Annotated in this window: 55 protein-coding genes and 2 pseudogenes (2 of these 57 only partly in view); 47 read left to right on the top strand and 10 right to left on the bottom strand. The window is 57.7% G+C overall.

What is annotated here, in order from left to right:
* From H6B15_RS04105 to H6B15_RS04035, 15 genes and pseudogenes are all read left to right on the top strand, one after another.
* Nucleotides 1-313, top strand: partial view of a hypothetical protein gene (locus H6B15_RS04105; protein WP_204646424.1) — the 3' portion only. It extends 74 nt beyond the left edge of the window; the window shows 313 of its 387 coding nt (coding positions 75-387); the start codon falls outside the window, past its left edge; its stop codon occupies nucleotides 311-313.
* A 1069-nt stretch (nucleotides 314-1382) separates the two neighbouring features.
* Nucleotides 1383-2513, top strand: a complete 1131-nt coding sequence (locus tag H6B15_RS04100; RefSeq protein ID WP_204646423.1) for an AAA family ATPase — start codon at nucleotides 1383-1385, stop codon at nucleotides 2511-2513.
* A gap of 145 nt (nucleotides 2514-2658) precedes the next feature.
* Nucleotides 2659-2988 (top strand): plasmid mobilization protein, encoded by a 330-nt coding sequence (locus tag H6B15_RS04095; RefSeq protein ID WP_204646422.1) that lies wholly within the window; start codon nucleotides 2659-2661, stop codon nucleotides 2986-2988.
* Nucleotides 2949-3284 (top strand): annotated as a pseudogene (locus H6B15_RS04090) (relaxase/mobilization nuclease domain-containing protein); the annotation flags it as partial. The gene H6B15_RS04095 and the pseudogene H6B15_RS04090, both read left to right, overlap by 40 nt.
* Nucleotides 3285-3307: 23 nt before the next feature.
* Nucleotides 3308-3637 carry a hypothetical protein gene (locus H6B15_RS04085; RefSeq protein WP_243424266.1) on the top strand — a complete coding sequence of 110 codons (330 nt, stop codon included), beginning with the start codon at nucleotides 3308-3310 and terminating at the stop codon, nucleotides 3635-3637.
* Between the two features lie 677 nt (nucleotides 3638-4314).
* The gene (locus tag H6B15_RS15755) at nucleotides 4315-6126 is read left to right on the top strand and encodes a helix-turn-helix domain-containing protein (protein ID WP_204646417.1); all 1812 of its coding nucleotides are present in this window, start codon (nucleotides 4315-4317) and stop codon (nucleotides 6124-6126) included.
* Nucleotides 6127-6236: 110 nt separating this feature from the next.
* Nucleotides 6237-6551 (top strand): hypothetical protein, encoded by a 315-nt coding sequence (locus H6B15_RS04075; protein ID WP_204646415.1) that lies wholly within the window; start codon nucleotides 6237-6239, stop codon nucleotides 6549-6551.
* A gap of 97 nt (nucleotides 6552-6648) precedes the next feature.
* A complete protein-coding gene (locus H6B15_RS04070; protein ID WP_243424265.1) occupies nucleotides 6649-7611 on the top strand; it encodes an ABC transporter permease in 963 nt (320 codons plus the stop codon).
* Between the two features lie 20 nt (nucleotides 7612-7631).
* Entirely contained in the window at nucleotides 7632-8516 is an 885-nt protein-coding gene (locus H6B15_RS04065; RefSeq protein ID WP_204646413.1) for a carbohydrate ABC transporter permease, read from the top strand.
* Between the two features lie 103 nt (nucleotides 8517-8619).
* On the top strand, nucleotides 8620-10290 hold the full coding sequence (locus H6B15_RS04060; protein WP_204646411.1) for an extracellular solute-binding protein: 1671 nt from the start codon (nucleotides 8620-8622) through the stop codon (nucleotides 10288-10290).
* Between the two features lie 109 nt (nucleotides 10291-10399).
* Nucleotides 10400-12490, top strand: a complete 2091-nt coding sequence (locus H6B15_RS04055) for a heparinase II/III family protein (RefSeq protein WP_204646401.1) — start codon at nucleotides 10400-10402, stop codon at nucleotides 12488-12490.
* 52 nt (nucleotides 12491-12542) lie between these two features.
* The gene (locus H6B15_RS04050) at nucleotides 12543-13640 is read left to right on the top strand and encodes a glycoside hydrolase family 88 protein (protein WP_243424264.1); all 1098 of its coding nucleotides are present in this window, start codon (nucleotides 12543-12545) and stop codon (nucleotides 13638-13640) included.
* An 80-nt stretch (nucleotides 13641-13720) separates the two neighbouring features.
* Nucleotides 13721-15190 (top strand): sulfatase family protein, encoded by a 1470-nt coding sequence (locus H6B15_RS04045; protein WP_204646390.1) that lies wholly within the window; start codon nucleotides 13721-13723, stop codon nucleotides 15188-15190.
* A 138-nt stretch (nucleotides 15191-15328) separates the two neighbouring features.
* Nucleotides 15329-17380, top strand: coding sequence for a heparinase II/III family protein (locus tag H6B15_RS04040; protein WP_204646385.1), 2052 nt, complete (start codon nucleotides 15329-15331; stop codon nucleotides 17378-17380).
* 184 nt (nucleotides 17381-17564) lie between these two features.
* Complete coding sequence (locus H6B15_RS04035; RefSeq protein ID WP_204646378.1) at nucleotides 17565-17816, top strand: hypothetical protein; 252 nt, start codon at nucleotides 17565-17567, stop codon at nucleotides 17814-17816.
* Nucleotides 17817-17869: 53 nt separating this feature from the next.
* Here H6B15_RS04035 and H6B15_RS04030 read toward each other — a convergent pair whose 3' ends face one another.
* Nucleotides 17870-18328 carry a hypothetical protein gene (locus H6B15_RS04030; RefSeq protein WP_204646376.1) on the bottom strand — a complete coding sequence of 153 codons (459 nt, stop codon included), beginning with the start codon at nucleotides 18326-18328 and terminating at the stop codon, nucleotides 17870-17872.
* Nucleotides 18329-18639: 311 nt separating this feature from the next.
* Between H6B15_RS04030 and H6B15_RS04025 the strand changes: the two genes are divergently transcribed.
* From H6B15_RS04025 to H6B15_RS04020, 3 genes are all read left to right on the top strand, one after another.
* Nucleotides 18640-18825 carry a hypothetical protein gene (locus H6B15_RS04025; RefSeq protein ID WP_204646374.1) on the top strand — a complete coding sequence of 62 codons (186 nt, stop codon included), beginning with the start codon at nucleotides 18640-18642 and terminating at the stop codon, nucleotides 18823-18825.
* Nucleotides 18826-18966: 141 nt separating this feature from the next.
* Entirely contained in the window at nucleotides 18967-19221 is a 255-nt protein-coding gene (locus H6B15_RS15750; protein WP_345941929.1) for a hypothetical protein, read from the top strand.
* Complete coding sequence (locus tag H6B15_RS04020; RefSeq protein WP_345941928.1) at nucleotides 19124-19801, top strand: transposase; 678 nt, start codon at nucleotides 19124-19126, stop codon at nucleotides 19799-19801. The genes H6B15_RS15750 and H6B15_RS04020 overlap by 98 nt, the downstream gene beginning before the upstream one ends.
* Before the next feature lie 85 nt (nucleotides 19802-19886).
* Here H6B15_RS04020 and H6B15_RS04015 read toward each other — a convergent pair whose 3' ends face one another.
* The gene (locus H6B15_RS04015; protein WP_204646370.1) at nucleotides 19887-20801 is read right to left on the bottom strand and encodes a helix-turn-helix transcriptional regulator; all 915 of its coding nucleotides are present in this window, start codon (nucleotides 20799-20801) and stop codon (nucleotides 19887-19889) included.
* A 119-nt stretch (nucleotides 20802-20920) separates the two neighbouring features.
* On the opposite strand from H6B15_RS04015, the gene H6B15_RS04010 reads away from it, so the two are divergent.
* From H6B15_RS04010 to H6B15_RS03955, 13 genes and pseudogenes are all read left to right on the top strand, one after another.
* Nucleotides 20921-21106, top strand: coding sequence for a hypothetical protein (locus H6B15_RS04010; protein ID WP_204646368.1), 186 nt, complete (start codon nucleotides 20921-20923; stop codon nucleotides 21104-21106).
* A gap of 598 nt (nucleotides 21107-21704) precedes the next feature.
* Entirely contained in the window at nucleotides 21705-22709 is a 1005-nt protein-coding gene (locus tag H6B15_RS04005) for an AAA family ATPase (protein ID WP_345941927.1), read from the top strand.
* Between the two features lie 6 nt (nucleotides 22710-22715).
* Nucleotides 22716-23186: pseudogene (locus H6B15_RS15845) on the top strand (hypothetical protein); the annotation flags it as partial.
* A gap of 22 nt (nucleotides 23187-23208) precedes the next feature.
* Nucleotides 23209-23931 (top strand): site-specific integrase, encoded by a 723-nt coding sequence (locus H6B15_RS04000; RefSeq protein ID WP_243424263.1) that lies wholly within the window; start codon nucleotides 23209-23211, stop codon nucleotides 23929-23931.
* Between the two features lie 225 nt (nucleotides 23932-24156).
* Nucleotides 24157-25329 carry a tyrosine-type recombinase/integrase gene (locus tag H6B15_RS03995; RefSeq protein ID WP_204646361.1) on the top strand — a complete coding sequence of 391 codons (1173 nt, stop codon included), beginning with the start codon at nucleotides 24157-24159 and terminating at the stop codon, nucleotides 25327-25329.
* 822 nt (nucleotides 25330-26151) lie between these two features.
* Complete coding sequence (locus H6B15_RS03990) at nucleotides 26152-27009, top strand: NAD(P)/FAD-dependent oxidoreductase (RefSeq protein WP_204646360.1); 858 nt, start codon at nucleotides 26152-26154, stop codon at nucleotides 27007-27009.
* Entirely contained in the window at nucleotides 27006-27881 is an 876-nt protein-coding gene (locus tag H6B15_RS03985; RefSeq protein ID WP_204646359.1) for a YitT family protein, read from the top strand. Before H6B15_RS03990 ends, H6B15_RS03985 begins: the two co-directional genes overlap by 4 nt.
* Nucleotides 27882-27890: 9 nt before the next feature.
* Nucleotides 27891-28835 (top strand): hypothetical protein, encoded by a 945-nt coding sequence (locus tag H6B15_RS03980; protein WP_204646358.1) that lies wholly within the window; start codon nucleotides 27891-27893, stop codon nucleotides 28833-28835.
* A 34-nt stretch (nucleotides 28836-28869) separates the two neighbouring features.
* Nucleotides 28870-29184 (top strand): thioredoxin family protein, encoded by a 315-nt coding sequence (locus tag H6B15_RS03975; RefSeq protein WP_204646357.1) that lies wholly within the window; start codon nucleotides 28870-28872, stop codon nucleotides 29182-29184.
* A 351-nt stretch (nucleotides 29185-29535) separates the two neighbouring features.
* The gene (locus H6B15_RS03970) at nucleotides 29536-31278 is read left to right on the top strand and encodes an ABC transporter ATP-binding protein (protein ID WP_204646356.1); all 1743 of its coding nucleotides are present in this window, start codon (nucleotides 29536-29538) and stop codon (nucleotides 31276-31278) included.
* Nucleotides 31275-33029, top strand: coding sequence for an ABC transporter ATP-binding protein (locus H6B15_RS03965; RefSeq protein ID WP_204646355.1), 1755 nt, complete (start codon nucleotides 31275-31277; stop codon nucleotides 33027-33029). Before H6B15_RS03970 ends, H6B15_RS03965 begins: the two co-directional genes overlap by 4 nt.
* On the top strand, nucleotides 33026-33517 hold the full coding sequence (locus H6B15_RS03960; RefSeq protein ID WP_204646353.1) for a hypothetical protein: 492 nt from the start codon (nucleotides 33026-33028) through the stop codon (nucleotides 33515-33517). The genes H6B15_RS03965 and H6B15_RS03960 overlap by 4 nt, the downstream gene beginning before the upstream one ends.
* A 73-nt stretch (nucleotides 33518-33590) precedes the next feature.
* Complete coding sequence (locus H6B15_RS03955; RefSeq protein WP_204646352.1) at nucleotides 33591-34286, top strand: LytR/AlgR family response regulator transcription factor; 696 nt, start codon at nucleotides 33591-33593, stop codon at nucleotides 34284-34286.
* Between the two features lie 104 nt (nucleotides 34287-34390).
* On the opposite strand, the gene H6B15_RS03950 is transcribed toward H6B15_RS03955, so the two are convergent.
* The 3 genes from H6B15_RS03950 to H6B15_RS03940 all read right to left on the bottom strand — a co-directional run bounded on the left by H6B15_RS03950 (nucleotide 34391) and on the right by H6B15_RS03940 (nucleotide 40084).
* Nucleotides 34391-35668, bottom strand: coding sequence for a serine dehydratase subunit alpha family protein (locus H6B15_RS03950; RefSeq protein ID WP_204646351.1), 1278 nt, complete (start codon nucleotides 35666-35668; stop codon nucleotides 34391-34393).
* Nucleotides 35669-35689: 21 nt separating this feature from the next.
* The gene (locus tag H6B15_RS03945; RefSeq protein WP_204646350.1) at nucleotides 35690-38572 is read right to left on the bottom strand and encodes an insulinase family protein; all 2883 of its coding nucleotides are present in this window, start codon (nucleotides 38570-38572) and stop codon (nucleotides 35690-35692) included.
* Nucleotides 38573-39169: 597 nt separating this feature from the next.
* Nucleotides 39170-40084: a helix-turn-helix domain-containing protein gene (locus H6B15_RS03940; protein ID WP_204646349.1), complete on the bottom strand. Its 915-nt coding sequence runs from the start codon at nucleotides 40082-40084 to the stop codon at nucleotides 39170-39172.
* A gap of 72 nt (nucleotides 40085-40156) precedes the next feature.
* Between H6B15_RS03940 and H6B15_RS15840 the strand changes: the two genes are divergently transcribed.
* Nucleotides 40157-40552, top strand: coding sequence for an AAA family ATPase (locus H6B15_RS15840; protein ID WP_204646348.1), 396 nt, complete (start codon nucleotides 40157-40159; stop codon nucleotides 40550-40552).
* On the opposite strand, the gene H6B15_RS03930 is transcribed toward H6B15_RS15840, so the two are convergent.
* Nucleotides 40512-43397, bottom strand: coding sequence for a YhgE/Pip family protein (locus H6B15_RS03930; protein WP_204646347.1), 2886 nt, complete (start codon nucleotides 43395-43397; stop codon nucleotides 40512-40514). The genes H6B15_RS15840 and H6B15_RS03930 overlap by 41 nt on opposite strands.
* Nucleotides 43398-43614: 217 nt before the next feature.
* Here H6B15_RS03930 and H6B15_RS03925 point away from each other — a divergent pair, with 217 nt between their 5' ends.
* The 5 genes from H6B15_RS03925 to H6B15_RS03905 all read left to right on the top strand — a co-directional run bounded on the left by H6B15_RS03925 (nucleotide 43615) and on the right by H6B15_RS03905 (nucleotide 47902).
* Entirely contained in the window at nucleotides 43615-44193 is a 579-nt protein-coding gene (locus H6B15_RS03925) for a TetR/AcrR family transcriptional regulator (RefSeq protein ID WP_204646346.1), read from the top strand.
* A gap of 1321 nt (nucleotides 44194-45514) precedes the next feature.
* Nucleotides 45515-46330, top strand: coding sequence for an alpha/beta fold hydrolase (locus H6B15_RS03920; protein WP_204646345.1), 816 nt, complete (start codon nucleotides 45515-45517; stop codon nucleotides 46328-46330).
* Nucleotides 46331-46507: 177 nt separating this feature from the next.
* Nucleotides 46508-47023: a nucleoside triphosphate pyrophosphohydrolase gene (locus tag H6B15_RS15745; RefSeq protein ID WP_345941926.1), complete on the top strand. Its 516-nt coding sequence runs from the start codon at nucleotides 46508-46510 to the stop codon at nucleotides 47021-47023.
* Complete coding sequence (locus H6B15_RS03910) at nucleotides 47020-47496, top strand: DUF6998 domain-containing protein (protein WP_204646343.1); 477 nt, start codon at nucleotides 47020-47022, stop codon at nucleotides 47494-47496. The genes H6B15_RS15745 and H6B15_RS03910 overlap by 4 nt, the downstream gene beginning before the upstream one ends.
* The gene (locus H6B15_RS03905; RefSeq protein WP_204646341.1) at nucleotides 47489-47902 is read left to right on the top strand and encodes a hypothetical protein; all 414 of its coding nucleotides are present in this window, start codon (nucleotides 47489-47491) and stop codon (nucleotides 47900-47902) included. The genes H6B15_RS03910 and H6B15_RS03905 overlap by 8 nt, the downstream gene beginning before the upstream one ends.
* 50 nt (nucleotides 47903-47952) lie before the next feature.
* On the opposite strand, the gene H6B15_RS03900 is transcribed toward H6B15_RS03905, so the two are convergent.
* Nucleotides 47953-48408: a hypothetical protein gene (locus H6B15_RS03900; protein WP_204646339.1), complete on the bottom strand. Its 456-nt coding sequence runs from the start codon at nucleotides 48406-48408 to the stop codon at nucleotides 47953-47955.
* A 130-nt stretch (nucleotides 48409-48538) separates the two neighbouring features.
* On the opposite strand from H6B15_RS03900, the gene H6B15_RS03895 reads away from it, so the two are divergent.
* The gene (locus H6B15_RS03895; RefSeq protein WP_204646337.1) at nucleotides 48539-48865 is read left to right on the top strand and encodes a helix-turn-helix domain-containing protein; all 327 of its coding nucleotides are present in this window, start codon (nucleotides 48539-48541) and stop codon (nucleotides 48863-48865) included.
* Nucleotides 48866-48961: 96 nt separating this feature from the next.
* Here H6B15_RS03895 and H6B15_RS03890 read toward each other — a convergent pair whose 3' ends face one another.
* Entirely contained in the window at nucleotides 48962-49690 is a 729-nt protein-coding gene (locus H6B15_RS03890) for an AlkZ-related protein (RefSeq protein WP_204646335.1), read from the bottom strand.
* A 162-nt stretch (nucleotides 49691-49852) separates the two neighbouring features.
* On the opposite strand from H6B15_RS03890, the gene H6B15_RS03885 reads away from it, so the two are divergent.
* The 4 genes from H6B15_RS03885 to H6B15_RS03870 all read left to right on the top strand — a co-directional run bounded on the left by H6B15_RS03885 (nucleotide 49853) and on the right by H6B15_RS03870 (nucleotide 51738).
* The gene (locus H6B15_RS03885; protein WP_204646333.1) at nucleotides 49853-50149 is read left to right on the top strand and encodes a hypothetical protein; all 297 of its coding nucleotides are present in this window, start codon (nucleotides 49853-49855) and stop codon (nucleotides 50147-50149) included.
* A 297-nt stretch (nucleotides 50150-50446) separates the two neighbouring features.
* A complete protein-coding gene (locus tag H6B15_RS03880; protein WP_204646330.1) occupies nucleotides 50447-50740 on the top strand; it encodes a zinc-ribbon domain-containing protein in 294 nt (97 codons plus the stop codon).
* 37 nt (nucleotides 50741-50777) lie between these two features.
* Entirely contained in the window at nucleotides 50778-51335 is a 558-nt protein-coding gene (locus H6B15_RS03875) for a hypothetical protein (RefSeq protein WP_204646329.1), read from the top strand.
* 13 nt (nucleotides 51336-51348) lie between these two features.
* A complete protein-coding gene (locus tag H6B15_RS03870; protein ID WP_204646327.1) occupies nucleotides 51349-51738 on the top strand; it encodes a DUF2628 domain-containing protein in 390 nt (129 codons plus the stop codon).
* Nucleotides 51739-51795: 57 nt separating this feature from the next.
* Here H6B15_RS03870 and H6B15_RS03865 read toward each other — a convergent pair whose 3' ends face one another.
* Entirely contained in the window at nucleotides 51796-52143 is a 348-nt protein-coding gene (locus tag H6B15_RS03865; protein WP_204646325.1) for a helix-turn-helix domain-containing protein, read from the bottom strand.
* Nucleotides 52144-52354: 211 nt separating this feature from the next.
* On the opposite strand from H6B15_RS03865, the gene H6B15_RS03860 reads away from it, so the two are divergent.
* From H6B15_RS03860 to H6B15_RS03845, 5 genes are all read left to right on the top strand, one after another.
* A complete protein-coding gene (locus H6B15_RS03860; protein ID WP_204646323.1) occupies nucleotides 52355-52669 on the top strand; it encodes a hypothetical protein in 315 nt (104 codons plus the stop codon).
* The gene (locus H6B15_RS03855) at nucleotides 52656-53585 is read left to right on the top strand and encodes a helix-turn-helix transcriptional regulator (RefSeq protein WP_204646321.1); all 930 of its coding nucleotides are present in this window, start codon (nucleotides 52656-52658) and stop codon (nucleotides 53583-53585) included. The genes H6B15_RS03860 and H6B15_RS03855 overlap by 14 nt, the downstream gene beginning before the upstream one ends.
* Nucleotides 53586-53674: 89 nt before the next feature.
* Nucleotides 53675-54046 carry a hypothetical protein gene (locus H6B15_RS03850; protein ID WP_243424262.1) on the top strand — a complete coding sequence of 124 codons (372 nt, stop codon included), beginning with the start codon at nucleotides 53675-53677 and terminating at the stop codon, nucleotides 54044-54046.
* Nucleotides 54000-54194 (top strand): hypothetical protein, encoded by a 195-nt coding sequence (locus H6B15_RS15415; RefSeq protein WP_243424261.1) that lies wholly within the window; start codon nucleotides 54000-54002, stop codon nucleotides 54192-54194. Before H6B15_RS03850 ends, H6B15_RS15415 begins: the two co-directional genes overlap by 47 nt.
* Before the next feature lie 21 nt (nucleotides 54195-54215).
* Nucleotides 54216-55613, top strand: a complete 1398-nt coding sequence (locus H6B15_RS03845; protein ID WP_204646319.1) for a hypothetical protein — start codon at nucleotides 54216-54218, stop codon at nucleotides 55611-55613.
* Between the two features lie 48 nt (nucleotides 55614-55661).
* Here H6B15_RS03845 and H6B15_RS03840 read toward each other — a convergent pair whose 3' ends face one another.
* A protein-coding gene (locus H6B15_RS03840; protein ID WP_204646317.1) for a tetratricopeptide repeat protein crosses the window boundary here: on the bottom strand, nucleotides 55662-56584 show its final stretch. Its footprint extends 1507 nt past the window's final position; the window shows 923 of its 2430 coding nt (coding positions 1508-2430); the start codon falls outside the window, past its right edge — the gene reads right to left on this strand; the stop codon is at nucleotides 55662-55664.

Raw genomic sequence — 56584 nt, 5'->3', positions numbered from 1 at the left:
CTGGCAGGTCGAGGACGCCCACGGTACAAAGCAGACCGCCGCGCGGCTTATCATTGCCGCTGATACGCAGTTAACCGAGATTTTGTACGATTCCGGCTTTGCCGATTTGGATTCACTCGGTACAAAAGCCCATCTGGAAACTGCCCCGCGCACCCGCTATTACTGGGCCGTGACCGTGCGCACCGACGCGGATGAGGAAGCAACGAGCGCTGTAAACTGGTTTGAAACCGCCAAGCAGAACGAGCCGTGGCAGGGCCAATGGCTGACCTGTGACAGTGCCAACTCTAGGCTCTCTTATGCTAAGAAAATGTAATCTTAAAACTTGAACTTATGTGGTAATCAAGAAAAGATAATTGCCGTTTGAGGAATGCTTCGAATGTTGTGAAAGCCCTGCTAATGCAAACCGCCATCGGCGGACTATCGCCTTGAATTGTGAATGCTGTGTAAACAATTAGCACTTGCTATTGACAGACTGCTAACGAAAAGCGTGTATTAAAATCGTAGATTTATTCTACACTAGCACCTTTACAACCGAATACACAGCATAACAGGTACTTTACTCTCTCGGTGGGGCGCACAGCAAGGTCAAGGCAGACCAGAACCCACGGCGGGGAGAGAACATAATGATACTCCAGATGCCCCACAGCTTCAGATGGGGTGACCGCGCTTGGGTTGTAAGAAGTAAGACCCTTGCAGAGTCAGTGTACGGTCGTCGCCAGCGGCTTGCCTGTTATGTTCCCATGTCTGGGGGCGAGCGGCAAATTAGACATTTTTCTTCAGCACTTATTTTGATGTACACGGTTTCTTATTTTTTACTATTTACATAACCGTGAGATTGACGCTGTTATGCGTATTATTTGGTTTTATTGAATTCACATCAAGATTTGCGGGGAAAGTGTACCCTCACGTCCGGATAGAACAGAGAAACTATAAAAGAGCCCGGAGGGCCTTACCAAATCGGTAAGGTTCTCCGGGCTCTTTTTTCTCCTCACCGGAAAGTGCATCCGAAAGTGTTATACAACACAACAGCGGAAATAGAAAAGGAAGTGAACCTATGATTAGACTAAAGCAGCAAAATTGTACGGAATATGCTCGCGGACCGCCAGAGTGAATCAGAACTGATTCACTCCGGTGTGGTAAAACCGAAAAAGTGAATCAAATCTGATTCACTCTCACACCTAGCCCAAACGCGGCCTGCGTGGGGCTGAACCCCCACATCGGACCGGACGCGAGGTTACCTACAAAACCGCCGTTTGGCGCGTTTGCGGGGCTGTTGGGCGGCGTGAGCCGTACAACTTAACATTAGAGAGTAAAACTTACTACACACAAAATTACGATAATATGAGATAATAGTGTATGCCAAAACAGAAAGGATGATGTGAATGACTACAACAAGATTACCGAAAACCATTACCGCCGGTGCACTGCTTGCAACGCCGATACCGCCAGTAAAATGGATTATCCCCGGTTTGCTCCCGGCAGGGCTGGCAATCTTTGCAGGCCCCAGCAAAGCGGGCAAGAGTTGGCTGACCCTGTGGCTCTGTTTGCAGATTTCGCAGGGGAAATCTGTGTGGGGCCGTGAAATAGAACCGAGAACCGTGCTTTATTTTTCGTTGGAAGATACATTAGGTCGCCTGCAAGAGCGTCTTTACCAGCTTGTCGATGCAGAAGAAGACCCGGAACGTCTCATTTTGCAGACAGAAAGCCACGGAATTGGGCAGGGATTGGAAGAACAAATCGTCAGTTTCATCCATACTTACTCCGATATTAGCCTCATCGTCATCGACACCTTGCAAAAGGTACGAAAAACCGACCAGAGCGGTAGTATGTATGCCAACGATTACCGGGATATTGGCGCATTAAAAGAACTTGCGGATAGGTACGGCATCTGTATTCTTCTTGTGCATCATCTTCGCAAACAATCATCGTCAGACCCCTACGACCAAATCTCCGGCTCAACGGGTATTATGGGCGTGGCGGATACAACGTGGCTTATGCATCGTCAGCGCATGAGTAAAACCGCGACAATTCGTATAATTGGGCGTGATATAGATGAGAAAATGCTGCATATCCGAGAAGAAAACTGCATCTGGACGTTGGATGAGGAAGAAACCGCTGAACAACTTGTCACAAAAGCTGTTCCCGACTACCTTTGGAAAGTTGCAGACTACATTGACATGGTTGGAAAATGGCAGGGTACAGCCACGGAATTGCTTGTTGCAGCAAATATTTCTGATGTGAAACCCAACCAATTCACCCGGAAGATGGCTCATTATGCCCGCGACGTATTCAGCCCTCGTGGTATCGAATACAAGTACACCCGCACTGAGCAAAAACGTCTGTTTGAGTTCTTCCATGACGATGATGACGGTGCTGACGATGATATTGATATATCCCAACTTTCGGGATGGGGTATCCCACAAACATCGTCATCATCGTCAGCATCGTCATTAAGGTCGCTTGAGGGAAGCAAGCACAGCAAGTGTAGCCACACTTGCGGATTTTCGGTTTAGGGGGCCCCCTGCCCCTAAACACAAAAATTGCTTGCTGGGGCGCGGGTCTCCAGCGGAGACCTCAAAGCGCGAAACGCTTTGAAGCGCTGATCGAGCCGACAGGCGAGATAGTCCCAGACCCTTATGAGAAACGGAGGCACACATTATGGCAAACCGAAAGCGGCCCATCGTCCTGCGCTGCCCGGTGACAGCGGAGGAGCGGGCCTTGATTGAACAGAAGATGTCTCAGTTCCAGACAAAGCGGATCGGCGCCTATCTCCGCAAGATGGCGATTGATGGGTACATCATTCAGGTGGACACCACCGACATCAAGGAGATGACCCGCACCCTCTCCGGCATCGGTCGGAACATCAACCAGATCGCCAAGCGGCTGAACGCCGGCGGCCCTACTTATCAGGCCGACATGGAGGAGATCCGGGAGAGATTAGAGCAGATATGGCAGTTACAAAGACGCATCCTATTAAGTCAACGCTGAAAGCGGCCATCGACTATATCTGTAATCCCAGCAAGACGGACGGGAAGCTGCTGGTGTCCTCCTTCGGCTGCACCGCGGAGACCGCCGACATCGAATTTGCATGGACCCGCCGCCATTCCATCGACAAGGGCACGAACCTGGGCCGCCACCTCATCCAGGCGTTTGAACCTGGGGAGGTCACGCCGGAGGAAGCCCATAGGATCGGCATGGAGCTGGCAAAAGAAATATTGGGTGGCAAGTACGAGTTTGTACTTACCACCCATATTGACAAGGGGCATATTCACAACCATTTGATTGCCCTGCATTTATTCAGGCCTTTATGAACAGCCGGACAGCCGCGGCGCTGGACGACACCTATGATCGCCTGCAGTGGGCTGGTGAGGAGTATATCCTGGAGGAACTGAACGACGAAGTGGGCGGACTGAAAAAAGCAGGCGCGCTCTATTCCGCCGAGGTGATGTACTGGGCTGGCTACACCTACCGCTATTGGCACTATTACACCGGCGAGAGCAGCAAGGCCATTTTCCAGACTGCCGAAGCGGAGACCATGAACGACTGTCGGCTGGGTTTTCACACCTTTGATGTGGAAATGGCCATTGACGATCTGAAGGAGCTTTACACGCAAAAATCGAAAAGCGACGGTCAATAGGCATATGGGCGGCTTCGTTTGCGCCTCCCACAGGCGAAAAAACAGGGGATTTCCCACCCGTATTCATACAGTTTTGAGTGCCCTCGTCGGGGCATAAAAAACGCCACAGGTTTGTGTTACCTATGGCGTTGCCCCAGCAGATGGCCGGTCTGTATTCAGTTATATGGTCACGGGGCGGGGGCCCCGATTGACAGTGCGGTACCCATATCTCGGCATTTCGTGGTCTTTCAGCGTGTCAAGGCTCACTCAACAGTAGTAAAATCGTAGTAAATGAGGTGGTTTTGACCTGTCTGAAATACCCGTGGATACAGTGTTTTCAAGGGATAATCAGATTTTGGCTTGATTTTTCACAGCAAAAGATGCCAAAAAGTAAAGGTTTTCTTTCCGACGCCGTGGGCCCTGCACAAAAGATGAGTGAGCCGTGACCGGATCGGCGGCCGCTTTGCGAAAAATGGCCCTGAATTTGTGCGCAAGAGCGTTTTCTACAAAAAACAGGTGAATTTTTCAGCAAATGAACTAAAATTTTGCGGGAAAGTTCTCCGGGCGGACCGCATGCACAGCGGGCTTTTTTGCTGTATAATGGACAAAGTGGAAGGAAAGTTTGAGGTTTCTTCCGATAAGCATATTAGTTGCTCTTGTGGCGCTCACAACGGTGACGATAAAAGGAGGCGTTTTTTGTGAGGGGGCGGAAATATTTACGCCGGCTGACGTTCGTGATTTTGTTTGGCCTGCTGATCCCCGTGCTGATCGCGTTCCTGTTCTTCCGTTCGAGCGTGCTGCGTAACCGGGAACAGCTCACCGAAGAATCGTATACGCGCGCGTTTACAACATATACTTCTATGTTCGACCGCAAAATGCAGGAACTGGAACAGTATGCGTCCCGCATCAGCGTGGAAAGCGAGAGGCAGGGGAGTCTGTTCCGCAATGGATTCGGGCAGATGACCCCTTACCGCATTTGGGAGCTGACCCAGGCGCTGAATCAGAGTTATCTGCGCTCGGACGTCAGCGATTGGGGGCTGTACAGCTATCGCGATCAGCGGATCCTGACCGGTTCATATTCCTGCACATTGCAGGATTTTTTGTACAAATATGTTGAAGAAGATGACGCAGAACTGGCGGCCTTCTTTGCACAGGAGAACTATCAGCTCCGCGATACGATCTTTGCCACGACCCGCACAGCGGCGATGCCTGGCGACCGTCTTTTCGTGGGGGTATGCACGCGTATCGGCTCCACCGACGATCCGGCCCTTGTATTTTACGTTCTTTCCCCGCAGGATGTGGAAAAATCCATGGTGATGGTAGGCGATGAGGGGGTCGGCTACTACTTGTGCGGTTCAGACGGGAAAATTCTGCTTACATGGGGGGATACGCCCGATGAAGCCCCCGAAACCGTTTTGGCGCAAAGTGCGCGGAAACACGCCGGAGGATACGTGCAGCAGGTGCGCTATGATATCAACAGCAAGTACCCTTCCCTGCACATCAGCGCCTATATCGGCAGCGAGGCCATGCAGAATACGATCATGGAACTGTTTAACAGCGTGTGGCTCGTGCTGATCGTGGCGGTAATACTCATGCTGGCGGTTTGCGGCGCGGCTATCTATATATCGTATAAACCGGTGAAGGAACTGACGGATAAGTTTGATTACAGCAGCGGCGATGAATTTGGCATGTTCTTAAACGAGATGAGTGCCAATGCGGCTAAAATCGACGAGCAGCAGCTGCTCATCACGGATCTGCTTATGAATCATCTGCTGTATGGGGTCCATATCTCCTCCCGGCAGATCCAGCAGCTGGGCGTTACAGCAGATTATCCGTATTATTGCGTGATGCTCATGGACGGTTACTCGTTTGTGAACAGCGAGATGACCAAACGGCTTACGGACGTTCTGATGCAAAACTGCTGTGCGCGTGTGTTCGTCACCGACTGGTATGAGGAAAACTGCAATGTACTCATTGCCTTCATGTTTCAGCAGGATTCCAGCGATCTGATACGAGAGGCCAAAACGTGGTTACAAACCAACTGCACCACGGCCGGTCAGCTGTACGCCGGACCAGTGTGCGATATGCTGGAGAACATTCAGCAGAGTTTTAATGATTGCATCGTGCAGCGCAAGAAAGCAAATCATAAAACGCATGCGGCAAGCGGCGCAGAAAAACCGAAGCGGCTGAAGCAGAAAGAAATGATGCGGCAGATCCTGACCTTCCTTGAGGAAAACTTCCGAACCCCTGATATCAACCAGGCGCAGGTTGCAGACAAATTCCAGATCTCCAATTATACGCTCAGCCGGTTGTTCAAAAGTGAAATGGGGGTCGGGTTCACAGAGTATCTTTCGGCCAAGCGGTTGGATTATGCCAAAATGCTGCTGCTGACCACCGAAAGCTCTGTGCGCGACATCGCCTTGCAGTCAGGCTTTACAAACGAAAATTATTTCTCACGAACTTTCAAGCTGCATACCGGAGTGGTGCCTTCCGCCTTTCGGAAGAAATAGACGAGTTTTCCCCAAAGCGGGGACCGCAAAAAAAACGCCGTGATCCCGCACAGATACTTCAAGCTGCGTAGGGGAAACACATATTTCACAGAGAGGGTTCATGCCTTCGCATGCGGAAGGTACTGGCCCCGCAGGAATGCACTGCCCGGAATTTTACACACAAAAACAAGCCGTTTAACGCCCGCAGGGGGTGCCGATGTGCCCCTTGCGGGCGTTTTTGTGATGGCGCTTTGCAGAAAAAGGGGCGGCGGGTAACTTTTGGCGGTTTGCACATGATCTTCTTTTTTTTGCGGCTTCTTTTGCAGTTTTTTGCATTTTTTTGGTGCAGTTTGCGCAAAACCGATTCACGACAATGGAATTATTTTGCAGATTTTGAGCCGGATCTTGGCCTTGTGCAAAATTCTGTTCTTGCCGGCGGATTGTAGGCAGCGTATCATTGACCCAAATCCAGACCGACAAGGGCGATGGCCAGCCATACCGTATTGAAATCAGGAAATCTCACAATTTTGAGGAGGTCGTTCGATGAAAAATCCGTTCAAAAAGAAAGCCAAACCGGGCGATAACGACGTGGTCGTCAATTCCAGAGGGAAATTGATGCTGCGCGTCCGCCGCAACCGGGACTACTACCTGATGCTGCTGCCGGCCCTGATCTATGTAGCCCTGTTCTGCTACGCACCCATGTATGGCCTGCAGATCGCGTTTAAGAATTACAAAATGTCGCTGGGCGTCACGGGCAGCCCGTGGATCGGGTTTCAGAACTTCACGGACTTTTTCAACAGTTATTACTTTGGAACGCTGATCAAAAACACGCTGGTGCTTTCGCTCTACAGTTTGCTGGTAGGGTTCCCCATTCCGATCATCCTGGCCCTTGTGCTGAACGAACTGGGCGGCAAGTTCAAAAAGTTCACACAAACCATCCTTTATGCGCCACACTTCATTTCTCTGGTCGTTCTGGTCAGTATGCTCAACTGCATGCTTTCCCCTTCCCAGGGCGTTGTCAACACGATCCTGGAAATGTTTGGTCTGGAACGCAATTATTTCATGGCCAATCCGGACTATTTCCCGCATTTGTATGTATGGTCGGGCGTTTGGCAAGGCATGGGATGGGGCGCCATTATCTATCTGGCGGCGCTGTCGGGCATTGACCCGGCTCTTTATGAGGCCGCCGATATGGACGGCGCCACAAGGCTGCAGAAAATCATCTACATCAATCTGCCGGCTTTGATGCCGACCATCATCATTATGCTGATCCTGCGTGTTGGGCAGATCGCTTCTGTCGGCTACGAAAAAGTATTCCTGATGCAGAACGATTTCAATCTCGAGACCGCTGAGGTCATCTCTACCTATGTATACAAACGCGGTCTGGTCAACAGCAATTACAGTTTCGCTGCCGCCGTCGATTTGTTCAACAATGTTATCAACGTTACATTGGTACTGATTGCGAACAAGATATCGAAGCTTGTCAGCGATACCAGCCTATTCTGAGCAGCAGGAAGGATGTTACCATGAAGACAAAAAAATTGAAACACATAACAGCTTTCGATGTTATTGTAACGATCATTGCGATCATCCTTATTGCGGTCGTCGGCTACCCGTTGATCCTTGTGCTGTCCAACTCTGTCAGCGATCCAGAAATGGTGGCCACCGGGCAGGTGCTCCTCTTTCCAAAAGGCTTTACGCTGGAAGGCTACAAAGCGGTTTTTACTGACAACAGCATCATGACCGGGTATGCGAACACCATTTTCTATACCGTTTGCAAAACGCTTTTGAGCCTGGTCGTCATGCTGCCGGCCGGTTATGCACTGACGAGAACCAATCTACCCGGACGAAAAGTCATCACGGTGATCTTCATGATCACGATGTATTTCTCAGGCGGACTGATCCCGACTTTTCTGCAGGTCAAAGCCTATGGCCTGTACAATACTCGTGCGGCCATCGTTATTTTGGGATGCTTCAGCATGTACAACGTCATCATTTGCCGTTCGTTTTTCTCTTCCATGCCCCATGAACTGGTAGAAGCTGCGGAGATCGACGGCTGTTCCCCCATGAAAGCGTTTGTACGGATCATTTTGCCGCTGTCCAAGGCGCTCATCGGCGTGATCGTGCTTTACGTTGCCGTTGGGCAGTGGAACTCCTACATGGACTGCCTGATCTATATTCAGGACACTGCAAAAATGTCCTTGCAGGTCATTCTGCGCCGCATCATGACGTTGGCCCAAACGGCTGCGCTGATGGACGAAGCAGGGGACTATGCCGCTGCTATGGCGGACCGGGAGGCGCTGCTGCGATATGCGGCGATGGTCGTTTCTTCGGTTCCGCTGCTGGTTGTCTATCCCTTCCTGCAGAAATATTTCGACAAAGGAATTATGATCGGTTCGGTAAAAGGCTGAGTTCAGCATGCATCCATTTCCCTGTAGTAACCGGGACTGCTTTATAGATCGATCGTGGAGCAGGACCGTAAAATAAACGCCATCAAAAAAGAAGGAGTGCTTTATGAATCTCAAAAAACTCACAGCATTGGGCATGACCGCCGCCATGACAGCCACCTTATGTGCCTGCGGGACCACTGCCTCCTCTGGCAGCGGGAGCGCCGCCGTCAGTGAAGACGGCATCGCTGCAGCCCAGGAAAAGATCCAGAGTGCTGAAACCGGCAGCTATGTTGCCACCTATCCCATCGTAGAGGAACCGATCACCGTCACCGGGCTGGTCGTTGGTGCGGACGACAGCGTCAGCGAAAGTCGTCTGGTGTGGGACAAGGTCTCCGAAATCACTGGGATCAATATTGAATGGATCAACATCGACGAAGAATCTCTGGCCACCTACCTGGCAAGCAACGACTGGCCTGATTTCTTCCACACAGGGCTGCTGACCTCCAGCCAGATCAATGACTATGGGATCCAGGGCGGTCGTTTCGTCAACTATCTCGATCATCTGGACATCATGCCCAATCTGGCGCAAACGCTGAAGGATTTCCCGGAAGCGCGTGCATCCTCCATTGAACTGAACGGGGAAATGTATCAGTTGTTCGCGGTGAGCGGCATAAGCGCCACCAGCACCAGCTGCCGCCCGCACTATCGCCGTGACGTACTGGAGGCTGCCGGGATCGAGAATCCTCCGACGACCGTCGATGAACTGTATGAAGATCTGAAGATCCTGCGGGAGAAAAACGGTGTTCCGGGTATGATCCTCGACACCACCAATACGACGGGCATGGTACCCATGCTTTTCAGTGCGTTTGGTACGCTGAACAATCTCGCCTTTGATGATGACGGCACAGGCCAGGTCGTATATGCGCCCGTTACGGAGCAGACCAGGCACTACTATGAATTCCTGCACAAGCTGTATGAGGAAGACCTCATGAACCGCGAATGGCTGACCATGGACGATTCCGTTCTCGATCAGCAGGCAAAGTCCGGGAATGTTGCCTTCATGACGGCTGCGGCTGCCCAGCGCCTGTCGCTGGAGGATCTCAATGGCGATTGGGAGAACCTTGACTGCCTCGCGCCGTTGACCAGCGAATACGATCAGACGCAGACCCTGGCCGGCGTCATTGACTACCGGAACCAGCCGGGTATGTTCATCAATAAAGACAGCCAGTATGTAGAAGAGCTTTGCAAAATGTTTGACATCGCCTTTGCCACCGAAGAAGTCGTGCCCGGTTCCGGCCTTTATGGCCAGACGTTCATCTGGGGCTTCGAGGGCGTTGACTGGAAGATGAATGACGATAATACGTATGAAGAAATCGTCCCCGAAGAGTTCAGCTCCTTCTCTGCGTATCAGGCACAGGCACTCCGCTTCAAGGACCTCGGGCGTGCGGATGCATTCGGCACGGCGACCACTTCCACTCCCGGCAATTCGCAGGCACGTCAAAAAGCCTACGCTAAGAATGTCATTCCCTACCAGATCACAGAGCATATCTTCCCCAGCGACCCCACGGGTGGTTTTCTTAAATTTACGGATGACGAGCAGTACATCATTGATAACAAGTACGCGGACATCGACCTGTATGTGACGGAAATGCGGGCCAAATTTATTTCCGGCGCTGCGGACATTGAAACCGAATGGGACACCTACGTTGAAACCGTTGAGCGTATGGGCCTTGAAGAGGTGCTCGGTGTATATCAGACGGCCTATGACCGCTGGTGTGAGGCTGCCAACTCCTGACCTAATAAAGTCCGTTTTCTGACAGACTGGTACACAAAAGAAAATCGGGCGCTTTGTGCAGACTTTCCGCAAAGCGCCCTTTTTTATCAGGTTTTACAAGGAGAACAATATGCTGAAGATCCCTGCCGATGAACGCATCATTACCGATGCGGAGGTGTTTTCTGCGTTTGATTTGAACTATCCCGGACTGGAAAGTGTCAGAACGGCGCTGGATGCCGGGAATATGCCCGCCGCCAAAACGGCTCTGGTGCATTATTTTGAGACGCGTACCAATGTGAAATATTACTGCGATTACCGCGCCCTGCCGCTGCGGGCCATTGACACAGACAGCAACCCTTATCTGTTTCAGTCCTCCATGGGTCTGGCAGGCAGCCTGAAAGATTTCTGCCTGTTCGCCGGCCGCAAAATGATGAACCATATCTACGTCATTCCGGGCCGGGACCGCCGCGAGGTCGACTTGGGCGCAGGCTATGAGAATCTGCCGCACTATAACTTTTTTGACGATCAGCTGAAAAAAGGCCGCCAGACGCTGGATATTTTTGTCCGCGGGGTCTTCTGTGAATATTACAGCGTGCTGTACCACGAGACGGGAGACGCTGCCGTTGTCAAGGACGCTGAAAAATTCCTAAAGCTGTTTTGGCAAACATACCCGCTGATGGCAGAGTACACGGAGCCTGATATTTCTCACTTCTCTTTGACAGAGGAGCGCGACGTCATGAGCGCAGGCTGGTTGGCGTTCAACTATATCTCGCTGCTTTACACCCGCGTTGCCTATGAGATGCCCGTTGCCACGACGTTTGAACTTATCAAGCACCTGTGGTTCCTGGGCATACAGTTCCGCCGTTTTGATACTGACAGCTACCGCAAGTTTAATCACCATATGTGGGAGCGAGGCATCGTGCCGTTCGCGCTGGGTACCCTTTTCCCGGAGATCCCCGCCTTTGGCGCCATGAAAGATCACGGTGCAGCGGTCGTTCGCCAGCATATCCGGGATGATTTCAGCACGGAGGGCGGTTACTCGGAACACAGCATCTCCTACTGGTTCGGTGCGGCGCTGGGCGAGATGGTCTGCCGCGCGGTCTACATCGCCCGGCTGAATAACGAACCGTTGTTGGACGAAGACACCAGGGAACGCATCGAAAAGAGCTTTTCCGTCACGGCTGCCATCGCCGCGCCCGGCGAACTGTACCCCGCTATGGGCGACAACAGCAACCCGCAGATCGAACCGGTCCTGCAGGCGGGCATCGATGCCATGCAGAACCATGACTGCGCCGTGGTCATGGCCGTCCGACACGGGCAGACCATCCCCGAAAAAGCCGATATCCCGCTGGACTACTGCAACGACAAGGTAGGCTTTTTCTGTACCAGGAGCGGCCTGACAGGCGACGCCAACTATCTGCTCATGTCCGCCAAGGTCAATTGCGGCGACACAGGCCATAATCATATGGATATGCTGTCCGTGGCGGTCTCCGTCCACGGGCAGGAGATCATCGGCGAGCCATACTCCCGCCCACTTTACCATATTGCCCCGGTGGGCGACGCACTGCGTGGATATGAGTACAACATGAGTTCCCACAATACGGTACTTGTCAACGGTATCCCGGTCCAGCCTGATTTTATCTATGCTGCCAAGTGGGGCGTTATCCGCCCGGACTCCCCGGTAGAAACTTTCATCAGCGAGAAAAACGGCTGTTTTGTCCGCGCCTGCCACAGCGCCTATACCCACAGCCGCCATGTCCGCAAGGTGCTGGCGGACCGTAAAAAAGGCTTTTTGATCCAGGATGAGATCCAGGGCGGCAACCGTACGCGGGAACCACACATCCAGCGCTGGAACCTGATGCACGATATCACCTGTACCCAACTGGACAGCCGCAGCGTACTGCTGGAGAAAAACGGTACCAGGACGCTGATGCTGTGGGACGGCAGCCCGACCCTGCGCATCTGGCAGAAAGAGGAACTGCGTCCCCGCATCGTCAAACCCGGCGAGCCGTTGACCGATATTATTGATGTGTCTTTCCGGGATGAAAACAAATTTATCCCCGCCGGCGGACTGGAACCTGTGCGTCAAAGTGTGCTGATCCTGGATGTGACCGGCGGTATACCGAAGATCGACGACGTAAATGCGTTTTGCGCCAGGATGATGGAAAATGCCGAGGCTGGCAACCTGAGCGAATCGCTGAATCTTTTTGCCGAGATCTGATAACGAATGGAGGCCGCAAATGGCAGACTGGAAAGAAGAAGTTTTCGCAAAATTGGAAACCAAACTGGAAGCGGAGTGCAGGCGCCTGGCAGGACGCATCCCTTACCGCACTACCAACGGCGTATACCAAGACGACTACGTGGAAAAGGACATCAGCTGGTGGACGAACGGCTTCTGGCCGGGCATCCTCTGGCAGATGTACCATGCTACAGGCAAGGGCCTGTACAGGCAGGCCGCCGAAACCGCAGAAAGGCAGTTGGACAAGGCCCTGCACGATTTTGTGGGGCTGCACCATGACACCGGCTTTATGTGGCTGCACAGTGCCGTGGCCGACTACCGCCTGACCGGGAACGAAGCCTCCCGCGTGCGCGGGCTCACAGCAGCCAGTGTGCTGGCGGGCCGCTTCAATCCGGTGGGCGGATATCTCCGTGCCTGGAATCATGATTGTGTGGAGCCGAACGAGGACTGCACGGGCTGGATCATCGTGGATTCCATGATGAACATCCCACTGCTGTACTGGGCTTCGGAGGTGACGAAAGACCCCCGCTTTGCCCACATTGCCACGGCCCACGCCGATACCGTGCGCCGTACCCTTGTGCGGGAGGATGGCTCATGCGGGCATATTGCCTGCCTGGACCCTGTGACCGGCGAACTGAAAACCGTTCTGGGCGGACAAGGTTACGGACCCGGGTCTTCCTGGTCCCGCGGCCAGTCCTGGATCGTCTATGGATTTGCCCTTTCCTACCGCCATACGAAGGACCCGAAGTATCTGGAGACCGCCAAGCGCACGGCCAATTACTTTATCGCGAACATTTCGCTGACAGATCATATCGCCCGCTGCGATTTTCGCCAGCCCGCCGATCCGGACTATCTCGATACCTCTGCGAGCCTTTGCGCGGCATGCGGCCTGCTGGAAATTGCCATCCATGTCGATGGCGCTGAGAAGGCCATGTACCGCGCCCACGCAGAAAAGATCATTCGCAGCACAGTGGAAAAGCACTGCAACTGGGCCCCTGCGCAGGATTCCATCGTGCAGGACTGCAAGGTCGCCTACCATAATTGTGACGACCAGACCGACCTGATCTACGCGGATTACTTCCTGCTGGAAGCCGTGCTGCGCTTGTTGGACAAAGATTTCTTGATCTGGTAAAAGGGCAGCCGGCATGGATCAGCGCAGACTTGGGCGACATAAAGCTGCGGACCGGCGAGATAAGATAAGGAGAAACGGTAATGAAGCAGACACACCTGGTTATGATCGTGGCGGATCAGCTCCGCTATGATGTTCTGGGCAGGGGGCTTACCCCAAACATTGATTCCATCGCAGCACAGGGCGTGACCTTTGAACACGGTTATTGTGCGTCCCCATTGTGTGTTCCGGCGCGCGGCGCATTGTTTACCGGCCTTTGCCCCAATACCAACGGCTGCCGCATTAACCCATGGTATAAGGGGGACAGCGCAGCGGGCTATGTACACAAAGGCACCCCTAATCTGTACGGCCTGATGGAGCAGAGTGGCCGCGACTGCCTGCATGCTGGTAAGCAGCACTTTTTTACCGCGGGCGGACGGTTGGAGGATGACCCCATGACCCGTACCCGCTGGCTCTGTACGGAACACACCTACCAGGATTTTCTGCGGCAGGCAGGGCGCCGCGCTCCCGGCGGGCCGCATTTTCGGTCCGCTGTGCCGGAAATGGCAAGCGGGAAATTCACGCGGATGCGCACTTATTCCAATCCGAACACCGGCCGTTACCCGGAGGAGGGGCGCTACTACTTTGACAACTATTTTGCCGACTGTGCCATACAGGGATTGCAGCAGCGTGACGCCACCCGCCCGTTATTCCTGAGCGCGATGTTCTTTGCACCGCACCCGCCACTGGAAATCCCCGAACCGTGGTACTCCCGTGTCAAACCGGACGACGTACATCTGCCGGAGAACGTCGGTCGCTGGTACCCCTATCAATCGCCTTTGCAGCTATACAACCTTACCGGTGCGATTGGCAGCCATTACGAAATTGAGCAGTGGCGGGAAAGCTGGCGCGTCTACTTGGGGCTTGTCGGTCTGCTGGACGACTGCGTAGGCCGCATCCTGAGCGAACTCAAGCGGCAGGGAATCTACGACGATTGTCTGATCGTTTTCACTTCCGACCACGGTGAGATGCTGGGCTCTCATCGCTTGTTTCAGAAGATGTGCATGTACGAGGAATCAGCCCACACGCCGCTGTACATCCGGCTGCCGCATGGTGCTCATGCCGGGGAACATATACGCAGCACCGTCAGCCATCTGGACGTCCTGCCGACACTCTGCGATTATCTTGATATCGAGTCCCCGCCCTGTGAGGGACAGAGCCTGCGCCCGCTGATAGAAGACCCGGACGCCTGGCGGGAAAAAGACGTTTTCCTCCAGTTTGACGGCAACGGCGCGCTGGGCAATTTCCAGCGCTGCATCGTGCGCGGTGGTTACAAGCTGATTGCGGATATCTTCAAAGATGAAGTCTACTTTGAACTGTACAACATAGACGCCGATTCGCAGGAAACGCACAATCTGCTCTTTGACGGAGATGCTGCCGCAATGGCTCTTGCGCAGGAACTGCTGCAAAGCCTGCTGGCCCATATGACGGCCACCCACGATGAAGTTGTGCTTCCTTATACGGATCTGCCACGCTTTGTAAAGAATTATCGCGGCTTGCCTGCGCCGTTCTGATACCGTCACAGCCTTCTGCACGGTATTGTATATAAAAACGGATAATGGGCTGTGGCGGACTGGTTTTGCGCGCCGAAATCCGCCTGCACCCGGTCGCGGCAGATGCCGCCAGACTGTATTTCAGAAAAGGGGAAAACTATGATGAAGGGAAGTCCGACGCTTCAAACCATCCTGAAAGACGGCATTACCCTTTCGGATGTGATGAAAAACCTGAAAGAGCGGGAAAAGAAGTTCAGGGGCGGAATGACATGGTATGAGCGCGGCCAGAAGATCCGGGAACTGTTCCCTGCGATCTATGACGCCGAGATGGAGAAGGCCGAAATGAATCTTTCCGGCTACGCCAAACTGCCCGGTTCGCCGGAACCGCACTTTATTGGCGACCCCGTCCGATGGCGGGAGAACCCCTATGATTATGACGAGTACACTTACCAGCTGAATCGCATGGATCACTGGCGCACCATGGCAGAAGCCTACTCTTTCACCAAAGACGAGCGCTACGCAAAAAAACTGGTGGAGGAATTTTACACCTGGATCGAGGAATGCCCCAGTCAACCCTTGTATGATGAAAACGGCGAGTTGGCCGTGGACAGCTTCGACGGCTGCAAGTGCAATCAGGGGATCTGGCGCTCGCTGGAAGTGGGCATCCGTATGTACCGCACCTGGCCCAACGTCATCCACCATCTGCTGGACAGCGGCTATATTGATGAAAAGTTCCTGAAAACCTATCTGTTGAGCGGCTACCGGCACTGCGAGATTTTGTATAAAGTTACACCGATTCTTTGGCCCAACGCGGACCATAATCATTATCTGATGGAAAACAATGGCCTGTTGTACTTCGCCTGTATGTTTCCGGAAATCCGGGAAGCAGAAGTCTGGAAGGCCCACGCCATCCGCGAGATGGAGCGCAGCATCCGCGCGCAGGTCACCACGGACGGCGGCCAAATCGAAGGCTGCGCCTCATACCATAACGGCGCAGCATACTGGTTTGTACTGCCGATGCTGTTGGCCAGAAAGTACGGCTTCACCCTGTCGGAAGGATACGGCGAACGCCTGAAAAAGATGGCGCGCTATGCTACCTATGCCACCCGCCCCTGTGGCGGCAATTCCTGCTGGGGCGACAGCCACACCATCAGCAGCACACTCACGGCGGGGGCGTTTTGCCACTACCTGGCGTTTGGTGATGCAAATTATATGAACATCGCCCTGTGCTACTATACCCCGCAGGATCTGCTGAACGCAGCGGCCGCGCATATCTGGGAGGTGGAGGATTTGGAGAGCCTGCACCGTTGTATTGCCGATGCCGGAAGGCAGCGGCGTCAACCGGATCTGGCGCTGGTATCGTGGCAGCATGAATTGAAACAGACGTTTTTCCGCACCGGATGGGACAATGACGCTTTGAGCGTCATGTTTGCCTGTCGTACTCCCGTCAAAAATCTGCATGAGCACATCGACCCGGCCGGTTTTGAGTTCACGGCCTATGGCCGCAACCTGCTTGGCGACCCATCCATCTACACCTATAAAAATGACGAAAACCGCCAAAAGGCAAAGTCGGCCCACTGGCACAATTGCCTGACGCTGAATCATGAAAACCCGTGGGAGTATTTTTCTTCCTGGGCGTACGGCAGCCAGGAGGAAGGCGATATTTTGCAGGCAAAGCAGACAGACCGTCTGCTGTATGCCATCGCCTACCACATGAACTATAAACCAACGATCCACAAACGAGCTGTGGCGATTCTGGACGGCCGGCTACTGCTCGTGCTGGACTACCTGGGCGATGTGGCCGAGGGCACCAGTGTACAGATCAACTTTCATATGGACAGCCCCCGTGCCGTGGCAGATTCCCGGTCATCCTTTGCCGAGTCACTGTCCGCAAAAGGGGCCAACATTGCCGTCTATGGAGATACCCGTCTGAAGCCGTATCTGGTCCCGGCCAAAATCTCCGTGATAGACTACGCCTGGCACGACACGATGATTGCGCGCTTTGAGGGAGAACATCTGGAGGCGGGAGATCACGCATTCCTGACCGTATGTGTACCGCTACATGAGGAGGAACGCCCTGTTGCTGTGACAGACATTGGCAGCAACGTCGCCAGTAAGGAGCAGATAGAGTATACCTTTACCTGTGCGGGCGTCCACTATAAGCTGATAATGCGCGGGAAATCGCTGGAAGTAGAGAGCAGCGCAATATAAATTTGCTTTTTGAAACCATGCGGACGGCATGCTGTACGACAACAAACACCTGAACACGTGGGCAGTCGGCGGCTAGCCGAACAACTGCAGCGCCAGCCGTTACAGCCACGCCATGACCTGCATTCCACCAGAGGGAACGGTTACGATCGGGCGGCAATTCGGATTCTATCAAACAGGGGGCAATATGAACCGTATCAAAATCGCTTATTTTGATATCGACGGGGCGCTGGTCGATTTCTACGCCGGGCAGAGTGCCCCCCAAATACTGGAACCCCTTCCCCGCCTGCAGCAGGCGGGGAAGGGAAAAATTGATCTGCCTGGCCACCGGGCGTGCGCCCATGGTGCTGCCGCGTTTTTCCGGGATCGGGTTCGACACGCTGGTTTTGGGACGATCCAAACCGTCAAAAGTGCTGCGGAGTTTTCGGATACACGATAGTATTGTTTGTTGGCCAGTGCAAGACCGCTGTCCTGCAATTGGCCGCCGCCGAGCTACTGCCCGCACCGCCGCAGGCAGCCAAACTCAGGCACATGGACGCCGCCAGGATCAGGGATCCGAATTTCTTCAATCGGTTCATCTCCTTTATCATAACAAGAGGACGCAGCTGCGGGTGACCACGCACAGCAGGTTGTAGTCGGCCCCGGCCTTTTGCTGCAGGCGCAGGTTTTTTGCACACGGTTCCAGGTGCCCTTGCCCGCGGCGTCCACCCAGAGGCTGTCGCGCAGGTCCTTGTCACCATCCAGCAAGATGCCCGTCAGGAAGCGCTTTTCCGCCAGAAGGACCGCCCACTCGGCATCCAGCGCCTGGCGGATGAGCAGGGCCGCCGTCTCTTGGCTCATGCGGCCCAGACTGGCTTCGGCGCGGTTGGCGGCTTCATCCTCATAAAAGCAGTAGCGGTAGCGCATATTGCACAGGCTGGAGGCCGATTTGATCAACAGGTCGACGTGCATGGCGGTTTTCTCCTTTGCGTATGGGTAGGGAGCCCTATTATAGCAGGAGCGGCCGGATGCCACCAGGGCGCGCCCCGGCCTTGGGCCCTACCTACTGCGGCGCCGGGCAAGCAGTTTTTTACTCGTGGATGCGTCGCATTTTCCGGGAGAATCTGGTATTCCAATAAAAGGCCGGCGTTTTTCCGGCGACGCAGCCGGAGGGCGGGGGGATCCCTGACCCTTTCGGCGCGGCAGGAGCAGGCTTTCCCCGCCGGGGAGGGCCCGCGGTGGGAATATCGACGCGCTGGCAATCGCGGGAGAGGATGTGGTACATGGAATCGATCTTATACCAGTGTGTCAGCTTTTTTGCCTCGATCTCCGGGATCATCTGCGGCATCGGCGGGCGGGCCATCAACAAGCATATCGACAGCCGCGCCGTTGACAAGCTGTTCCTGGTGCTGATGGGCGTCATCATCCTGATCAGCTTCTACAACACCTGGCGGTATCTGTCGCTGTGAACGGCGGCCACCCCAGAAAAGCGCCCGGGTGGCCTTTTCTCGTGATATTTCTCGATGTACGGGGAATATGGTATAAAAGTATGAGTGATAGACGTGTTTACGTAAAATGTTGAGAATCGGAATTAGATCGAATTTGTAAGTTTGGAAGAAATGGTGTCTGCCAACCATTTGCTGCGGCAGATCGACGCGACAATCGACTTCAACAAAATCCTTGAATTTGTTGAAAGCCTGTATAGCAAAGACAATGGCTGGCCGAGCATTGACCCCTTTGTGCCGCTCAAAATCGTGCTGGTCCAGCATATCTACGGGATTCCATTGCAAGCACTATCCCGAGCACAAGATTGTTGTTGGCGACAGCGCCTACAAAACACCGTGGATCTGCAAAAGAGTTTTTGAGAGTGGGCGTATTCTGACCTCGGCCTACACGCACCCGAAAGCCAAAGACAGAAATCAGCCCTGGTACACCTACGTTTACGATGAATTCTATGACGATGTGATTTGCCCGGAACACCGGTCCTTGCACTATGCCACAACAAACCGGAACAGCTACCGTGAGTACAAGAGCCAGCCGTATCTGTGCAAGGACTGTCCGACAAAAGCCATGTGTACGCAAAGCCCCAAGTGTGAGAAAACTGTTACCCGCTACATCTGGCAGGACTTTGTGGAAATGACGGAAAACATCCGGCACACACCGCAGTACCGGGACATCTACAAGCCGCGGCAACAGAAAATAGAGCGTGTGTTTGCCGATGCAAAGGAAAAGCACGGCATGCGCTATACGCAACACAGAGACTGGGTCCAAGTGACGAACTGGGTGAAACTTAAATTTGCTGCCATGAACTTGAAAAAGCTGGCCACATGGAAGTGGAAAACCAAGAATCCACCCCCACAGGGGCCGCGCAAACGGATTTCCACCCCAAACTTCAGCTTTGTTTTCCTGCCTTTTCACCATTTTTTATGGCCCTTTGCGATATAGAACTTCGGCTGTATCGGTAAAGCAGCCAGAATTGACTGTCTATCCTCCGCAGATCTGGAGTGAAAGTTTGCCCTATAACTAAAAATTACCATGCGCGACAAGCTGTATCTCCTTGCCAGACGCCACCCGTGCCTCCGGCACAAAGCCCTGGTCCAGCCAGTAGGCCAGGCGGAACCGGCTGAGTGGATCGCCCAGCGGGACTTCGGCCGCCAGCCGCGGTCAGCAGGCTTTGCAGAAAGCCAGCATGTGCTTGGAAGCACCTGCGAAATGGGGGGTCAGTATAGGGTCCAAACATGGTGGCGCAGGGCAGCGGCGTGGAGGCCGTTGCCCTTGCGCCGCCTTTTCGTTTGCTGGCGGCGGGGTAGTCGTCCGGTGCGGGCAGCTGCAAGACGAACCAGGCGCCGGGGCGACCATTGGATTCCATCAGGAAGCACTGCCCGTCGCTGATCCAACCGACGAGTGCCTGAGTCAGGGCTTCGAGTTGAGATTCAAAAGTGGGAAGCCGGATTTTGTCAATACCTGCTCGTGTAGCATCGAACTGGTAACGGTCCTTGCAGATTTGCAGCAATGTCGGGAAGTCTTGGGGCAGAGCAGGGCGGATCGTGGTTTGCGGCAACTCCAAACCGGTTGAATTGCGATCGTTGTTTGCAGCAATTAAACGGAAGATTTGTGCCATCTTTTCGCAGTAAGCCTCATAAGTGGAAGCGCCCGGCCAGGCGGGGCCGTCCGGCAGCAGCTTTTCATATTGCTGTTTGGCATTTTCCCACTGGGCACGGGAAAGGGACGCAGCAGAACTTGCCGTTTCCTCATTGTGCAGGTTATCCGCCTGTACGCCCAGAATGTCTGCCAATGTCTGGTAAGTGGAACGCTTCTGCGGGTAGGTCTCACCTTTCTCGTAGGCGATGATCGTCCGTAACCCTAAACCGGCCTGAAGAGCAAGTTCGGCTTGCGTCAGGCCTTTTTCTCTGCGGGCGCGGCGGAGTTTTTCACCGAATGTCATGGATTACCTCCTTGAATATGCGAATATATTGCTTAATAATTTGTGAGTATACTTGACACGCGCGGATATAGCGCAAAGAATATATAAAACAAAAAACGCGAAATATCCGCATAATCAGTATGCAAAATTCAATTTCCGCCATCAAGTCGGCGCAACAAACGCGCAAAGGAGGCAATATGGCAAGAGCACATTATCACTTGAATTTAAATCTTGATGACCCCAACAAGCGGGAGGCGTGGCATATTTTGCAAAGTAAGCGCCGTGGTTCCCGCACCACATTTTTGGTGGAGGCGATTTTGCAATAGGATAGGAAAAAGCAGCTCGAAGAACAGCTGAGGGCCATTATCCGGGAGGAACTGGCGCAGGCACATTTGGCACCGTCTGTTGGGGCGGGTGCCGTGGCGGCATCCAAGGAAGAACCAGAAGTGAAGAAAGTGCCCAGAACGACGATTGATTTCTTGCAAAGTTTAGCAAACGGCAAGTGAGAAAACATGAATATACCACACATGGTACAAATTCCCTCTAAAAGTACCACAGTTGGTACGGTGGTTTGGAGGCGAATGGTATGGTGGCGCATGAAAAGTACCCGGGTGGTACAAAGATGAAATGTCGGTGGTACAAATCGGGAAGATGTTCACCTATGACCGTGAAAATATTGGATATACCGTGAAAAAGGGATACGCAAGATCACTTTTCCAGCCCGGTACGTTTTGCTAGCATAGCGTTTGGACGTCCAAACGCAAACTTTTGGACGGGCCCAAACCCCTTGTTACCTGGCTGGGAAAAAAGCATAACAAGTAAGGCTGCAAGGCAGAAAGGAAAATGCGATGACGAATGAAACCAAAGAACTGAAAACTTACACGATGCAGCAACTGTACGCCCAGCCGCTGGAACCGGTGGAATATCTGGTGGACGGGCTGCTGGCGCCGGGCCTGTACATACTGGGGGGCACCCAAAGTGGGCAAGAGCTGGATGGCGTTGCAGCTGTGCCTCGCTGTGTGCAGCGGAACGGCTTTTCTGGGGCGGAAAACCACGCAGGCCGAGGTGCTCTACCTGGCGCTGGAGGATGGCTCACAGCGGCTGCACAGCCGGGCTTTGCGGCTGGCAGACACCGCACCGGAGGGGCTGCACCTCTGCCACCGGACGGCACCCATCGGCCAGGGTCTGGAACGGCAGATCGAAGCGCAGCTTGCGGAACATCCGCACATCCGGCTGGTGGTGCTGGATATGCTGCAAAAGGTGCGGTGCGTGAACGGCAGCGGGCTTTCCTACAGCAGCGACTACGAGGACGCCGGGGCGCTCAAGGCGCTGGCTGACCGCAACGGCATCTGCCTGCTGGTCATCCACCACCTGCGCAAGATGGCGGACGACGACCCGTTCAACCGGCTGTCCGGCACCAATGGGTTGGCCGGTGCGGCGGACGGCACTCTGATCCTGATGCGCAACAAACGCCAGGATGGCACCGCCATCCTTTATGCCACTGGGCGGGACATTGAGGATGTGGAGGAAGAACTGGAGTTCTCCGATTGCCGGTGGAGCCGGGCCGTGCCACAGGAGCAGCTGCAACTGGCTTTGGTTGTGAATGCCCTGAAAAAACTGCTGGCGGCGGGGGAGTTCCGGGGAACCGTCACTGAACTGGCAGCACAACTGGAAAAACAGGGCAGCTATTGGAGTCCGGCGATTCTTTCCAAATATCTGCAAAGCCACGATGAGGCGCTGGACCGATGCGGAATCCTGTTAGAGACCAAGCGCACCAACAGCAAACGGCTGCTGTGCCTGCGCTATGAGGCCCATGTTGGTGACATCTGTGACACGAGTGACGGCAGTGACGGGTGTGACAGACACAGCTATACCGGGGGTGTCCCGTCACTGCCGTCACCAGCGTCACGTCCGTCACTGGCGTCATAAGATTCAATGTGTAAGGGAGGTGCTTGTATGGCATGTATTCAACAACGCGGAGAACGTAAGTATAAAATTACAGTTTGTAATGGCTATAAACCCAATGGTCAAAAGCGGATGCAGGCACGAACTATTACTGTTCCTAAAGAGGTGGCGAAACGGGGTATCCAACAATACGTTATGGCGGAGGCCGAGCGCCTGGAAAAACGGTTCCGCACCGGCATCGACCAGAGCGAGAACACCCGGTTCGAGGACTACGCCAACCGCTGGCTGGAACGAATGGCCAAACGCTACAAAGTCAGTACACTGGAGGGCTACCGCCGGATGCTGGAGGCGGTGTACCCTGCCATTGGCGGACTGCCGCTGTGCAAGATCCGGCCTATGGTGCTGGAAGAACTGTGCGAGGAACTGCGCCAGCGTCCCGGACGGAACGGTCAGTCACTGAGCGAAAATACGGTACATAAATACTTGGACACCATTTCCGCCGTTTTGCAGGATGCCGTAAAAAATGACATCCTGCTGTACAACCCAGCCCGCCGCGTGGACAAGCTGCGGGTGGAACGCACCCCCCCAGTGCATTCCCCAGGCATGGGAAATGCAGAAGCTGCTGCAATGTATTTTGCAGGAGCCGCTGCTCTACCGGGTCTACTATCTGCTGGCACTGTCCACCGGCCTGCGCCGTGGGGAGCTCTGCGCCCTGCGGTGGCGGGACCTGCACGGCGGGAACCAGCTGTTGATCCAACATTCCCGCAGCACGGTTGTGGGCAAGGGGGTGATAGAGAGCGACACCAAAAGCCACCGCACCCGCGTGGTGGTGTTGCCCCAGGTGGTATACGATTACTTGGGTGAGTTGCTTTTCAACCAAATTGTGGAAAACAACGGCGTCTGCCCGGATGACCTGATTTTCGCCAAAAACGGAAAACCCATCCACCCGGACACCTTCAGCCGCCACTTGCGCCGCCTGTGCGATAAAAACGCCTTTCCAAAAGATTACCACTTGCACACGATGCGGCACTTCTTCGCCACCTATCTGCTGGAAAACGGGACCAGCAAACAGGTGACCGCCGACCTGCTGGGCCATGCGGACACTGCCTTCCTGGAGCGCACCTACTGCCACCCACAGGATACCTGCAAGGAGCAGGCAGCGGGGCTCCTGGATACCATGTTGCAACCGGCGGATGCCGTTGCCTGGGAGCGGGAACAAAAAATGCTGGAAGCGGGAAACCCGTAAGCCTATAAGACCGTAAGACGAAAAGCAACAGGGAAGCCTCGTACTCCGGGGCTTCCCTGTTGTTGGTTTTGGTGGGGTCTTGGGGCAGTTTTGCCTCCAAAGTCTGTTGGGTTTGGTGATAGCTATATGCCACAGAGGTTGGTATGCTTTGTGGTGCGGAAGGTCAAAAACAATGACTAGACGTAAAAAATAAAACACAAAGCAAAACGGAAAGGACGTGGCAGTATGGCATCCATTCGCAAACGGGGAGAAAACAGTTATTTAATCGTTGTATCTCGTGGGTACGACTACGAGGGCAACCGGCTGAAATCGGCACAGAAAACCGTGCATCCGCCGGTGGAGTTAAAACCAAAGCAGCGCGAGAAGTGGTTACAGGAACAGGCGGTGCTGTTCGAGCGGGAAGTACACCACACCCCGGAGCCGGTGAATAAGAGCATTACATTGGCCAAGTACATCGACCACTGGCTGGCGGAGGTGGCGCCGAAAAAACTGGCGAAAACGACCTACTCCCGTGACCAGCAGGATGTGCGGCGCATCTTGCCCGCGCTGGGGCATTACAAGCTCACTGATTTACGCAAGGAGGTCATCCGGGATTTTTATGAGGAAATGCGCAAGGCCCCGAAGTTGACTGACGGCAAGCCATTGAGCGAGAAAAGCGTGGAGGGCATCCACAACACCCTGTGCAGTATCTTGAGCGATGCAGTAGAGGAGGGATACTTACTCCATAACCCGGCCTGGAAAATGTATAAACCGCAAGGCGAGAAAAAGGAGCGTCCAGTAGCCGACGAAGAACTGGTGCAAAAGCTCATCGCCGCCCTGGAAGGGCAGGGTCTTAAATACGAAACTTACTTCAAACTGGTGCTGGCCACCGGGATGCGCCGGGGCGAAGCCTGCGGGCTGCGGTGGTCGGATATTAACTGGAAGCGCTGCAGCATCCACATCCAGCGCAACGTGGTGAAACTGAGCCGCGAACCCATCTTCGTGAAGCCGCCCAAAACAGCCAGCGGCGACCGGGTGGTGTATGTCAGCAAGGAGATGGCAAAACTGTTGAAGTCGTGGAAGCAGCAATGCGCGTGGGAACGCAAACAGAACGATGAGGTGTTACAGGAAGATGACTACCTGTTCCGCCAGCCCAACGGCGACCCGATGGTGCCTACAACCTTTACATTTCGTTTCAAGAAAATCTTGTGGCAGAATGGTCTGCCGGAAAATCTGAACGTACACAGCTTGCGGCATACAAACGCCAGCCTGTTGATTGCCCAAGGCGTGGATGTGCGAACGGTAGCCAGCCTGCTGGGTCATTCCCAGGCCAGTACAACGCTGGACATTTACGCCCATGCCTTTGACAAAAAGAAGCGGGAAGCCCAGGAAAAGTTGGGCGAAGTGATGGGGCTGTAAGGCGGCCCGCGCCGGGACCGATTCCATACAACAGCAAAAGCACGCGCCCACATAACGTAAGCGCGTGCTTTTTTGGTGCGGCTGACAGGATTCGAACCTGCGGCCTTTCGGGTCGGAGAACTGTGACATCTGGCAAATAGCAATGAACCATCGCAGAGATTTGTGCAGTGTACACAAATTCCTGCACTGGTTGCTGCGCAAAGAAAAGGATGTTGGAACGTGAAAATTGCCGCAAGGAGACGATCCCAAAGGAAGAGTGGTCAAATGGTGGTCAACGGCCCTCCCTGTGCGGGCCACAACACAGCGCCCATCGGTCAGCAACCGCTATTTTCTTTTTCAACCAAAATCACGTGTATTGATACCGGGTATTTTTTCCATTCCCGATCTTTTGCACCTTGCCAATATGGGGGCAGCGTGCATGTTCGGCAGAACGACATGGGAGGTGCCCTCTACGCTTTCAAGGCTCGGCTGAACAGGGAGACCCGCATAACAGTTCCTTAAACAGCAGTTTGTCGGTTCCCTGAAAAACGGCCAGCTTGCTGGAATGCTGACACTGGTCCGAAACCAGAAGCCCCAGGTTGGTGTACAGGCCGTCAGCGGCCGGGATGCCAAGGCCTGATACTGCGGCCACAGGCAAGGTGCCGCTGCCGCCACCTCCATCGGCCGTGTTGGCAAAGGTAACAACTTTTTTTGGATGCCGGGGATGTACTGGCTTACCCCGGCAAAATAAGCCGGATTTCGGACGAGATAGACAATCCCCCTTGAGCGGCGGCGGTGGGCCCTGTATACTGCGTAATAAAAGATGGACAGGAGGCGCCGTTCATGTTGGATTTGCTGATCGTGGGCACCGGCCCGGCCGGGGTATCTGCCGCGTTGACCGCCAGGGCCAGGGGGCTTTCGTTCCTCTGGTTTGGCAGCCGGCGGCTCAGTGACAAGGTCGAAAAGGCAGAGCGTATCCTGAATTACCCCGGCCTGCCCCGGGTGACCGGCCGGGAGCTGCGGGACGCTTTTCTGCGGCAGGTGGATGATCTTGGCATCCCAATCCAGCAAGCACGGGTGGCGGCGGTCTACGAGATGGGCGGGCACTATGCTGTCTGCGCCGGGCCGGATTTCTATGAAGGGCGCTGCCTGATCCTGGCCACCGGCGTGGCGGCACGCGGGCAGATCCCCGGCGAAAACCGGCTGCTGGGCAAGGGGGTCAGCTGCTGCGCCACCTGCGACGGCGAGCTGTACCGCGGGCGGAACATCGCGGTGGTGTGCGAAAGCCAGAGCCTGGAGGAGGACGTCCGCTTTTTGCAAAGCGTGGCGGGCCATGTGGAACTGTTCTGCACCTACGCGGGCGGTCTGGCCGATACACCGGGCTGCCACAAAGGCCGGCCCCAGGCCATCGAGGGGGACGACCGGGTGACCGGGGTGCGCTGGGCGGATGCGACCCTCCCGGTGGAGGGTGTGTTCTGCCTGCGGGAAACGGTGGCCCCGCAGGCGCTCCTATCCGGCCTTGCCATGGAAAACGGCCATATCCAGGTGGACCGGGCCCAGCGCACCAACCTGCCCGGCTGCTTTGCCGCCGGGGACTGCACCGGCCGCCCCTACCAGTACGCCAAGGCAGTGGGCGAGGGCAATGTGGCGGTGCACAGCGCGCTGGCTTTCTTGGCACAACCGCAGGAGGAGCCGCGATGAAACCCGGCTGGCTGGGCTACCTGGGGCGGCTGGCGGGCGTGCTGGCCGGCAATGCGCTGCTGGCCTACGGGGTAGCGGCGGTCTACCTGCCTGCCGGGCTGGCAGTGGGCGGCGCCACTGGCGTAGGGCTGATCCTCCACACACTGTTTGGGCTGGACACTGCTGTGTCCGTCTTTGTGCTGAACCTGGGCCTGCTGGTGGCCGGATGGGCCTGCATCGGGCGGGAGTTTGCCATCAACACAGCGGCCGGGTCGCTGGCCTATCCAGTGTTTCTGGGGCTGTGGCAGCGTTTGCCCGCCTTTTCACTGCTCGAAACCGACCGCTTCGCGGCCCTTGTGTGCGGGGCCTGCTTTGTGGGGGCCGGCGTGGGGGTTACACTTCGGGCCGGCGCTTCCACCGGCGGCAGCGACTCGCTGGCCATGATCCTGCACCGGACAATCCGGCTGCCGGTAGCGGGGGTCAAAATGGCCGCCGACTACGGCGTGATGGCCATGGCGTTCTGGATGGCTGGCGGGCGCAACCTCTGGTTCAGCGTGATGGCCCTGGCCATCGAAACTTTTGTGATGAACCGGACCATGGTGGCAGGCGCCGCCCAGCTTCAGCTGCTGGTGATCTCCGACCACTACGAGGAGATCCGGCAAGCCCTGCTTTGCGAGGCACAGGCCGGCGTGACAATGCTCCACGCAGACACCGGCCTGCGGCGGACGGCGGGCAGTGTGGTGTTCTGCGTCATCCCTAACAAGAAACTTTACGGCGTTAAAGCAGCTATCCACCGCATCGACCCCGGCGCATTTTTGACCATCGCCACCGTCCGGGAAGTGCAGGGTCAGGGGTTCACCGCCGCGCGCATCCCATTGCCGGTGGGAAAATAGGAGGAACATATGCAATCCAAACTTGTTGCCGCCAAGGACTACCATGAGGTGGCTTTGGACATCCCGGCGTTTGTGCCCGACCAGGCCGCTTTGCAAAAAGAGCTGGACCGGCTCCGCAACCCGTATGTGACCTGGGAGCCGGGCGGCGCGGTGGCTGCCGGCGATATGGTCCGCTGCTCGCTGCGCTCCGCGCTGCCGCGCTTTCAAAAAGACAGCATCCGCTTTGTGGCGGGCAGCGGGATGTACAATCCAACGCTGGAAGCCCTGGCCATCGGTATGCAGGCCGGCGAGTCCCGCACGGCGACCCTGCCGGAGGGGGAGGTCACCCTGACCGTGCTGGCCGTGCAAAAGCGGGTTGTGCCTGCGCTGACCGACGAGATGGCCGCCGCGTGCAAGCTGCCGGGGGTGCGCACGGTGGCCGGGTACCGGCGCTATCTGCTGGCGCAGCAGCGGGACAAAGCCGCCGCACAGGCCGCCTGGACGCTGGCCGCCCGGATCAAGCGGGCGGTGCTGGACGAATCTGTGTTTGTGCTCTGCAAGGCGGACTGGAAGCAGGCGGTGGAGCGGGAGCTGGACCGCTGCCGGGCCATCGCCCGGCAGAGCGGCATGGTGCTGGAACAGATGACCCCCGAGCAGTTTGCCGGGAACATCCCGGTCAAGAGCTACGCCGAACTGGTGGCCATGACCCAGGACACCTGCTTTGACAGCCTGCGCTGCTGCCTGCTGGGGCAGCATTACGCCCAAAACGACGGCTTTGCCGTGACCGAGGCGGGCTACGCCGCGTTCTTGCAGGACTACGCCGCCACCTGGCATACCACCGCGGAGGAGGCCCGGGCCGCCATGCCCAAAGAAACCTATACATTCAACCAGTACGCTGCCCATGCCGAGGAGGTCTGGCGCGCCCACGCGGACCGGCTGTACCGGGACAAAAACCCGCTGCCCGGCGCGGAATGACCCATCCCCATGAAACACAACAGGAGGCAACCCCATGATCCAACAGGCCAACAGCGAAAATTTTGAAAGCCTTGTCCAAGACGGTTTTGTGATCGTCGATTTTTACGGCACCACCTGCGTGCCCTGTAAGCTTTTTGCCCGCATTCTCGAGGACCTGGACACCGAGATCCCTTTTTTGAACATCGTCAAGCTCAACACCACAGACAATCCCCAACTGGCCGCCCAATATCATATCCAGGCGGTGCCCACCGTCCAGTTTTACAAGGACGGCAAGCTGGTTCACAGCCATGTGGGCGTGATGCAGCCGCAGCAGGTCAAGGATGTAATCGCCCGGTACATGTATGACTGAGCCCTGCGGCGGAAAGCGGCAGAATAGACCCGCAGCCGGACAAAATCGACACCGCTGCTGTTTTCCCGTGTAAAAATGTGGTAAAATACAGCCAATAACCAAGCCGGTCGTCTGGGAAAGGATGTGTGCAGGATGAAAGCGGCAGCCCTCACACAGCCAAACCTGGCGCCGCCGGCCCCTGCCGCCCGAACGCTTGACCGGGCGCAGGCAGGACAGTAAAGTCAATGGAGACCTAGCCAGTTTTGTGCGCGGCTGCGGCGCCCCCGGCCACCGGGCGCGCCGCGCTCCCCGCAAAACCGGCGGGTCTCTCTTGCTTTCCGGGGTATGGCCGGAAAGGGAAGGGAGAAGCAAATGGAACAGAACGCATTGTTCCGCAAGCGGTACGGCAGTTTTCGGCGCTTTTTTGCCATGCTGGGCAAGGCGCAGCTGCCCTATCTCTGGATCGTGGGGTATCTGGCGGTATCGGCCCTCATTGCCAATGTGAGCGTCAGCACGACCGAATACAGCGCCGCGCTGTTCGCCGGCCAGGTGGGCCTTTTCGCCGTCGTGCTGCCCTACCTGTTTTTTACGCTGCTATCGCTGGTGATCGGCTCCATTTCCAGCCTGACAAGCAACCTGTGCCTGGCGCGGATCGACCGGAACCTGCGGCGGATGGTGTGGAAAAAGGTCGTGCATCTGCCGCTGCAATTCTATGAGGCCAACAACCCCAAGGAGCTGCTCAGCCGAATCACCACCGATGTAACCAGCATCAGCACCCTGATCATGCAGGTGCTTTTGCCGGTGTTCACCACGGCGTACTCCAGCCTGCTGATGCTGGGGCGCGTTTCCAGCTATGACCAGCGGCTGATGTGGGCGCTGGTGATCGTGCTGCCCGTCAACATCCTGATCTCCTTTGTGCTGGGGCGGATGCGCTTTGGCGTGGCGGACCTGATCAACCGGCGCAACGCACAGCTGACCGCGGCCATCGCGGAGCGGGCCAACAATATGCTGCTGATCAAGTCGATGGGCACCGAGGAAAAAGAAACGGTCGCCGGCGAAGCACGGATGAAAGCCTCCTACCAGGCCGAGGTGACCGACCTGTGGGTGCGCGGCCTGGCGCTGCCGATCAACGCCATCGCCAGCGCGCTGCAAAGCGTGGCGATCATCCTGGCGGGCCGCGCCTTTTACAGCACCGGCGCACTGGACCTGACCCAGTGGATCGCCTACTATGGGTTTGCAATCCAGCTCACAAACATCCTCAGCAACTACTGCAATTCCTGGTCCAACTTCAAGGGGGCGCAGGGGTCTGTGGACCGCGTGTCCCAAATCATGGACGAGCGGGAGGAGCCGTTGGACGAGGGCTGTGCTGCGGAAGTGCTCCGGGGGAACATCTCGCTGCGGGACGTGTGCTTCTCCTACGGGAACACAGCGCTGTTTACCGGTCTCAACGCGGAGATCCCTGCCGGAAAAATTACCGCGATCGTGGGCCCTTCCGGCAGCGGCAAGACAACGCTGCTGAACCTGATCGACCGGCTGTACCCGCTGGCAAAGGGGACCATCGCCGTGGACGGGCGGGACATTGCCGGTATTTCCCTGCACAGTTTCCGCCAGGCCGTGGGCTATGTGACGCAGGAGAGCGTGATGTATTCCGGCACCATCCGGCAAAACCTGCTGTATGGTTTGGACCGCACGCCGGACGACCAGGAACTGGACCGGGTCTGTGAGGCCGTGGGCATTCTGGATTTTGTGCGGGAGCAGCCGGAAGGCTACGACACGCCGGTCGGGGAAGCCGGGGCCAGCCTGTCTGGCGGGCAGCGGCAGCGCTTCTCGGTAGCGCGGGCACTTTTGCAGAAGTCGGACATCCTGCTGCTGGACGAGGCGACCGCCGCCATGGACATAGCCGGCAAGGACTGCGTCTGGAAGAGCATCCGCACCCTGATGGCCGGTAAGACGGTGGTGTATGTGGCCCACGACGCCCAGACGCTGCAAAACGCCGACTGGATCCTGGTGCTGGAACACGGGACGGTCACCGCGGCGGGCGATCGCCAGACGGTTTTGCAGCAAAGCGCGTTCTGCCGTGAAATGATGGACCTGAAAGGAGGGGCCTCCGCATGAAAAACAAGCAGAAAGCCAAGTTCTCCTTTGGGGCGTACCTGTCCTTTTTTACCCGCTTCCCGATCCCGTGGTGGCTGTTTTTGCTCTCGCTGCTCCTGGGGTTTGCCAACACCGAGGTCGTGCTGGCCGTCTCCAACTATCTGATCCGCATCAACAAGGGTGAGCTGTACAACGGGGTCATCATCGGCTATGCGCTGATGAACGTTTTCAACGCCCTGCTCAGCATGCTCATCAACCTGACCGGCGGGTACGGCAGCGCCCTGGTCACACTGCGGGCGCGCAAACTGCTCTGGCGCAAGATCCTCCACCTGCCCATGCGGGAGGTGGAGCGCCGCCAGCCCTCCGCCCTGATCTCCGGCCTGGTCAACGACATCACCCAGGCCAGCCTGGTGGTCCAGATGGCCTTCAACACCATTGTGTCCCTGTACAGCTTTTTCCGCTGCTGCTGGGAGATGTACCGCTTTGACGGCACGCTCTCGCTGTATATGCTCCTGTTGCTACCCATCGCGGTGCTGGTGTTCGCGCTGGTGGGCCATCTGCAATACCAGATGATGCTCCGACGGTACGACAGCCTGAATGTGATGACCACCTTTTTCTCCGAGCATATCTCGGCGGCCAAACACGTCAAGGCCCAGGCGATGGAGGACCTGGAAGTGACGGAGGGACTCAAAGCCATTGATTCGCGGTACAAGGCCGACCTCTACTACGCCTTCATGGTGGCGGTTCAGACGCTGTCCAACTCCCTCTACAACACCATCGGCACCATCGTCATCGCGTTGTGCGGGTCGGATTTGATCCGGCAGGGCAAAATGCCCGAGACCGGCATCAACGATTTCTCCACCTACAAGGGCCGGGTGGATCAGTATACGGCGGAGGTGCTGACCCACTACCAGACCCTCAAGGGCACCCAGGGCGCTTTGCAGTATGTGGGCGTGCTGCTGGACGGCCCGGAGGAGGACCCCCAGGCAGGCAATCCGCTGCCGGACAAACAAACGGCGCAGGATATCCGGCTGGAGCGGGTCTCGTTCGGCTACATTCCCCAGCAGCCGGTGCTGCACGATTTGTCCTTCACGATCCCCCATGGCAAGGTGACGGCCATCATCGGCAACAACGGCTCGGGCAAATCCACCCTGCTCAAACTCCTCCAGGGCATCTATGCGCCGGACAGCGGCCGTATCTGGCTGGGCAGCACGCCGGTGGACGAGTCGAAGCCCTGCGAACTGCGGCGGCAGTTCGGGTATATCCTGCAAAATAACCCGCTCTTCTCCGGGTCGGTCCGCGACAACATCGCCTACGGCGAAACCGGCCCGGCCGACCAGCGCCGGGTCGAGCAGGCGGCCCGCCTGGCCGACGCCGACAGCTTTATCCGCCAGTTGCCAAACGGCTATGACACCGACGTGGGCGCGGCGGGCGCGCTGCTGTCCGGCGGGCAGCGGCAGCGCATCGCCATTGCGCGGGCCCTGTACATCCGCCCCACCTACCTGCTGATGGACGAAGCCGGGGCCAGCCTTGACCACCGCAGCGACGCGGCGATCTTCCGCACAGTGCGCGAGGAACTCAAGGGCCATACCATCATTGTGGTGGCGCACGATATGCGCACAGTGATGGATGCCGACCTCATTGTTGTGCTGAACCACGGCGAACTGGAAGCCACTGGCACCCACGACGAATTGCTGGCGGCCAGCCCGACCTATCGGGACTATCTGAAAAAGCAGGGCTTTGCCCTGACCGGGGAGGAGGCGGCGAAATGAAACGGTTTACGGTGATCTTCTCAATCCTGCTGGTGCTTTGTTTTGGCGGCACCCTCGCGTATGTGGCCGCCACCCCGGATTTCGTGCCGCCGGCCGCCGCCGTGCCTGCCGGGCAAAATGAGGACCCGGACGCCCCGGTCTGGGACGAAACGATGGACGACCTTCTTGCCTGCTTGGAAGAGAAAGGGCTGATCAGCGGGGAGCGCCTCACGCTGGCCAGCGACGGGCTGTGTTCGCTGGCCGTCTCGGAGAGCGGGGCCGAGTTTTACTGGTGGGACCTGGACGCGCTGGACAAGGACAGCGCCGAGTACGCCGCCTACGAAAGCCTCAAGACCGAGGGCAGCATTGACCTGTTCAACAGCGGCAGCTTGATCTCCCCGGCCAGCAACGGCCCGTTCGCGCTGCTGACAACGGGCTACACCGGCGACGTGGACGCCCTGACCGACGCATTTATGGCCTTTGGGCAAAGTGAAACAGAAGCGGGGTGAAGAGATGAAAATGCGGGCTCTTCTCGTCGAAAGCGATCAAAAACGCAGGGCGCAACTGTGGAACCTGCTGCGCATGTATCAAGTGTTTACACTGGCAGGCGAGGCGGACACTTCGGAGGAGGCTGTGACCCTGCTCCAGAAGCAGAAGGTGGATGTTGTATTTTGCAACCACCAGCCGGCCCCGCCCAACCGCACCAGCACGGGGGATTGGTTGGCCACGGTTCTCGCCCAAAACCAGCCGGACATACAGGTCGTGATGTACGCCGACACCACAGAGTGGGCGTTTGAAGCCTACCGCAGCCAGTGCGCCGGCTACCTGCTGCTGCCCTTTGACCCGCTGGCGTTGCAGGCGCTGGTCAACCGCCTGCGCTATGTGTTCGACTTGCAGCAGACCAAGCGGGAGGCCGCCAACCGCAGCCTGCTCATCAAAACGCGCAGCGGTTACCAACTCACGCCGGTCAGCGACATTTTGTTTGTCGAGCGCAGCAACCGCAAAAACCGCATCGTCACCCAGTCCGGCACCGAGATTCACCCGCTGGGCTACACGATGAACCAGTTGGAACAAATGCTGGAGGGGTGCGGCTTTTACCGGTGTTACCAGTCCTTTATCGTCAACCTGTCCAAGGTTTCCTTCATCCGGGCGGATGGCAACAGCAAAACCTATGCCATCCAGTTTGACGGCTATGACGGCGAAATCCTGCTCAGCCGCGACAAATACCCCGAACTGCTCACCCTGCTGAAAGAAAAATACGCCAACATTGACTTTTGAACAACCGGCCTGCCGGGGACATCTCTCGATCTCCCGGCAGGCCGGTTGTTATTGCTATTCGTTTGGGTTTGGCGCCGGCGGCGGGGCTTTGGCTGGCTTGCCTCTCAGCACATCCCGCTGGTCATCAGCCGGATGATCGTGCGGTCGGTCTCCCGCATTCCCTCGCTGGCCAGGGTGCCCACATTGCGGATGGTGTTCTCAACGCCCTTGACCACAATGCCGTCGCCGCCGTAGAACTGACTGTGGTGCTGCTGCATCTTCCAGCCAAGCAACCCCGCCTCCACCGCCGAGGCGATCTTGGCCGCGCAGCTGGCCTTGGCGCCGTCGCAGATCATGCCCGAGTCGATGGCTACCGCGTTGACGATGGTGTGGGCGATCTCCTTGTACCGGCCGCCGTGCAGGTAGCACACCCCGGCCCCGGCACCGCACCCGGCGGCGGTGGCCCCGCAGTAGGCGGACAGGCTGCCGATGCCGGTTTTCAGGTGAATGGTCACCAGGTTTGAAACCACCAGCGCCCGGTAAAGTTCCTCCTGCGCCGAGCCCAGCGCCCGGGCGTAAATGATCACTGGCAGCGAGGCGGTCAGCCCCTGGTTGCCGCTGCCCGAGTTGATGACCACCGGCAGCTCGCAGCCGTTCATCCGGGCATCCGACCCGGCGGCGGCCCAGGCCTTGGCCCGATTGTGGGTGGAGTCGCCGTAGGATTCCAGCAAGATCCGCCCGATGTTTGCGCCCCACTGCCCCTGCAGGCCCTCCCGGGCAATGGCGGTGTTGCAATCGATCTGCCGCTGCAAGACCGGCTGCACGTCGGCGATCTTAACGGCGTCCGCAAACTCGACGATGCGCTCCACCGTCAAAAGGCTGCGGTCGGTGGCGTGCTTGGGGCCTTCCTCGGTGTAGGGGCGGTCGAGCAGCACGGTGCCGTCCTGTTCCAGCCGGATGACGTTGGTGTGGAAGCCGGCGATCTCGGCAAAGGCGGTGCGCCCGGCGGCGTTCACCCGCACCTGAATGTCAAAGATGTAGTCTTTCTCCGAGGGGTGGACGTGGACGATGCCCCGCTTTTCATAACCGGCGATCTGTTCCACCTGTTCCGGCGTGATGCCGGCCAGCACCTGCAATTTGGCATCGGCGTCACCCGCCACAATGCCCGCGGCGGCGGCGACTGTCAGCCCCCGCTGGCCGCCGGTGTTGGGCACGACAACGCTCTTGACGTTCTTGATGATGTTGGCGCTGGCGTACACCTGCACATCCTCCGGCAGGCAGCCCAGCGTCTTGCGGGCCAGCGCGGCACAGTAGGCCACGGCGATGGGCTCGGTGCAGCCCATCGCGGGCTGCAGCTCCTCGGCCAGAATGGCACAGTATTCGCTGTAAATTTTGTCCTCCATGGTATCCTCCTCGGTGGCGTTTCAAACGCTCTCGATGCTGTCCAGCCCGCAGGCTTCCAACTGGGGCCGGCCGCCCACCACGCAGACGCCGCCTTGCAGCGCCGTTTCGAGCGCGTCGGCCAGGGCCAGCAGCGTGTCCGGCGTGGCGGACAGCAGTTCTTGACGGCGGCGGCACCGCTCGGCGTAGTCCACGCCCTGCCAGTACCAGGTGTCGGCGGTGGTGCCCTGGGCCTGGGGCGAGAGCAGCGGCTCGCTGTCTGACACCGCGCCGATGATGAGGCCCGTCAAATCGCGGCCCTCCCGGCAGAATTGGCGCAGAAATTCCGCGCAGCGGGTATAGGCCTGCAAACTCTGCACGCCCCGCGGGTCGCGGTAGGACCAGCAGGCCGCCAGGCCGGTGTCCCGCACCGCCAGCCCGGTGCCGTAAGCGCCGCCCTGTACCCGCACGGCGTTCCACAGGTATTCAAGCCCCAGCAGCTTGGATGCCAGCTGCCAGGCGCCGGTGTAGGGCTGCCCGCCTGCCAGAACGTTGCCGCCGCAGCAGGCAAAAGCGATGTCGGCCGGGATGGCGATGCCCTCCCGCCGCGCGCCCCAGGGGGCCAGCGCGGTGGCTTCGGGGGCGGCGGCGCCTGCGGGCAGGGCCGCGGCCAGCCGGGCGGCGGCCTGCCCGGCCAGGTCATGGTCGGTGGTCACGGCCAGCGTCAGCCGGGCCTGGCAGGCGATGGCGTCCAGCAGGCTTTGCAAGGCCGGGCGCAGGGCGGCCCAGTCCCAATGATCCTCCCGGGCTTTGACCCACTGGTACCCGGCAAACCCGGTCAGATACTCCTGCGCCGCGCCGGCAGCCGAGAACTGGGCCGTCAGCCGGCCGATGCCCACATTGTGCCCGGCCATGATGCAGTTCTGCATCCGCTGCATCCGCAGCTGGCGCAGAATGTCCCGGGCGGCGGGCTCGGCGCTCAGGTCGGTGGTGGTCAGCACCTCGGCGGCCAGGTCCAGCGCTGCGTCCAGCTTGGGCTCCAGCGCGCTCAGGCTCAGGCAGAGCTTGACATGGCAGCGGTCGGTCTCGCCGGGGATCGCATAGGCGGTGGCGTAGAACCGCAGTTCGCCGCAGGTCAGCCGGATGCGGTCGTTGAGCTGTTCCGCCGTGTAGTGCCGGGTGGGCAGGTGGCCCAGCAGTTGGCACAGATAGCCGAGTTCGCTCATCTGCTCGGGGCGCAGGCCGTCGGCGTCCAAGTAGAAGGTCACGTAGACGATGCCCCGCGTCTTGACCCGGTGCCGCAGCATCGGAATCCCCGCCCATGTGGCCGTTTCCAGCGGCAGGTCGGTGGGGGCGGCGGGCAGGTCGGCCAGCGTCAGGCTGGGCAGCGTGGCCAGCGCTTCGGGGCTGTCCGGCGTTTGCTGCCAGGCGTCCAGCTCCTGCTGCTTTTGTTGCAGCGCGGTGCGGTCGGCTTCGGTCCAGGCCGCGGCCTCCCGAGTGAGGCGCTCGGCCTCGGCCTGGCGGCGGGCCTCGCCGGCGGTGTGGCTCGGGGTCAGCACCGCCTTGGCCTTGTGCGGGTTTTCTAAGAAGATGCGCCGCAGCAGGTCCTCAAAGTAGCCCTCGCACATCTTGGCGCGCAGGCTGTCGAACAGGTCACCCACCTGCAGGTTCGCTTCCGGCTGGCCGCCGTACAGCCAGCTTTCCAGCGTCTGCATACACAGGCCCACGCCCGGCGTGTAGGGGCCGAAATCCCGCTCCCGCATCTCAAATTCCCGCCGGGCCAGGGCGGCTTCCAGCTTGGCGCGGTCGATGCCCTGCTCGGCCAGGCGGCGCAGTTCGTCAAAAACCGCCTGCTCGGCGGCGGCCGCGTTCTCGGCGTGCAGGTCGGTGATCTCCATTTGCAGCCAGGGCTGGGCCACGCTGTCGTACACCCGCAGCATCAGGTCCCGGGCCAACTGGCGGGACAAAACCGCCCGGCACAGCGGGGATTCGTTGTCCCCGGCCAGCACCTGGGCCAGCACCTGGGCGGCTACCAGCGTCTCGCGGTCGGCGTAACTGCCCAGCACAAAGCCGTAGCCCAGACGGGTGCGGCCGGGCTCCTCGGCCTCGCTGGCCACCTCGTACTCGATGTGCTGCACGCCGCCGTCCACCGGGGCTTGCAGCGGCGGAAACACCGTGCGCTCGCTGTGGGCAAAGCCGCGCAGGTATTCCTCGTCCATCACTTGCAGCACGGCGTCCAGGTCCACGGCGCCGTCCAGAAAGATCAGCGCGTTGGAGGGCGCGTAGAACTTGCGGTGGGCGGCCAAAAACTGCTCGTAGGTCAGGTCCGGGATGCGTGCCGGGTCGCCGCCCGACACAAACCGGTAGGGCGTGTCGGGAAAGAGGGCGCGGTTGAGGGCGTTCGTCTCCAGCTCATCCGCATCGGCAAACGCGCCTTTCATCTCGTTGAACACGACGCCCTTGTAGTGGGGCTGGCCGTCGGCGTCAAACTCGTACCGCCAGCCCTCCTGCCGGAAGATGGCGGGGTTGTGGTAGATGGCCGGTTGGAACACGGCGTCAAGATACACCCGCATCAGGGTCAGAAAGTCCTTGGGGTTGCGGCTGGAAATGGGGTAGAGCGTCTTGTCCGGGAAGGTCAGCGCATTCAAAAAGGTGTTCATCGAGTGCTTGAGCAGCTCGACGAAGGGCTCCTTGACCGGGTAGCGGTCCGACCCGCAGAGCACCGAGTGCTCGAGAATATGAAAGACGCCGGTGTCGTCGCCCGGCAGGGTGGGGAAGGCGATGCCGAAGGTCATGTTCGCCTCGTCCCGCTCCAGCCAGACCAGCCGCGCGCCGGTCTGCGCGTGTTCCATCTCGTGCAGGGTGGCGTCGAGTTCGGGCAGCGGGGCCTGCCGGATTTCGGTAAAACCGTGAAGGGGCGTGTTCATGGATGGTTTCCTCGCTTTCTGCGATTGGGATAGCGGCCGTTCCGGGACGGCAGGCGCGAATTGTCGGTTGAATTGTCGGTTACTTATACTGTAATATACTGTAAAAAGTACCGGCGGTTTTGTCAATTTGATTTGTCGATTCTGTCCGCTTCAGGCTCTATTTTGTATGGATTCATGGAGCCTGCGCGGTGACGGTTGTACGGCGCAACGTGGACTTTCTCTGCTGGCCCGGTGGGACCCTACTTCCCTCTGCACACAAGCCAAGTCAAAGAAGCATATAGGAAACACAGATGTTGTTGATTCTGGTGAATAGAAGGACAGTTGTTTTGCCAAAGCGCGTTAGGGGTGTATCTGATAAAGCAAAAGTGCTGGAAAATTCGCTAAAAAGTGGCGGATGCAAGGCACGAAACCGCAGAAATACTTGGGGTATTTCAAGGTTGAGTAACGCAGCAGACGTTACTTTTTAGTAGAATTGAACAGTGCTGAGGATTTTTCAGGTACACCCTCTAGGGTTGGTGATGGATATAGCCGTCTTTTCCCAAAAACAGACGAATATCAAGAACAATTATAACGCCTTCCTGATTTGCAACCAAAAGTCTAGCTGTGTAAGACAAGGAAAACAGCCCCGCCAGTTGCCACCCGTGCATCCGGCACAAACCCCTGATCCAGCCAGTAGGTCAAACGGAACCGGCTGAGCGGATCGTCCAGCGGCGCCTCGATCGCCAGCCGCGGGCAGCAGGCTTGGCAGAAGGACAGCATGTACTTGGAAGCACCTGCAAAACGGGGGCTTGTATAAGGGCCCAGCATGGTGGCGCGGGGCAGCGGCGTGGAGGCCGTTGCCTTCGCGCCGCCTTTTCGTTTGTTCGCGGCCGTGTAGGCGTCCGGCGCGGGGAGTTGCAAGACGAACCAGGCGCCGGGGCGGCCGTTGGCTTCCATCAGGAAGCACTGCCCGGCGGCAATCCAACCAACAAGGGACTGTGTCAGGGCTTCGAGTTGTGATTCAAAAGCGGGGAGTCGGCTTTTGTCAACGCCTGCACGGGTGGCGTCGAACTGGTAGCGGTCCTTGCGGATTTGCAATAGCGTCGGAAAGTCCTTCGCCAGGGCCGGGCGGATCGTGATTTGCGGCAACTCTGATCCGGTCGATTTATAGGAATTGCGCGCGGTGTCCGCATTGGACGATTGCGCCATTTTTTCGCAGTATTCTTCATAGGAAGAATCGCCCGGCCAGGCGGGGCCGTCCGGGAGCAGTTCTTCGTAGCGCTGTTTGGCGTTCTCCCACTGGGCGCGGGAAAGGGGCGCAGCAGAGGTTGCTGTTTCCTCGTTGTGCAGGTCGTCCGCCTGTACGCCCAGAATGTCCGCCAATGTCTGATACGTAGAGCGCTTTTGCGGGTAGGTCTCGCCCTTTTCATAAGCGATGATCGTCCGCAGCCCCAACCCGGCCTGATTAGCAAGCTCGGCTTGCGTCAGACCCTTTTCTTTGCGGGCGCGGCGGAGTTTTTCACCGAATGTCATGGGATACCTCTTGGTTACCTGGCTGGGGAAAAAGCATAACAAGTAAGGCCGCGAGGCAGAAAGGAAAATGCGATGACGAATGGAACCAAAGAACTGAAAACTTACACGATGCAGGAGTTGTACGAGCACCCCCTAGAACCGATGGCCTGTCTGGTGGATGGCCTGCTGGCTCCGGGATTGTACATACTGGGTGGTTCACCCAAAGTGGGAAAGAGCTGGATGGCGCTGCAGCTGTGCCTCGCTGTGTGCGGTGGAGGGGCCTTTTTGGGGTGCGCAACGCGGAAAAGCGAGGTGCTCTACCTGGCGCTGGAGGATGGCCCACAGCGGCTGCACAGCCGGGCTTTGCGGCTGGCGGATACTGCGGCATTCCGCCGCCAAAAACGCCCCGTTCCATGCAACCGCATGGAACGGGGCGATGCATTATGGATCAGGCCAGGCGGTGTTGTTCCAGCCAGACCATCAGGGTAGGCTTTTCCGCCTTGATGCGCCGTGCACGCACCGTGAATACCAGAATGGTCAGCAGCGTGAAGACCACCAGCCATACCGCCAGGTAAGCCAGGCATCCGGTCACGCTCCCGCCGCCGCAGATGGCACAGCGGAAGGCGGTGACGGTATAGGTGAAGGGCACCCAGTCATGCAGATACTTCACGAAGGACCCCGACAGCTCCAGCGGATAAGTGCCCACCGAGCCGGCCAGCTGGATCACCATGAAGACCAGCATCAAAAAGCTGCCCACCTTGCCCATCAGGTTGGTGAAGAAGTACATCACCGACATGAAGGTCACCGAGGCCACACAGGCCACCAGCAGAGTCTGACCCATCCGGGCCGGGTCGAACCCGTTGATGACGTGCAGCGCCGCCACCATCACCAGCGCCTGTGCCACCGCGATGGCGTACAGCACCGAGGCCTTGCTCAGCCACCAGGCGGCACCGCTCTTCAGCTTGCCTATATATTCGGTCAAAGGATACATCAGGCTGAAGGCGATGCAGCCCACCCACAGCGCCACCGACATCATGTAGGGGGCCATGCCGTGCCCGTTGTTGGGCACCTGGGTCAGCTGGGTTTCGGTGGCGGTCACCGGAGCAGCGAACATTTCCACCGTTGCATCGCCGGTGTTGGTGCTGCGGATCTCCTCCGCGCCATCCGCCAGGCTGCTCTGCAGGGTTCCGGCACCGTCCGTCAGCCGGTCAATGCCGTCCGCCAGTTCGCCGCTGCCGTCTGCCAGCTGCCGAGCACCGTCCTGGATCTGGACCGCGCCGTCGGTCAGCGCCGCGGCCCCCTGATTCAGCGCCGGGCTGTTCTGGGTCAGCGTTCCGGCACCGCTGACCAGCTGCGCCGTGCCGTCCTTCAAATCCTTCGTGCCCTGCTGCAGCCGGCTGATGCCGTCGGTCAGGGCGGGCAGCTTGCCGTTCAGGCTGTTCATACCGCTTTGCAGGCTTCCGCTGCCGGCAGCCAGTGCATCCAGACCGCTGTTCAGCTGGTCGGCGCCCTGGCGCAGCACCGCGGTGCCCTGCTGCTGCAGGGCCGCGCCGCCGCTGGCAGCCCGGGCGATTCCTCCGGTGAGCAGCGGGGCCTGCTGGGCCAGCTGGCCGGTACCGCTCTGCAGCTGGGTCAGTCCGGTCACCAGGGAATCCGTTCCATCCGAAAGATGCTGCGCTCCCGCCTGCAGGGCGGGCAGGCCGCTGGACGGATCGGCCAGCGCCGCACTGCCTGCGGCTGCCTGGTCCACACCGGCGGTGTAAGCGGTCAGCCCGGTTTGCAGCTGAGCTGCGCCCTGCTGCAGCTGGGTGACCGCGGCACTCAGCTCTCCGGTTCCCGTGTCCCCGGATGCACTGCCCAGGGCTTCCGCCGCACCGGACAGCGCATTTGCGGCCTGCTGGCGGGCGTTGTCGGCGGTCTGCGCCGCCTGATAATTCTGCTGCGCTGCCGTCGCCAGCTCGTCGGCTGCCGCGATCAGGGCGTTCAGGGCATCCGGGTCCCCGCTTTGGGCGGCTGCGGTGTTGTCCGCGATGGTCTGGGCCAGCGCAGCGGGGTCCTGGAGCGTGACTGCCCCGGCCTGAACTGCCTGGGCAGTTTCATTCAGCTGCCCGGCCAGCGCATTCAGGCTGTCGCCTGCTCCGGCGGACCCTGCCACTGCTGCGGCCAGCGAATCCAGCCCGTTTTTCAGCCCTGCTGCCCCCTGATTCAATGCATCCGACTGTCCGCTCAGCGCCTGCAGCCCCTGATTCAGGGCATCCGCCCCCTCCTGGGCCTGCTGGGCACCATCGGCCAGATTGTGAGCCCCCTGCTGGACCTGCTTTGCGCCGTCCAGTGCCTGCGCCGCCCCGTCATCCAGCGCGGATGCCGAATCCGGCAGCGTCTCGGTCTGGCTTTGCAGCTGGGCCAGACCTTCGTTCAGGGTTTTCATCTGGTCATCCACCTGGGCTGCGCCGCCGGCCAGCGTATCGCTGCCGGTCTTGGCCTGGGCCGCCCCCTGGGCCAGTTGGGCCGCGCCGTTGTTCAGGGCACTCACCCCCTGGGTCAGTTCCGGCGCCGATGCTCCCATCTGGTCCACGCCATCCTTCAGTTGTGCCGCCCCGTCATCCAGCTTCTTTGCACCGTCCGACAGCTGCTGCACCCCCTGGGTGTACTGGGCCAGCCCTTCGGTGAGGGTCTCGCTGCCGCTGCGGAAGGTCAGGGTGCTGTCCGCCAGCAGCTCCAGATTTTCCCGGATGGTATTGTTGCCGTCGGCCAGCTGCCGGGTTCCATCCTGGATTTCGCCTGCGCCGTCCGCAGCCTCCTGCATGCCGTCCCCCACCTGGGCGAGCTGATCGAACATGGTTTCGGCGTAGGTTTTGGTCACCTCTTCCCGAACCCCCGCCTGGATCTCTTTCATGGCGGTTTCGCTCAGTTTGGAGGCGATGTAGTTGGTACCCGGGTTGGTTTCGTATTCCAGTTCCATCTCCCGGGGCTGCTCATCGGTCAGCGTCGCCGCGTTGGATGAAAAATCCTGCGGAATGGTGATCACCATGTAATAGGTTCCATCCGCAAGGCCCTGGGCCGCATCGTCCGCATCCGTCAGCCGGAAGTCAAGCGAGGCATCCTCCTGCAAATTTTCCACCAGTTGGCCGCCCACATTCAGTGTTTTTCCCTCATATTCCACCGGCTGATCCTGATTGACCAGCGCCACCGGCAGATTTTCCACGCTGCCATAGGGGTCCCACATGGAACCGAGAAACAGGGTGGTGTAGATCGTGGGGATGGCGATGACGGCCAGCACCACCACGAGCATCAGCCTGTTGCTCAGCAGCTTTTTCCATTCACCTTTCAGCATAGAACGAAAAAATCGCTTCCTTTCCTCTGTCTGCGCAAAAAGCAAGACATTGTGTTGTTTATTCGTCGCTGTATTGCTTTTTGCTGCATCGAGAATTATACTAAACAGGAGGAAGGGACTCAACCGACAATTTCGCATCGCCGTGACCAGTAATCGACATTATGTTGTATGATGTTGAACAGTCACAAATAATTTACAAACGGGAGGAAGGGCTTCCATGGAAAAGAAGTCGGACCGGCGCATCCGCCGCACCAAGGCGCTGCTGCGGCATGGTCTTGCCCAGCTGATGTCCGAGAAAAGTGTCAACGAGGTGACCGTCAAAGAGCTGGTGGACCTGGTGGACATCAACCGTTCCACCTTCTATCTGCACTACACCGACATCTACAATATGCTGGAAAGCGTGGAGGACGAGTTGTTCGATGAAATCCTGCACACCATCCGGACCCATCCGGTCAGTCCATTCAACAAAGACAGTTTTCCTTTCATCGAGGATATCTTTGCCATTCTGTTCGACAACCGGGAAATCTGTGCCGCCCTGCTGGGCCCCCACGGGGACATCGGCTTTCTGCACCGCATCGAGGAGATGCTTTCTCAGTACAGCCTGGCTGCCCTGCGCGAAGCTTTTCCCGAGCGGATGGACAATCTGAAATACACCTATGCCTACTGCGTGGCCGGCGGCGTGGGCCTGATCAAAGACTGGCTGTCCCACGGATGTGAGGAAAGTCCCCAGCACATGGCGCAGCTCACCTTCCGCTTGGTGACCAACACCGTGAGCGATTTTTATCCCCATTCCTGACAGGTGCTGCCGGGGCATCCTGTGGTTCAGGCCGTATACAGCCAAACAAGCCATAGAAAAGGAAAAGCCTTACGTTTCCGTAAGGCTTTTTTTGGTGCGCCAGCGGGCGCGTGAAGAAAACGCTCCTGCGGAGCGTATTTAGCGACTTCCCCGCGAGGCGAATGCGAGCGTTCGCGCGATGCATGATCCCGCCCCGAAGGGGATGGCGCACTGCCCCCCCCCATTCCTCCATCCGGGCTCCACCGGGACCCGCGCACTTTCCAACAGTCCGCAGGACTGTTGGAACCGGCCGGGACGCTGACCGGCCGGACGTGCTGTTTTCGTCCCCGATGGCGCACCAGATGCTGCTTTCTCAAAGGCTGGACATAAGAAAAACGCCCTGCTTTCCAGCAAGGCGTTTCTTTGGTGCGCCATCAGCGGGCGTGTGAAGAAAATGCTCCTGCGGAGCGTATTTAGCGACTTCCCCGCGAGGCGAATGCGAGCGTTCGCGCGATGCATGATCCCGCCCCGAAGGGGATGGCGCACTGCCCCCATTCCTCCATCCGGGCTCCGCAGGGACCCGCGCACTTTCCAACAGTCCGCAGGACTGTTGGAACCGGCCGGGACGCTGACCGGCCGGACGTGCTGTTCTCATCCCCGATGGCGCACCGGGTGCAGCTTTCCCGAAGACTGGACAAAAGAAAAACGCCCTGCTTTCCAGCAAGGCGTCTGCGTGGTGCGGCTGACAGGATTCGAACCTGCGGCCTTTCGGGTCGGAGAACTGTGACGCACAGGCAAATAGCATGATACAGCGCCGAAAATTGTGTAGTGTGCACAACTTCCGGCGCTGTTTTTGATGGTTATAAAAGGATGTTGGAACGTAAAAAACAATACACGGAACCGGCTGGGAAGAAGAAGTGGTCAGATGGTGGTCAAGCTGTCTCGTCTTGCCTGAATCGGCAGTTACGGCCTGTGGATACTCCCGGCCACCTGTATAGGCTGGCCTGCACAAAACAAAAGACTTCTCTGCCCCTACGCAGGGCGGAAAAGTCTGTTTGCCTATCGAAGGACGGAGCCTCAGGCCTCGGTAAATACCTTGGCCATGATCTTCCAGCCGTCCGGTCCCTTCTTCTGGGCGTGGAAGTCCACATAAACGGCACTTACCGCAGAGAAAGCGTCCCGCCCACAGGAAAGCGCCGGAATCTGTGCAAGGTGTCCAGATTCCGGCGCTGATTTTTGTGAGTGCAAACAGAGGCTGGGGGCTGTCCATGCTGCTCCAAGAGGCTGTGCTTTCCCCGGGGTTGCTGTATAATGAAAGCAGAAATCGCAGGAGGTGACAGCCATGCAGGAAAAGCTCTACGAAACGCCCTGCGGCAAGATTCATTACTGGGTGAATCGTGACTGCGGCCCCGAAGCCATCACCCTGGTTTTTCTGCCGGGGCTGACCGCTGACCATCGGCTGTTTGACAAACAGATTGCCTGTTTCGAAGGGAAATACAATCTGCTGGTATGGGACGCCCCCTGCCATGCCGCTTCCTGGCCCTTCCGCCTTACCTTTTCCCTGATGGACAAGGCAAGATGGCTGGACGAGATTCTCTGCCGGGAAGCTCTGTGCCAGCCGGTGATCGTGGGGCAATCCATGGGCGGCTATGTGGGACAAGCCTATGCGGAATTGTTTCCTCAGAAATTGAAGGGCTTTGTGGCCATTGATTCGGCCCCTCTGCAGCGAAAGTATGTGACGGGCATCGAACTGTGGCTGCTGAAACGGATGGAACCGGTCTATCGCCATTACCCGTGGAAGTCCCTGCTGAAAACCGGGTCGAAAGGGGTGGCCACTTCGCCCTATGGACAGGCCCTGATGCACGAGATGATGATGACCTACGACGGCGACCAGGAACGATACGCCAGACTGTCAGGCCATGGGATGCGGATGCTGGCCGAAGCCATGGAAGCGGACCTTCCCTACAAAATTCCCTGTCCGGCGCTGCTGATCTGCGGAGAAAAAGATCATGCCGGTTCCTGCATTCGGTACAACAAGGCCTGGCACAAAAACACCGGCATCCCGCTGGTGTGGATTCCCGGAGCTGGACACAATGCCAACACTGATGCACCGGACGAAGTGAATGGGCTGATCGGGAAGTTTGTGGAAGGATTGTGACGGGAATGGGACATACTTCCGTGGGCGCTTTCCCTTGTTCGGTGCAATCCGATATTCTATAATAGAATCAGATCCGTTGAGCATCCGCTTTATCGGATGCCATAAACGGTATACTGAAATTGTCTGTAATTGTCTGTAATTGTCTGTAAGACGAAAAACGCCGAGGGAGGGATTGGATTGGAAAAAGATTCTGAGCGGCAGCGGTTTGAGAAAGCCTTTCAGGACAGGATTGGCCGTTCCCCGGCCGAATTCATTCAGCAAAAGTTGGCCAACGGCACAGAGCCGAAAACCATCCAGTACCAGTACGAAATGATGGCTGCGGAAATTGCACGGCAGAATTCCTGTGCCGCCCCTCCTTTTGGCCTGTATGCTTCCCTCAAAAAGAAAACGTACCACAAACTGGTCCGGGACCGCATCCCGGAGATCATCGAGGCTTCCGGCAAAACCTTTACCTGGGAAACCCTCTCCGACGAAGCGTACCTCCAGCTGCTGGATGAAAAGCTGAACGAGGAGCTGGCCGAATACCAGGAGAGCAAATCCCTGGAAGAACTGGCCGATCTGCTGGAGGTCATGGGGGCCGTCGTGGCTGCCCGGGGCTGGACCTGGGACGAACTCACTGCACTGCGCAAAGAGAAGCGCCGACGGCGCGGCGGATTTTCCAAGAAGATTTTGCTGAAGGAAGTGTCGGAATGAACCACATTTCTTTGCAGAGATCGGTGGCTGAAAAGATCAAGGCACTGTATGCCATCTCCCGGGAACTGGAGCAGCTCTTTCCCGGCAGACATTACACGCCGGACGGCCACATGATCGGCAGCATCGGGGAAGCCCTGGCTGCCAGCTGGTATGGGCTGGAACTGTTCGAAGCCTCCGCCAAAACCCACGACGCCAAAGCCACCGATGGACGCCTTGTGCAGATCAAGGCCACCCAGATTGACCGGGTGGCGCTGTCCAGCGAACCGGATTGGCTGCTCGTGTTAAGGATCCACCCCGACGGCACCTTTACCGAGGAATACAACGGCCCCGGCGCACTGGCCTGGAGCCACTGCGGAAAACAGCAGACAAACGGCCAATGTCCCATTACGCTGGCGACTCTTCACAAGTTACAAACGGAAGTTCCGGAATCCGAACGGCTGCCGAAAATCAATGAGGTGTCTGCCCATGCCTAAGTATCAAGCCGTATCCGGCAGCGCTGCCGAGGACCTTTTCATCGACCTGTTCAGCGAAACCTTCGGCGCTGAGAAGGCCGGGTATCTCTACTCCCAGTATCCCTTCTTCGACATCTACCAGAACAGCCGCTACTATGAGGGACGCCGGGCTGCCGGACTGGTGGTGGAAAAGCCCAACAGTCTGTTCGCCCGGGGCGGGTACACCGACAAGGAGGCCGAGCGGAACATCCTGGCCAACCCCTTCAAGCGGTTCGAGGATATGCAGATGCTCCGCCACACCCGGACGCTGGGCATCGTCCAGGTGGATGAATCGGTGTGGAAGAAACTCACTGCCGGGGAGAAAGCGGAAATGGAGAAGATCTGTGAGGAGAAGCTGGCACAATACTTCTCCCGGTTGGCCCGATAAACCGGATAAAAAAAGATGGCAGTTGTCCTCATTTTGAGGATAACTGCCATTTATTTTTTGGTGATTTTAGGGAGAATCTGCAGCTGTTCATAGGCAATAATCCGTTTCCCTTTTTGCCTGGCGTACCGCAGGATTGCGGCGGCTCCGCCCCAATCGTGGAGCACACAAGCCACCACCACGTCGGCGGCATCGACCATCCACCGGTTTCTGCGGGGAATCGCAAACCGGCGGGGCACCGTTTCCAGCGGTGGATACAGAGTGCCGTCATAGTCGGAAACATCCTGTCTGGTGCCAAGATAAGCCAGAACAAGAATCCGCTGAATCTGCGGGTGCTGCCTTTTCTGGCTTTTCAAAACCGAAGCTGCCAGGCTGTCAAAATCCCCGTAGCCGCCCAGATAAAAGGATGCCGCGCCCTCTTCTATGAGCTTTCCCGTCACCGTATAGAGCCATTTTTCAACGCCGCTGTTCTGCGAAAGCTGTGCGTGCCCGCAAAAAGTCACAATCATACCGCATTCCCCTGCATAAAGCTAATAGCTTATAAAGTATAGTCTATCAGAATCTATTTTCCCCTGCAAGGATAATGTAGCCTTAAAGTGAACAAAATAATCGCCAAGAGCTAACAGACGGGTATAGACTATGGAACAAAGCAAACTGGGAAAGCGGATCAACGAGGTGCGGAAGGCCCGCGGCCTGACGGCGGACAAGCTGTCGGAGCTGTGCAACATCAATGCCACCTATCTGCGGCAGATCGAGGGCGGCGCAAAGATGCCCAGCCTGCCGGTCTTTATCGACATCTGCAACGCGCTTCATGTTTCTCCGGATTATCTGCTCCAGGACGAGCTGGCGGAAAATGAGGTCAGCAAAATTCAGGCAATCGAAACGCTCTGGGAGAATGTACCGCTGCAAAAGCAGGAAGTTGCCCTTACCATGATCCGGGCGGTTCTGGAACATACCGAACAGTAAAAAAGCCAGCCGGTTTTCTCAACCGGCTGGCTTTGCTGTTTGTATTCTGTATTTTGTGAAGCACGGGAAAGGCCTTCTACATGGAGGTTCATCTTCTCAGCGTCCTCCCAGCACCGCACGCAGTCGCTCTTCGGTGGCGGCGGGAAAATGGGCCTGGATCTGGCGGAACACCTTTGCCCGGGACTGTACCGGGTCGGTGGCGTAGGCTGCCGCGATGCACGCCGCACCCCAGAGCGCTTCCGGCGTCGTATATTCTGCCCGTGGCCAGCCGTAGGGCTGGCCTTTTTTGTTGAGCTTCTGACGGAAATCCCGGATGATCAGATAGCTGCTCATCTGCAGATCGGTCACGGTGCCTTCGAAGTTTTTCTCCCCGCCCTTGCCGAACCCGGCCCGCTCCTTCAGTTCATAGGAGAGCAGGGCGTCCGCTTCGGTGAACTGGTCCATGATCTTCTTCTGGCGGGCGGTGGCGAGACCATCGTCCCACCGGCTGTCAAAGTCGTAGCCGTCCCGCCGCCAGTTGGCAAAATCCGGGAACCAGGCCTTGGAGATGAATCCCGCTTTCTTGCCGAAAAACTTACCGTAGGCCACCCGGCCGCTGCGGGCAATCAGCTGCCGCCACTCCCAGGGATCACGGGCGGCATCCCCGCTCCACCAGTCAGTAGGACAGGTGCGCTCCTCCGCCGAAAAGCCGTCGATGCCGTTGCGGAACAGGGGCAGGAATCCCACCTCGTCGATCCAGTCCACCAGTTCCTGCCAGCTGTGGATGCAGGCCGGGTCCTCCCAGGCCGGCCCCCGCATGATCCACTCCCCGTTTTCCACTGCCATCCTGCCGCACCCCTTTCTGTCTCTGGTAAGAACAGTATAACACAAAATGCTCCGGGCGATGGCGGGTGCCTGGATGTTGCTTTTGATCCGCGCGGCTTTATGCTACAATCAAATCAGAATGAGACACCAGCGAACTCGCATTTTCAGAGGAGGCGTGATTGTATGTTTCTTGTACTGGGTATCCTGGCCATCGTGACCGCGATTGGCACAGTGATTTGGGGAATGAACGGTAAAAATGCGGAGGTTATCCGCTTTATCAGCGTTTCGCTGACCGCCCTCACAGTCTGCGCCTTTTACCAGCTGGATGCACAGTATGTTGCAAGAGAGGATTGGTCTGCGTTGATGGATGTCACACCCACCGGGGTTACCATGTGTTGGATCGGAACCGTGGCCTCAATTTTGATCAACAGCATCAGTTTCTTTATCCAGAAGAAAAACAGGAAGTGCGATTGGGAGTGACTGCACGCCGGGCAGTTGTTCCATCCTGCCAATCATAAGATAGGCGAGGGAAGTCAATGGCGGCGCAGGCCGTTATTTTACCATTGACTTCCCTCGCTTGTTTTGGTTCCCGGAGGATTTTCGCCTTGGCCTGCCGGCATACCTTCCCCACAGATGCGCCGCCCGCCGCTTTGTATGGCAACGCGGTGGTCACTCTTTCCGGAGGCTGTGTCAAACATTTTTCCCGATGGACAGGAGCCTGTCCATCGGGATTTGCTATGCTGGGGGCACAGAAAGAAAAGCAAAGGAGCGATCTCTATGAAGTATTGCACTCACTGCGGCGCCCAGCTGCCCGATGATGCCCAGTTCTGTCCCGGATGCGGCAAAGCCGCCGGGGACAGTGCCTCCCCCGCCCCGGCCCGGAAATTTCCCTTGCCGGTCCTGCTGGCCATCCTGGCCGTAGCCCTGGTGGCCGGGGTTTTCTTCGCCCTGACTCAGGGCGGCTATTCCCCGGAAGCTCCGGGTGCCCCCCCAGTCCGGCGAAAGCACCGCCGTCGTCACGGCTTCCCCGGCGCCTACAGAGCCACCCACGGTCTCTCCTGTCCCCGCTGAAACATCCCAACCGGTCCAGGATGACGGCAGCTGGCTGGTGACTGCCGCCGAGCCCTGGAAGGGAGCCTGGTGCACCGAGGACGGCGCCGAACTCATGATTTTTGAAAGCTGGAACATGAACGCCTCTCAGCTGCCCGAGACCAACGAGGATGGGTCCATCACCATCTATTGCACCGACGTGCGGGGCGGTACGCCCACCGAGACCTACCTGCTCTCTGCCGACCAGACCACCCTGACCCATCTGGACTACACCGGCAAGACGCTGGACACCTACCGCCGCCCCACCTACGATATGGCCCCCACCCCACTGCCTTCGTCGGACTGGGGCGCCTACACGATGGTGGAAGGAGATGCCTCCGGCTACAACCCCTACGGCCCCAGCGTGGATTTCATCGTGGACGCCTTCCGGTTCGGTATCTGCCCCTACCAGCGGCTGAGCGACAACGGCGACGGCACCATGAGCATCTACTGTTCGTCCGGCCCCGAGGGATTCTTCACGGTGTTCAGTTTCTCCACCGAGGGGGAGGACACCTATCTGACCATCTATGATGCGGACGGCAACGTGCGCTACCGCTATCTGCGCACCGCCACCTGAAGGAGAACCTACCATGGAACAAGAGTTTGATACATTGCCCGCCCCCGCACGGCGGCTGCTGGGTTCCAGCACCGGTGCCCTGGTGCTGGGCCCACTCTGGCTGCTCTGGCACGGCAGCTGGCGCACCGCCCTGCGCTGCTATCTGCCCCTGGTGCTGGCCGACGCCTGCAGCCGCGGGCTGGTGGGCTTCGGGATGGCACACCACAGCGGACTGTGGGTACAGCTGGGCTCCTGGGGGATGGTCCTCTGCCTGGCAGCCGGTTTTGCCTGCAATGTGTACGGCAGTTTCCGCTGGCCGCAGCTCGCCCTGCCCCGCGGCTGCCACTGGATTACGCCGCTGGCCTGGCTGATCGGCACAGGGCTGCTGCTCTTCGGTGCCATGGAACTGGGCGGCCGTATCTGAACAAAAAAAGGCCCTGCGCTTTCCGGAAAAGAAAACGCAGGGCTTGGTTGTATCGGTTCAGTGGCCGAAGCCGGACAGCTCCTCCACGATGCGGGCCACTCGCTCCACATCCTGACGGGGCATCTGCCGCAGCACGGCCTCGATGCGCTGGATGGTATCCTCGGCGGCGGTGTCGCTGCTCTCGTCATACAGAAACAGAGTCGCCAGCGTGATGCCCAGCCCGCCACAGATCCGCTGCAGCGTGTAGATGGTGGGGTTTTTCTGGCCGCGCTCGATCATGCCGATGGTGTTGATGTTCAGATCGCAGTCCAGCGCCAGCTGCTCCTGACTGATGCCTTTCAGGATCCGGAAGTGCCGCAGCTTGGCACCGGTCCGGCGCACCACACTGTCCTCTTTGTCCAACAACCCCACCCCCTATAGTATTGGTTTGTTCTTATTGTAGTGGGTTTTCTTTGTACACGCCAATGATTTCCATGGTGTAAAAAAAACACTATAATAGGTATATCGTCCTTTTTGACACCTCTCGGCAGGATGCACAAATACTGTACTATTTTTTGTGCACTATTATAGTCGCTCCCTTTTCTGCAAATATGCTATACTGGAGGAAAGTTCCATCATGTCGGATTTTTGCTGCCGCACCTTTTTTGTACCCGCTGTGCCGGACCCCGCCGGACTGTACGGGGCGATCTGCGCCACCGTGCCGCCCTGCTATCTCTGCGGGCAGGGGTTTTCCAACAACTGCCTGCGCTTCGGGCTGGAGGGCGGCCTGCAGGCAGAACTGCGTTTTTGCGGGGACCGGTGCGAAGTCTGGCTGCGGCACTGCCTGCCGGACAAGGCCCGGGCAGCCGCCGGGGTGTACGGGCCTTTATTGGAAGAACTGGTAACCCGGCTGGGCACCGACGGAAAGGAGCCATGTTATGGCCGAAGATAAAATCTACCGGCTGCTCGCCCTGCAGCAGCTGTTGAGCGGCAACACGCTGAACAAGAAGGAGGCCGCCGCCCGGTTTGAGGTGGGCGAGAAGAGCATCCAGCGTGACCTGGAAACGCTGCGGGCCTACTACGCCGGGCAGGGCAACGACCTGCTCTATGACCGGGAGGCGAACTGCTACCGTCTGGAACAGCCCGCTGAGGCCCGGCTGACCAAAAGCGAGGTGCTGGCGGTCTGCAAGATTTTGCTGGAGAGCCGCGCTTTCACCGAGAAGGAGCTGGACCCCATTTTAAACAAGCTGGTGGCCTGCTGTACGCCGGTGCAGAATCTGCGGGCGGTGCAGGAGCTCATCGGCAACGAGCGGTTCCACTATGTGCCGCCCCACCACGGAAAGGCCTTCGTGGACAAGCTCTGGACGCTGGGGGAAGCCATCCGGGACCACAAGGTGGTGGAGATGGACTACGTGGGCACCCACAACGCCGTGCCCAAACACCGCCGGGTGCAGCCGGTGGGGATTCTCTTCAGCGAGTATTATTTCTATCTGGCCGCCTTCATCGAGGGCATTGACAAGAAGGAGCATTTCGCCAACCCCGAGGACCGCTCCCCCACCATCTACCGGGTGGACCGGATTGGCTCCTTCACGGTGACGAACGACCATTTCGACATTCCCTACAAGGACCGTTTCCAGGAGGGCGAGATGCGTAAGCGCATCCAGTTCATGTACGGCGGCAAACTGCGGCACATCAAATTCAAGTACACCGGCCCCAACATCGAGGCCGTGCTGGACCGCCTGCCCACCGCCCGGGTCCTGGAAGAGCTGCCCGAGGGCGGCCAGCTGGTGGAAGCCGAGGTCTTTGACGGCAATGGTCTGGATATGTGGCTGCGAAGCCAGGGGGATTGGGTGAAGACGCTTGCCTGACCCCTTCGGGTTCTGTAATTCAACTTACCTGATACTATTGAAAAAGGAGTAGATTCCATCATGAGCAGTTATGTAAAAAGCAAAAAAAGATGTTGTTCCCCAGTCTGGATTCCCTGAAACAGGTGAACAAGGTCATTGACGAAGCGAACGCCGCCATCCACGACAAATCCCGCACCATCTCCCAATCGGCCATTCCCGAAGTGCTGGCCGGTGCCCTGGGTGTGGGCGTCGGCGGTGTTGCCAGTTTTGCTGCCCTCTTCTTCGGCGGTTCGGTCGTGGGATTGAGCGCTGCCGGCATTACCAGCGGGTTGGCTGCTGCGGGCGCCGTTGTGGGCGGCGGTATGGCCGCCGGGGTCGCCGTTCTGGCAGCCCCCGCCGTGGTCCTGGGCGCCGCCGGGGTGGGGATCGCCGCCAATGTCAAGAACAAAAAAACTGAAGGACGCCAAGGAACTCTGCTATAAAAACGCCGTCAAAGCACAGTCGGAAATCATCAAGGCACTGCGGGATGAATCCAAGGCGGACAAAGAGCGCATGGACTATCTCAATGCGCTGAACATTACCCTGCAGGCGGCCATCAACGATCTGAAACATGACCTGGGTATGCAGTAACTTTTTCCATTCGGTGGCATAATGAGTACTTTCCGATACAGCAAAGAGGAGCTGGAACGAAACAAAGTTCTGAAATACAACCTGGACCTCTCCCGTCAGCTGCAAAATGACCCGGCTCTGGCCCGGACCCGCTCCGAGACCGACGCCAATATCGCCGCCAGCGAAGCGCTGCTGGCGTCCCTGGGGCGTTCTTCCGAGACGGCCGCGGCAGCGCAGGCTGCCAAAGCCGCACGGGAACGTCCGCTGGAGCATCAGCCCCAGGCCCGGAGTTGGGAAAGTCTGGTTTCCGAGGCAGAGAACGCCGTTCCCGGGGAGATCGTTCTGGAAGACATCCTTTCCCCCGAGGAGATCGAGGCTTCCTTCCGGGAACTGGACGAAATCAACGCACGCTTCGCGCAGAAGACTGGCATTGTAAATTGCACCGACCTTGCCTTTCTGGCAATTGCCACCGCGCTGCAGATAACCAAGACCCTGCTTTTCCCCTACGTTGCCAAACATTTCGGCTACGGAGAACGTTTTGATCCTTCTCAGCGGCTGCCCCACAATGACAAATCCATCGAGGACGCTCATCGGGCAGCCAACGATGATTTCCGGGACAAAAATCTGAACAGGCACCCGACGGGATACTGGATCAACCTGCTGTACCAGACCCCGCCCTATGATACCACCGTGGGTTCGCCCGCCCTGGGAATCAATATGGGCGGCGCCTATCACCGGCTGTACACGCTGGGGCATGATCCTGTGCTGGGCTGGATTTTCGGAACCGCCAATATTCTGACTGACACCATCACGTTGAACACCTTCCAGACTTTTCGTGTGGCAAGAGTGCCCAAGCTTCGGATCCTGCCCGAACCGGTCAGCCTGTGGACGCTGGGCACCGAAAGCTTCGATATGATCCGGGAAGATCCCCTCAACCTGCCGGCCGCCCTTTTCGCCCAGGCCCAGCACCTGAAATCCGACCGCTATACCAAAGTGGGACTGCCTGTGCCGCTGCTGGCCGCCTTCAAAGAGGACTCAGCCGCTTCTTTGTATAAAAGCCAATACGATTCTCTGTGCTTTTCCCGGGACGCCAAAATCGCCGGGGCTTCTTTCGCCGTCTCGCTGGTCATCGATATGATCATCGGTCTGGTGCACGGACTTTTCCGCCAAGAGGAGGAAGACCCCGCCCTGTACCAGGTCCGCACCCGCAAGATCCTTCTGATTTCCAGCCTGCTTGCCTCCACCAGCTCGGTCATCCGCGCCGGCATTACACAAAACCCCAGAAACCTGGACCTGGGCACGCTGCTCTGTTCTGTGGCCCACTTGTGCACCGATCTGCGCTTCATGGCCCGCATCAAACGGGAATTCGTGGAAAAGGAACTGGACAGCCGCCTGCAGGCCGAACTGGACGAGATCGACAGACTGTACCACAATTTTTGAACAGAAAACAGCCCCCATGGAAAATCCATGGGGGCTTATCTGTGCGTTTCAGCGAAGTATTTTCATAAATTGAAGCAACAGTCCCGTAATCTCTTTCTGATCCTGCAGTGCCTCCCGCCTGCCAATGACCTCTATGTAACACTCCTGTGCTTTCTTTTTGCTGATATTCCCGCTATGCGCCGAAGGATTCCGGTAGCGTTTGCGGACTTCCTCGCACCGCTCCAAAAGACTTCTCTCCCCTTCCTTTTTCCCTACAAAAGGCTGCAGGGGGTCCTCCTGGTAACATTCAGCCACAATCGAGGCCAGATACTCCCGCAGCCAGCTCCGCTTCTCTTCGCCGTCATCCGCTTGAAAAAGGTAGGGCAACATTCCCAGCGTAAATCTGCGGTTTGGTTCCCAGGAGCCGTTCTTATTTTCAAATCGCAGCACTTTTGGCCATACTTCATACGCAACTTTTTCTTGTTCTTTGAGCCTATACTGAAACCCAAAAAAGAGGTGCTTGCCCAGTTCCTGCTCCAATGCGGAAACCGCCGTAATACAGACGCCACGGAAGTCAAATTCCTTTTCCTGAATGCATTCCAGCCGGCTCCACAAAACGGCGGTCGAGACCAGCCCGTTCTGCGAGCTCTTCTCCAGTTTATCCCAGTGTTTTCCAAACAGTTCCCGCAGATGCAGCCGTTCTCGCTGCACGCAGAGATCTGCCTGCTGTTCCAGTTCGCTGTATACCCGATCACTCTGCCGCTGCACAAAAAGCGAGATTTTTTCCTCCTGCTGCTGTGGCGGCAGTCCCGGCAGTTCCCGGTTCAAAGCTTCCACGTGGTTCTGCATTTCCTCTGCAAGCCGTTTTACGATCTGGTCTGGTATTGCATCCACCTTTTTTTCAACACGGGTCAGTGTCTGCAGTCCCTGCTGCAGTTGTCCCTGCAGGATCTGTGTTCCTTGCAGAATCTGTTTCTGCAGCAGCGTTTGTT

The organism is Gemmiger formicilis (genome assembly GCF_016900095.1).
Lineage (GTDB): Bacteria > Bacillota > Clostridia > Oscillospirales > Ruminococcaceae > Gemmiger > Gemmiger formicilis_A.
Note: the sequence above shows the minus strand (reverse complement) of the source record. Positions and strands in the feature narration are given on the sequence as shown.

Bases quoted from the DNA above. Each gene is read 5' to 3' on its own strand.
- H6B15_RS04000 (WP_243424263.1), top strand. From the start codon at position 23,209: ATGACATCCTGCTGTACAACCCAGCCCGCCGCGTGGACAAGCTGCGGG.
- H6B15_RS04085 (WP_243424266.1), top strand. From the start codon at position 3,308: ATGAACAGCCGGACAGCCGCGGCGCTGGACGACACCTATGATCGCCTG.
- H6B15_RS03970 (WP_204646356.1), top strand. From the start codon at position 29,536: ATGGAACAGAACGCATTGTTCCGCAAGCGGTACGGCAGTTTTCGGCGC.
- H6B15_RS04100 (WP_204646423.1), top strand. From the start codon at position 1,383: ATGACTACAACAAGATTACCGAAAACCATTACCGCCGGTGCACTGCTT.
- H6B15_RS04045 (WP_204646390.1), top strand. From the start codon at position 13,721: ATGAAGCAGACACACCTGGTTATGATCGTGGCGGATCAGCTCCGCTAT.
- H6B15_RS03850 (WP_243424262.1), top strand. From the start codon at position 53,675: ATGTTGTTCCCCAGTCTGGATTCCCTGAAACAGGTGAACAAGGTCATT.
- H6B15_RS03910 (WP_204646343.1), top strand. From the start codon at position 47,020: ATGAACCACATTTCTTTGCAGAGATCGGTGGCTGAAAAGATCAAGGCA.
- H6B15_RS03965 (WP_204646355.1), top strand. From the start codon at position 31,275: ATGAAAAACAAGCAGAAAGCCAAGTTCTCCTTTGGGGCGTACCTGTCC.
- H6B15_RS03870 (WP_204646327.1), top strand. From the start codon at position 51,349: ATGGAACAAGAGTTTGATACATTGCCCGCCCCCGCACGGCGGCTGCTG.
- H6B15_RS04025 (WP_204646374.1), top strand. From the start codon at position 18,640: ATGGAATCGATCTTATACCAGTGTGTCAGCTTTTTTGCCTCGATCTCC.
- H6B15_RS03905 (WP_204646341.1), top strand. From the start codon at position 47,489: ATGCCTAAGTATCAAGCCGTATCCGGCAGCGCTGCCGAGGACCTTTTC.
- H6B15_RS04055 (WP_204646401.1), top strand. From the start codon at position 10,400: ATGCTGAAGATCCCTGCCGATGAACGCATCATTACCGATGCGGAGGTG.
- H6B15_RS03995 (WP_204646361.1), top strand. From the start codon at position 24,157: ATGGCATCCATTCGCAAACGGGGAGAAAACAGTTATTTAATCGTTGTA.
- H6B15_RS15415 (WP_243424261.1), top strand. From the start codon at position 54,000: ATGTCAAGAACAAAAAAACTGAAGGACGCCAAGGAACTCTGCTATAAA.
- H6B15_RS04095 (WP_204646422.1), top strand. From the start codon at position 2,659: ATGGCAAACCGAAAGCGGCCCATCGTCCTGCGCTGCCCGGTGACAGCG.
- H6B15_RS03880 (WP_204646330.1), top strand. From the start codon at position 50,447: ATGAAGTATTGCACTCACTGCGGCGCCCAGCTGCCCGATGATGCCCAG.
- H6B15_RS03955 (WP_204646352.1), top strand. From the start codon at position 33,591: ATGTATCAAGTGTTTACACTGGCAGGCGAGGCGGACACTTCGGAGGAG.
- H6B15_RS04010 (WP_204646368.1), top strand. From the start codon at position 20,921: ATGCAAAATTCAATTTCCGCCATCAAGTCGGCGCAACAAACGCGCAAA.
- H6B15_RS03940 (WP_204646349.1), bottom strand. From the start codon at position 40,084: ATGACATTCGGTGAAAAACTCCGCCGCGCCCGCAAAGAAAAGGGTCTG.
- H6B15_RS04015 (WP_204646370.1), bottom strand. From the start codon at position 20,801: ATGACATTCGGTGAAAAACTCCGCCGCGCCCGCAGAGAAAAAGGCCTG.
- H6B15_RS03920 (WP_204646345.1), top strand. From the start codon at position 45,515: ATGCAGGAAAAGCTCTACGAAACGCCCTGCGGCAAGATTCATTACTGG.
- H6B15_RS03980 (WP_204646358.1), top strand. From the start codon at position 27,891: ATGCAATCCAAACTTGTTGCCGCCAAGGACTACCATGAGGTGGCTTTG.
- H6B15_RS04075 (WP_204646415.1), top strand. From the start codon at position 6,237: ATGCGGAAGGTACTGGCCCCGCAGGAATGCACTGCCCGGAATTTTACA.
- H6B15_RS03950 (WP_204646351.1), bottom strand. From the start codon at position 35,668: ATGGAGGACAAAATTTACAGCGAATACTGTGCCATTCTGGCCGAGGAG.
- H6B15_RS03945 (WP_204646350.1), bottom strand. From the start codon at position 38,572: ATGAACACGCCCCTTCACGGTTTTACCGAAATCCGGCAGGCCCCGCTG.
- H6B15_RS03895 (WP_204646337.1), top strand. From the start codon at position 48,539: ATGGAACAAAGCAAACTGGGAAAGCGGATCAACGAGGTGCGGAAGGCC.
- H6B15_RS03925 (WP_204646346.1), top strand. From the start codon at position 43,615: ATGGAAAAGAAGTCGGACCGGCGCATCCGCCGCACCAAGGCGCTGCTG.
- H6B15_RS04060 (WP_204646411.1), top strand. From the start codon at position 8,620: ATGAATCTCAAAAAACTCACAGCATTGGGCATGACCGCCGCCATGACA.
- H6B15_RS03860 (WP_204646323.1), top strand. From the start codon at position 52,355: ATGTCGGATTTTTGCTGCCGCACCTTTTTTGTACCCGCTGTGCCGGAC.
- H6B15_RS03985 (WP_204646359.1), top strand. From the start codon at position 27,006: ATGAAACCCGGCTGGCTGGGCTACCTGGGGCGGCTGGCGGGCGTGCTG.
- H6B15_RS15840 (WP_204646348.1), top strand. From the start codon at position 40,157: ATGACGAATGGAACCAAAGAACTGAAAACTTACACGATGCAGGAGTTG.
- H6B15_RS04065 (WP_204646413.1), top strand. From the start codon at position 7,632: ATGAAGACAAAAAAATTGAAACACATAACAGCTTTCGATGTTATTGTA.
- H6B15_RS03990 (WP_204646360.1), top strand. From the start codon at position 26,152: ATGTTGGATTTGCTGATCGTGGGCACCGGCCCGGCCGGGGTATCTGCC.
- H6B15_RS03975 (WP_204646357.1), top strand. From the start codon at position 28,870: ATGATCCAACAGGCCAACAGCGAAAATTTTGAAAGCCTTGTCCAAGAC.
- H6B15_RS03855 (WP_204646321.1), top strand. From the start codon at position 52,656: ATGGCCGAAGATAAAATCTACCGGCTGCTCGCCCTGCAGCAGCTGTTG.
- H6B15_RS04070 (WP_243424265.1), top strand. From the start codon at position 6,649: ATGAAAAATCCGTTCAAAAAGAAAGCCAAACCGGGCGATAACGACGTG.
- H6B15_RS04030 (WP_204646376.1), bottom strand. From the start codon at position 18,328: ATGCACGTCGACCTGTTGATCAAATCGGCCTCCAGCCTGTGCAATATG.
- H6B15_RS04035 (WP_204646378.1), top strand. From the start codon at position 17,565: ATGAACCGTATCAAAATCGCTTATTTTGATATCGACGGGGCGCTGGTC.
- H6B15_RS03885 (WP_204646333.1), top strand. From the start codon at position 49,853: ATGTTTCTTGTACTGGGTATCCTGGCCATCGTGACCGCGATTGGCACA.
- H6B15_RS03890 (WP_204646335.1), bottom strand. From the start codon at position 49,690: ATGGCAGTGGAAAACGGGGAGTGGATCATGCGGGGGCCGGCCTGGGAG.
- H6B15_RS03900 (WP_204646339.1), bottom strand. From the start codon at position 48,408: ATGATTGTGACTTTTTGCGGGCACGCACAGCTTTCGCAGAACAGCGGC.
- H6B15_RS04040 (WP_204646385.1), top strand. From the start codon at position 15,329: ATGATGAAGGGAAGTCCGACGCTTCAAACCATCCTGAAAGACGGCATT.
- H6B15_RS03845 (WP_204646319.1), top strand. From the start codon at position 54,216: ATGAGTACTTTCCGATACAGCAAAGAGGAGCTGGAACGAAACAAAGTT.
- H6B15_RS03930 (WP_204646347.1), bottom strand. From the start codon at position 43,397: ATGCTGAAAGGTGAATGGAAAAAGCTGCTGAGCAACAGGCTGATGCTC.
- H6B15_RS03960 (WP_204646353.1), top strand. From the start codon at position 33,026: ATGAAACGGTTTACGGTGATCTTCTCAATCCTGCTGGTGCTTTGTTTT.